Source organism: Mycobacterium sp. (assembly GCF_035274705.1).
Classification (GTDB): domain Bacteria; phylum Actinomycetota; class Actinomycetes; order Mycobacteriales; family Mycobacteriaceae; genus Mycobacterium.
The window spans coordinates 1-55984 of record NZ_DATENY010000033.1 but is presented as its reverse complement, the minus strand read 5'-3'; the positions used below and the strand labels follow the sequence as shown (position 1 = coordinate 55984).

General features: G+C 64.5%; 57 protein-coding genes and 1 pseudogene (1 of these 58 cut by a window edge). 28 read left to right on the top strand and 30 right to left on the bottom strand.

The genetic code is table 11. From position 1 onward, the window contains the following. A protein-coding gene (locus VJV41_RS08835; RefSeq protein ID WP_325332947.1) for a glycoside hydrolase family 2 protein crosses the window boundary here: on the top strand, positions 1-1763 show its 3' portion. Its footprint begins 1015 nt before the window's first position; the window shows 1763 of its 2778 coding nt (coding positions 1016-2778); its start codon lies off the left edge, out of view; the stop codon is at positions 1761-1763. Positions 1764-1781: 18 nt separating this feature from the next. Here the strand turns inward: VJV41_RS08835 and VJV41_RS08830 are convergent, their stop codons facing one another. Then, complete coding sequence (locus VJV41_RS08830; protein ID WP_325332924.1) at positions 1782-2168, bottom strand: PaaI family thioesterase; 387 nt, start codon at positions 2166-2168, stop codon at positions 1782-1784. Positions 2169-2207: 39 nt separating this feature from the next. Here VJV41_RS08830 and VJV41_RS08825 point away from each other — a divergent pair, with 39 nt between their 5' ends. Continuing rightward, complete coding sequence (locus VJV41_RS08825; RefSeq protein ID WP_325332923.1) at positions 2208-3509, top strand: competence/damage-inducible protein A; 1302 nt, start codon at positions 2208-2210, stop codon at positions 3507-3509. Positions 3510-3757: 248 nt separating this feature from the next. Here the strand turns inward: VJV41_RS08825 and VJV41_RS08820 are convergent, their stop codons facing one another. Beyond that, on the bottom strand, positions 3758-4252 hold the full coding sequence (locus VJV41_RS08820) for a macro domain-containing protein (protein WP_325332922.1): 495 nt from the start codon (positions 4250-4252) through the stop codon (positions 3758-3760). 47 nt (positions 4253-4299) lie between these two features. On the opposite strand from VJV41_RS08820, the gene VJV41_RS08815 reads away from it, so the two are divergent. Continuing rightward, complete coding sequence (locus tag VJV41_RS08815) at positions 4300-4524, top strand: hypothetical protein (protein ID WP_325332921.1); 225 nt, start codon at positions 4300-4302, stop codon at positions 4522-4524. Here VJV41_RS08815 and VJV41_RS08810 read toward each other — a convergent pair whose 3' ends face one another. Continuing rightward, entirely contained in the window at positions 4525-4899 is a 375-nt protein-coding gene (locus VJV41_RS08810; RefSeq protein ID WP_325332920.1) for an amino acid-binding protein, read from the bottom strand. A gap of 91 nt (positions 4900-4990) precedes the next feature. On the opposite strand from VJV41_RS08810, the gene VJV41_RS08805 reads away from it, so the two are divergent. Next, the gene (locus VJV41_RS08805) at positions 4991-6202 is read left to right on the top strand and encodes an enhanced intracellular survival protein Eis (RefSeq protein ID WP_325332919.1); all 1212 of its coding nucleotides are present in this window, start codon (positions 4991-4993) and stop codon (positions 6200-6202) included. 3 nt (positions 6203-6205) lie between these two features. Here the strand turns inward: VJV41_RS08805 and VJV41_RS08800 are convergent, their stop codons facing one another. The 5 genes from VJV41_RS08800 to VJV41_RS08780 all read right to left on the bottom strand — a co-directional run bounded on the left by VJV41_RS08800 (position 6206) and on the right by VJV41_RS08780 (position 10498). After that, complete coding sequence (locus VJV41_RS08800; protein ID WP_325332918.1) at positions 6206-7120, bottom strand: alpha/beta hydrolase; 915 nt, start codon at positions 7118-7120, stop codon at positions 6206-6208. 31 nt (positions 7121-7151) lie between these two features. Beyond that, positions 7152-8003 (bottom strand): hypothetical protein, encoded by an 852-nt coding sequence (locus tag VJV41_RS08795; RefSeq protein WP_325332917.1) that lies wholly within the window; start codon positions 8001-8003, stop codon positions 7152-7154. A 9-nt stretch (positions 8004-8012) separates the two neighbouring features. Further along, the gene (locus tag VJV41_RS08790) at positions 8013-9464 is read right to left on the bottom strand and encodes an amidase (RefSeq protein WP_325332916.1); all 1452 of its coding nucleotides are present in this window, start codon (positions 9462-9464) and stop codon (positions 8013-8015) included. A gap of 370 nt (positions 9465-9834) precedes the next feature. Then, positions 9835-10074 (bottom strand): hypothetical protein, encoded by a 240-nt coding sequence (locus tag VJV41_RS08785; RefSeq protein ID WP_325332915.1) that lies wholly within the window; start codon positions 10072-10074, stop codon positions 9835-9837. A 58-nt stretch (positions 10075-10132) separates the two neighbouring features. Continuing rightward, on the bottom strand, positions 10133-10498 hold the full coding sequence (locus VJV41_RS08780; protein WP_325332914.1) for a hypothetical protein: 366 nt from the start codon (positions 10496-10498) through the stop codon (positions 10133-10135). A gap of 129 nt (positions 10499-10627) precedes the next feature. Between VJV41_RS08780 and VJV41_RS08775 the strand changes: the two genes are divergently transcribed. Then, positions 10628-12259, top strand: coding sequence for a fatty acid--CoA ligase (locus tag VJV41_RS08775; protein ID WP_325332913.1), 1632 nt, complete (start codon positions 10628-10630; stop codon positions 12257-12259). A 62-nt stretch (positions 12260-12321) separates the two neighbouring features. On the opposite strand, the gene VJV41_RS08770 is transcribed toward VJV41_RS08775, so the two are convergent. After that, positions 12322-13182, bottom strand: a complete 861-nt coding sequence (locus VJV41_RS08770; RefSeq protein ID WP_325332912.1) for an oxygenase MpaB family protein — start codon at positions 13180-13182, stop codon at positions 12322-12324. Between VJV41_RS08770 and VJV41_RS08765 the strand changes: the two genes are divergently transcribed. Then, positions 13181-14329, top strand: coding sequence for a dihydrodipicolinate reductase (locus VJV41_RS08765; protein ID WP_325332911.1), 1149 nt, complete (start codon positions 13181-13183; stop codon positions 14327-14329). The genes VJV41_RS08770 and VJV41_RS08765 overlap by 2 nt on opposite strands. A gap of 78 nt (positions 14330-14407) precedes the next feature. Then, the gene (locus tag VJV41_RS08760; RefSeq protein ID WP_325332910.1) at positions 14408-14914 is read left to right on the top strand and encodes a hypothetical protein; all 507 of its coding nucleotides are present in this window, start codon (positions 14408-14410) and stop codon (positions 14912-14914) included. Here VJV41_RS08760 and VJV41_RS08755 read toward each other — a convergent pair. Continuing rightward, positions 14911-15519: a hypothetical protein gene (locus VJV41_RS08755; protein WP_325332909.1), complete on the bottom strand. Its 609-nt coding sequence runs from the start codon at positions 15517-15519 to the stop codon at positions 14911-14913. The two genes, VJV41_RS08760 and VJV41_RS08755, sit on opposite strands and share 4 nt — an antisense overlap. A 212-nt stretch (positions 15520-15731) precedes the next feature. Between VJV41_RS08755 and VJV41_RS08750 the strand changes: the two genes are divergently transcribed. Further along, a complete protein-coding gene (locus VJV41_RS08750; RefSeq protein WP_325332908.1) occupies positions 15732-16022 on the top strand; it encodes a DUF1330 domain-containing protein in 291 nt (96 codons plus the stop codon). Between the two features lie 7 nt (positions 16023-16029). Here the strand turns inward: VJV41_RS08750 and yaaA are convergent, their stop codons facing one another. The 3 genes from yaaA to VJV41_RS08735 all read right to left on the bottom strand — a co-directional run bounded on the left by yaaA (position 16030) and on the right by VJV41_RS08735 (position 19099). Then, positions 16030-16776, bottom strand: coding sequence for a peroxide stress protein YaaA (gene yaaA / locus VJV41_RS08745; RefSeq protein ID WP_325332907.1), 747 nt, complete (start codon positions 16774-16776; stop codon positions 16030-16032). Positions 16777-16812: 36 nt separating this feature from the next. Continuing rightward, complete coding sequence (locus tag VJV41_RS08740) at positions 16813-17403, bottom strand: peptidoglycan endopeptidase (protein ID WP_325332906.1); 591 nt, start codon at positions 17401-17403, stop codon at positions 16813-16815. A gap of 559 nt (positions 17404-17962) precedes the next feature. Next, the gene (locus tag VJV41_RS08735; protein ID WP_325332905.1) at positions 17963-19099 is read right to left on the bottom strand and encodes an alkaline phosphatase family protein; all 1137 of its coding nucleotides are present in this window, start codon (positions 19097-19099) and stop codon (positions 17963-17965) included. Between the two features lie 99 nt (positions 19100-19198). On the opposite strand from VJV41_RS08735, the gene VJV41_RS08730 reads away from it, so the two are divergent. The 5 genes from VJV41_RS08730 to VJV41_RS08710 all read left to right on the top strand — a co-directional run bounded on the left by VJV41_RS08730 (position 19199) and on the right by VJV41_RS08710 (position 23436). Further along, a complete protein-coding gene (locus VJV41_RS08730; RefSeq protein ID WP_325332946.1) occupies positions 19199-19990 on the top strand; it encodes a metalloregulator ArsR/SmtB family transcription factor in 792 nt (263 codons plus the stop codon). Positions 19991-20019: 29 nt separating this feature from the next. Beyond that, complete coding sequence (locus tag VJV41_RS08725; RefSeq protein WP_325332904.1) at positions 20020-20763, top strand: DUF899 domain-containing protein; 744 nt, start codon at positions 20020-20022, stop codon at positions 20761-20763. 114 nt (positions 20764-20877) lie between these two features. Beyond that, the gene (locus tag VJV41_RS08720) at positions 20878-21138 is read left to right on the top strand and encodes an isochorismatase family protein (protein WP_325332903.1); all 261 of its coding nucleotides are present in this window, start codon (positions 20878-20880) and stop codon (positions 21136-21138) included. A 268-nt stretch (positions 21139-21406) separates the two neighbouring features. Next, a complete protein-coding gene (locus VJV41_RS08715) occupies positions 21407-22651 on the top strand; it encodes an acyltransferase (RefSeq protein ID WP_325332902.1) in 1245 nt (414 codons plus the stop codon). A gap of 92 nt (positions 22652-22743) precedes the next feature. Next, positions 22744-23436: an Rv0518 family GDSL lipase gene (locus VJV41_RS08710; RefSeq protein WP_325332901.1), complete on the top strand. Its 693-nt coding sequence runs from the start codon at positions 22744-22746 to the stop codon at positions 23434-23436. 59 nt (positions 23437-23495) lie between these two features. Here the strand turns inward: VJV41_RS08710 and katG are convergent, their stop codons facing one another. Next, positions 23496-25670, bottom strand: coding sequence for a catalase/peroxidase HPI (gene katG, locus VJV41_RS08705; RefSeq protein ID WP_325332900.1), 2175 nt, complete (start codon positions 25668-25670; stop codon positions 23496-23498). 52 nt (positions 25671-25722) lie between these two features. Next, positions 25723-26157 (bottom strand): Fur family transcriptional regulator, encoded by a 435-nt coding sequence (locus VJV41_RS08700; RefSeq protein WP_414684918.1) that lies wholly within the window; start codon positions 26155-26157, stop codon positions 25723-25725. Between the two features lie 196 nt (positions 26158-26353). Here VJV41_RS08700 and VJV41_RS08695 point away from each other — a divergent pair, with 196 nt between their 5' ends. After that, on the top strand, positions 26354-26722 hold the full coding sequence (locus VJV41_RS08695) for a hypothetical protein (RefSeq protein ID WP_325332898.1): 369 nt from the start codon (positions 26354-26356) through the stop codon (positions 26720-26722). A gap of 1 nt (position 26723) precedes the next feature. On the opposite strand, the gene VJV41_RS08690 is transcribed toward VJV41_RS08695, so the two are convergent. The 3 genes from VJV41_RS08690 to VJV41_RS08680 form a co-directional block, all read right to left on the bottom strand. Further along, positions 26724-27479 (bottom strand): glutamine amidotransferase, encoded by a 756-nt coding sequence (locus tag VJV41_RS08690; protein WP_325332897.1) that lies wholly within the window; start codon positions 27477-27479, stop codon positions 26724-26726. A 292-nt stretch (positions 27480-27771) separates the two neighbouring features. Next, positions 27772-29058: a septum formation family protein gene (locus tag VJV41_RS08685; protein WP_325332896.1), complete on the bottom strand. Its 1287-nt coding sequence runs from the start codon at positions 29056-29058 to the stop codon at positions 27772-27774. A gap of 233 nt (positions 29059-29291) precedes the next feature. Then, positions 29292-29555, bottom strand: coding sequence for a hypothetical protein (locus tag VJV41_RS08680; protein ID WP_325332895.1), 264 nt, complete (start codon positions 29553-29555; stop codon positions 29292-29294). 132 nt (positions 29556-29687) lie between these two features. Between VJV41_RS08680 and VJV41_RS08675 the strand changes: the two genes are divergently transcribed. Further along, positions 29688-30173: a hypothetical protein gene (locus VJV41_RS08675; RefSeq protein WP_325332894.1), complete on the top strand. Its 486-nt coding sequence runs from the start codon at positions 29688-29690 to the stop codon at positions 30171-30173. Positions 30174-30182: 9 nt separating this feature from the next. On the opposite strand, the gene aceA is transcribed toward VJV41_RS08675, so the two are convergent. Further along, entirely contained in the window at positions 30183-32483 is a 2301-nt protein-coding gene (aceA, locus tag VJV41_RS08670; protein WP_325332893.1) for an isocitrate lyase ICL2, read from the bottom strand. A 183-nt stretch (positions 32484-32666) separates the two neighbouring features. On the opposite strand from aceA, the gene VJV41_RS08665 reads away from it, so the two are divergent. The 3 genes from VJV41_RS08665 to ripD all read left to right on the top strand — a co-directional run bounded on the left by VJV41_RS08665 (position 32667) and on the right by ripD (position 34918). Continuing rightward, the gene (locus tag VJV41_RS08665; RefSeq protein ID WP_325332892.1) at positions 32667-33023 is read left to right on the top strand and encodes an MmcQ/YjbR family DNA-binding protein; all 357 of its coding nucleotides are present in this window, start codon (positions 32667-32669) and stop codon (positions 33021-33023) included. A 74-nt stretch (positions 33024-33097) separates the two neighbouring features. Further along, a complete protein-coding gene (locus tag VJV41_RS08660) occupies positions 33098-34078 on the top strand; it encodes a squalene cyclase (RefSeq protein ID WP_325332891.1) in 981 nt (326 codons plus the stop codon). Between the two features lie 246 nt (positions 34079-34324). Next, on the top strand, positions 34325-34918 hold the full coding sequence (gene ripD, locus VJV41_RS08655; RefSeq protein ID WP_325332890.1) for an NlpC/P60 family peptidoglycan-binding protein RipD: 594 nt from the start codon (positions 34325-34327) through the stop codon (positions 34916-34918). Between the two features lie 13 nt (positions 34919-34931). Here ripD and VJV41_RS08650 read toward each other — a convergent pair whose 3' ends face one another. Together VJV41_RS08650 and VJV41_RS08645 are read right to left on the bottom strand one after the other, a co-directional pair. Beyond that, positions 34932-35135 (bottom strand): hypothetical protein, encoded by a 204-nt coding sequence (locus VJV41_RS08650; protein ID WP_325332889.1) that lies wholly within the window; start codon positions 35133-35135, stop codon positions 34932-34934. Positions 35136-35229: 94 nt separating this feature from the next. Continuing rightward, complete coding sequence (locus tag VJV41_RS08645; protein ID WP_325332888.1) at positions 35230-35721, bottom strand: hypothetical protein; 492 nt, start codon at positions 35719-35721, stop codon at positions 35230-35232. Between the two features lie 100 nt (positions 35722-35821). Here VJV41_RS08645 and VJV41_RS08640 point away from each other — a divergent pair, with 100 nt between their 5' ends. After that, entirely contained in the window at positions 35822-36370 is a 549-nt protein-coding gene (locus VJV41_RS08640; protein WP_325332887.1) for a TetR/AcrR family transcriptional regulator, read from the top strand. 55 nt (positions 36371-36425) lie between these two features. Here VJV41_RS08640 and proS read toward each other — a convergent pair whose 3' ends face one another. Next, the gene (gene proS, locus VJV41_RS08635; protein ID WP_325332886.1) at positions 36426-37832 is read right to left on the bottom strand and encodes a proline--tRNA ligase; all 1407 of its coding nucleotides are present in this window, start codon (positions 37830-37832) and stop codon (positions 36426-36428) included. A gap of 86 nt (positions 37833-37918) precedes the next feature. Here proS and VJV41_RS08630 point away from each other — a divergent pair, with 86 nt between their 5' ends. Together VJV41_RS08630 and VJV41_RS08625 are read left to right on the top strand one after the other, a co-directional pair. Beyond that, on the top strand, positions 37919-38320 hold the full coding sequence (locus VJV41_RS08630) for a WhiB family transcriptional regulator (protein ID WP_325332885.1): 402 nt from the start codon (positions 37919-37921) through the stop codon (positions 38318-38320). A gap of 96 nt (positions 38321-38416) precedes the next feature. Further along, on the top strand, positions 38417-39676 hold the full coding sequence (locus VJV41_RS08625; RefSeq protein WP_325332884.1) for an MFS transporter: 1260 nt from the start codon (positions 38417-38419) through the stop codon (positions 39674-39676). A gap of 8 nt (positions 39677-39684) precedes the next feature. On the opposite strand, the gene VJV41_RS08620 is transcribed toward VJV41_RS08625, so the two are convergent. After that, positions 39685-41373, bottom strand: coding sequence for a class I SAM-dependent methyltransferase (locus VJV41_RS08620; protein ID WP_325332883.1), 1689 nt, complete (start codon positions 41371-41373; stop codon positions 39685-39687). Between the two features lie 76 nt (positions 41374-41449). Between VJV41_RS08620 and VJV41_RS08615 the strand changes: the two genes are divergently transcribed. Beyond that, a complete protein-coding gene (locus VJV41_RS08615; RefSeq protein WP_325332882.1) occupies positions 41450-41827 on the top strand; it encodes an NYN domain-containing protein in 378 nt (125 codons plus the stop codon). 313 nt (positions 41828-42140) lie between these two features. Then, entirely contained in the window at positions 42141-43502 is a 1362-nt protein-coding gene (locus VJV41_RS08610) for an MFS transporter (protein WP_325332881.1), read from the top strand. Between the two features lie 11 nt (positions 43503-43513). On the opposite strand, the gene VJV41_RS08605 is transcribed toward VJV41_RS08610, so the two are convergent. The 3 genes from VJV41_RS08605 to VJV41_RS08595 all read right to left on the bottom strand — a co-directional run bounded on the left by VJV41_RS08605 (position 43514) and on the right by VJV41_RS08595 (position 45399). Further along, entirely contained in the window at positions 43514-44080 is a 567-nt protein-coding gene (locus tag VJV41_RS08605; RefSeq protein ID WP_325332880.1) for a hypothetical protein, read from the bottom strand. Between the two features lie 244 nt (positions 44081-44324). Next, a complete protein-coding gene (locus VJV41_RS08600; protein WP_325332879.1) occupies positions 44325-44981 on the bottom strand; it encodes a maleylpyruvate isomerase N-terminal domain-containing protein in 657 nt (218 codons plus the stop codon). Between the two features lie 67 nt (positions 44982-45048). Continuing rightward, complete coding sequence (locus VJV41_RS08595; RefSeq protein ID WP_325332878.1) at positions 45049-45399, bottom strand: hypothetical protein; 351 nt, start codon at positions 45397-45399, stop codon at positions 45049-45051. Between the two features lie 498 nt (positions 45400-45897). Here VJV41_RS08595 and VJV41_RS08590 point away from each other — a divergent pair, with 498 nt between their 5' ends. The 3 genes from VJV41_RS08590 (at position 45898) to VJV41_RS08580 (ending at position 50366) form a co-directional block, all read left to right on the top strand. Then, entirely contained in the window at positions 45898-46539 is a 642-nt protein-coding gene (locus tag VJV41_RS08590; protein WP_325332877.1) for a DinB family protein, read from the top strand. A gap of 1255 nt (positions 46540-47794) precedes the next feature. After that, on the top strand, positions 47795-48364 hold the full coding sequence (locus VJV41_RS08585) for a hypothetical protein (RefSeq protein WP_325332876.1): 570 nt from the start codon (positions 47795-47797) through the stop codon (positions 48362-48364). Positions 48365-48884: 520 nt separating this feature from the next. Next, positions 48885-50366, top strand: coding sequence for an FAD-dependent monooxygenase (locus tag VJV41_RS08580; RefSeq protein WP_325332875.1), 1482 nt, complete (start codon positions 48885-48887; stop codon positions 50364-50366). A 53-nt stretch (positions 50367-50419) separates the two neighbouring features. Here the strand turns inward: VJV41_RS08580 and VJV41_RS08575 are convergent, their stop codons facing one another. Continuing rightward, complete coding sequence (locus VJV41_RS08575) at positions 50420-51106, bottom strand: DUF899 domain-containing protein (protein ID WP_325332874.1); 687 nt, start codon at positions 51104-51106, stop codon at positions 50420-50422. Positions 51107-51225: 119 nt separating this feature from the next. Here VJV41_RS08575 and VJV41_RS08570 point away from each other — a divergent pair. After that, positions 51226-51768, top strand: a pseudogene (locus tag VJV41_RS08570) (putative immunity protein). Positions 51769-51998: 230 nt separating this feature from the next. Then, positions 51999-53426, top strand: a complete 1428-nt coding sequence (locus tag VJV41_RS08565; RefSeq protein ID WP_325332873.1) for a S1C family serine protease — start codon at positions 51999-52001, stop codon at positions 53424-53426. Between the two features lie 277 nt (positions 53427-53703). Here VJV41_RS08565 and VJV41_RS08560 read toward each other — a convergent pair whose 3' ends face one another. The 3 genes from VJV41_RS08560 to VJV41_RS08550 all read right to left on the bottom strand — a co-directional run bounded on the left by VJV41_RS08560 (position 53704) and on the right by VJV41_RS08550 (position 55885). Continuing rightward, positions 53704-54069 carry an RNA-binding S4 domain-containing protein gene (locus VJV41_RS08560; RefSeq protein ID WP_325332872.1) on the bottom strand — a complete coding sequence of 122 codons (366 nt, stop codon included), beginning with the start codon at positions 54067-54069 and terminating at the stop codon, positions 53704-53706. A 136-nt stretch (positions 54070-54205) separates the two neighbouring features. Beyond that, positions 54206-54553, bottom strand: a complete 348-nt coding sequence (locus tag VJV41_RS08555; protein WP_325332871.1) for a hypothetical protein — start codon at positions 54551-54553, stop codon at positions 54206-54208. Between the two features lie 228 nt (positions 54554-54781). Then, on the bottom strand, positions 54782-55885 hold the full coding sequence (locus VJV41_RS08550) for a helix-turn-helix transcriptional regulator (protein WP_325332870.1): 1104 nt from the start codon (positions 55883-55885) through the stop codon (positions 54782-54784). Positions 55886-55984 lie beyond the last annotated feature (99 nt).

The window sequence follows — 55984 nt, the reverse complement described above, 5'->3', positions numbered from 1 at the left end:
ACCTCTACGACCTGCAGTTGGAGTTCCGGCAGTACAACCTTGCGACCGACACCAGCCATCTGCGGTTCGGCGTCCGCTCGGTCGAGCAGTTCCGCGACTCCGATCAGCAATTCGCCGAACTCGGCAAGGGCGGGAATTTCTACCTGAAGGTCAACGGCAAGGACTTCTTGGTACGCGGCGCGACGTACACACCCGACCTGCTCTACGCCAACGATTCAAGCCGCGACGCGGCAATCCTGGGCTACGCCAAGGATCTTGGGCTGAACATGCTCCGGCTGGAGGGCAAGTTCCCGGGCGACCACATCGTCGAGATGGCCGACGAACTCGGTATCCCGTTGATGTACGGCTGGATGTGCTGCAACCAATGGGAGAAATGGGCGCAGTGGGATGACGAAGACAAGCGGGTAGCTCAGGACAGTCTGCGCTCGCAGATCTTGATGCTTCGTCAGCACCCGTCGGCGTTTGTCTGGGCCAACGGTAGTGACGGGCTGGCCCCGCCGACCGTGCTGAGCGAATACCACGGCATCCTCAAGGATCTGCACTGGCAGAACGCCACGGTTGACACGGTCTCTTCGCTCGCGCAGGACGCGGCGGGTGAACGACTCTGGGACGGCATTCAGATGGCGGGGCCGTACAGCTGGCGGCCGCCGAGCTATTGGTTTTCCGGACGCTATGGCGCCACCCGCGGCGCCACCGCCGAACAAGGCGACAACGAGCACGTTCCGCCATTTGCAAGCCTGAAGCGGTTCATACCCCCCGACAAACTCTGGCCGATCAGCGACGCGTGGTTCTTCCACGCCGGTTCGGACCCGAAAAATGCTGTGCTGACGAGTATTCGGCGCGCAATCGATCGCCGCTACGGACCGTCCAACAACGCAGAAGAGTTCGCCGCAAAGGCGCAACTTGCGCACTATGAATCAACACGCGCCCAGTTCGAGGCGTTCGCCGCCAACGGCTGGGACAACCACAAGATGACGATCTATTGGATGCTCAACAACCATTGGCCGTCGTTCTTCGGGCACCTTTTCGACTACTACCTGCGGCCCGGCGGCGCCTATTACGGCGCCAAGAAGGGGCTACGGCCGTTGTCGGTCGTCTTCGACTCCTACGCGACGGGCAATCACGATCAGGCCAATATCACCATCGTCAACCAAACCCCCAGTGTCCAAACGGATTTGCAAGTGCGCGTGCGGGTCTACGACTTGCAGGGTCGCGTGCGCGACGATCGCAGTGCGAGCAACCTCGACGTGCCGTCCGGGGGAGCGGCGCAGGCGCTGACGTTGCCGCGTCTCGCCGGCGACTCCAGCGTGTTCTTCGTGCGCTGCCAGTTGCTCGACAAGAGCGGAAAGGTGCTCGGCGAGAACATCTACTGGCAGTCACAACAGCTCGATGACGTCGGCGATCCGCGCAACGACTCCGCGTTCGAGCTCAAGCAGGCGAGTTGGGCGGACATGACCGGGCTCAACCGCATGGCGCGGGTGCCGCTCGACGTGAGCGCGTACCGATCGCCGAACCCAGGCGACGACCGCGTCACCATCCGGTTGCACAACGCGTCGCAGCAGGTCGGTTTCTTCGAGCGGGCCGAACTCGTCTCCGCGCCGGACGCCGACGAGATCCTGCCGATCCAATACAGCGATAACTACGTCACCGTGTTCCCGGGCGAGACGGTCGAACTTCAGGGCCAGCCCTGGTCCGGTGTCCCCGCCAACTGGGTGCGGGTCACCGGATACAACACGCCGCCGGTGACCGTGGCCATCAAGTAATTCACTCGACGCCGACCATTAGTCGACTGCGGCGAAGTTGACCGTCGCCGTCGCGCCGACCTCATCGTCGTTGCCGCGGTAGATGTCCACCTGCACGACGACCGACCGCTTACCCGTGCGCAGGATCCGGGCGACCGCACGCGCGGGACCGACCTTGATGGGTCGCAGGTAACGGATGAACAGGTCGGTGGTGGCGATGGCCATGCCGAAAGGCGTGCTGCGCGAGGCCAATTGACCTGCCGTCACATCCGCCATGGTCGCGATCAGTCCGCCTTGAAGGCCGCCTGCGGTGTTCACGGTTCGCTCGTCGACGGGCATCACCATCGTCACGGTGCCGTCGGGTGAGGGAACCTCGGTCAACTCGAGTTGCTCGAACAGCTCGCGGAGGGACTTCGGCGCCGTCATGGAGAATGACATTACCGGCCTGCCGTAGTGTCGTAGCACGTGAGCGCACGCGCCGGGATCGTCGTCACAGGTACCGAAGTGCTGACCGGTCGCGTCCAGGATCGCAATGGCCCCTGGATCGCCGACCGGCTGCTCGAACTGGGCGTGGAGCTCGCCCACATCACGATCTGCGGCGACCGCCCAGGTGACATCGAGGCGCAACTGCGGTTCCTGGCAGACGAGGGTGTCGATCTGATCGTCACGAGCGGCGGTCTCGGGCCGACCGCCGACGACGTGACCGTCGCCACCGTGGCTCGATTCGCCGGCCTCGACCTGGTGCTGGATGCGGTCCTTGAGGACCGCATCACCGACATCCTCAAGCGATTGATGGCGCGCTTCGACAACGTCGACATCGATGCGGTGCGGACGGCCAACCGTAAGCAGGCGATGATCCCGACCGGGGCCCATGTCATCAACCCGGTGGGCACCGCGCCGGGTGTCGTCGTGCCGGGCAAGCCGACGATCGTGGTGCTGCCGGGTCCCCCCCGCGAGCTGCAGCCGATGTGGCCGCTCGCAGTTCAGACGCCGGCCGTGCAGGAGGCGATCGCCGGGCGCACGACCTACCGCCAGGCGATAGTGCGGATGTTCGGACTGCCGGAGTCCGGGCTCGCCGACACCCTTCGCGACGCCGAGCAGCGCATCGACGGCCTGGAGCGGCTCGAAATCACCACCTGCCTTCGGCGGGGCGAGCTCGAGATTGTGACCCGCTATGAGCCGGCCGACGCCGACACATACACAGAACTCGTCAAGCTGCTGCGAGAGCGCCATGGCCGCGAGATCTTCTCGGAGGACGGCTCTTTGGTCGACGATCAGGTCGCGCGGCTGCTGACCGGGCGGCGCATCGCGACGGCCGAATCCTGTACTGCAGGCCTGCTTGCGGCGCGGCTGACCGAGCGGCCCGGCTCGTCGGCCTATGTTGCCGGCGGGGTCGTCGCCTACGCGAACGAGGCGAAGGCCGAATTGCTCGGCGTCGACGAAACCCTGCTCGAGGCCCACGGCGCGGTGTCCGAACCGGTGGCCGAGGCGATGGCCGACGGTGCGTTGCGCCGCTTCGGGGCGGACACCGCGATCGCGATCACCGGAATCGCCGGGCCGGGTGGCGGAACCGACGACAAGCCGGTGGGCACCGTCTGCTTCTCGGTGAAGCTCCGCGACGGGGGCACCCTGACCCGCACCACGCGACTGCCCGGCAACCGCGCCGATGTCCGCGAGCGCTCCACCACCATCGCGATGCACCTGCTGCGGCGGGCGTTGACGGGCGGTGTGGCCGGCTCGATTCCGGGTAGCCAGCCCGAGCAATGACCTCGATTGCGACAAACACCGATCCCGTCGAGCTCGCGCGGCAGCAGCTGACGTCCGTTGGCGCGTACCTGATGGCCCCGGCCGATCACAACACGTACCTCGGCGTGGACGAGTGAACTCGCCCGACACCGCACCGCCCAGATCGGTGGTCGCCCGTGCGACGACGCGGGGCCCGGCCGGTTGCGGCGTGCGGCTGTCGGGGTCGACGAGGAAGTACTCCTCTTCCACTCCGATCGTCGGGTCAGTGCTCACGGAAGGACTGCGGACCGGAAGGCCCGCTCGGCTTCATCGCCATGCACCGCGAACACGACGCGCTGCAGCGTGCGGGGCTTGTGCTCGCGGACGGCCCCGACCATCAGCCGTGCCGCATCGTCGAGTGGGAAGCCGCCGACGCCGGTACCGAACGCCACCAGAGCCAGTGAGCGGCAGCCCAGTTCGTCGGCCTTGGACAGGGTGGAGTGCGTGGCCCGGGCGATGATCTCCGCCGACGTCGGGCCGCCGAGCTCCATCGTCGCGGCATGGATGACGTAGCGCGCCGGCATGTGGCCGGCGGTCGTCTCGACTGCGTCGCCGAGGCCGATCGGGGCCTTTTCGGTCGACTCGCGCTGTATTTGCGGACCGCCGGCACGCGAAATCGCGGCTGCCACCCCGCCGCCGTGCTTGAGCTGGGTGTTCGCTGCGTTGGTGATCGCGTCGACATCGAGTTTGGTCACATCGGCCGCAAGTACCTCTAACGCAATCATCGCTGTATCGTCTCGCACCGAACCCGGGCAACACAGGAGGAACGGCAATGACTGCAACCATTGAGCGAGAGGATCTGTCCGAGCTCGCTCTGCAGGCCGGCTGGGACCGCCGAGATGCCGACCGCACCGACTACTACACGCGTTCTCCGGTCCGCGTACAAATCGTGTGGCAGGGGACCGCTGCGATCAGCGGCAGCGCGCTGTACCACGACGACACGCTGATGGCGTACACGCGGGATCTGGCGACAGTCCAGGGCTGGCTCAAGCGCTGATCAGGACAGTGCGGATTTGGCTTCGCCCAGATTGTCCGCGCCGAGCACCAGCCGGGTGTTGGTCGCAAGATAGGCCGTGGTCAGGTTGACCTTTGCGGCGCCGAGCTTGTGCGCGACCTCTCCGAGCGCGCCAGGCCGGTCTTCGATGTCGAGCACGATCACTTCCTGTTCGGCGGCGATCTTGATTCCGGCCGCCTGCAGCGCCTCGAACGCGGGAGTCGCATCCAGCACCAGGATGTGAACCTCTGCTTGTCCTCCACCCGTCGTGAGGGCGCACAGCCCGGCGATGTTGGCGCCCGCCTTGCCGAGCACGTCGCCCACCCGTGCCAGCTCGCCGGGTTGGTCATCGAGATAGAGCGTCAAATCAGTCGCCATGACGAGCGCTCCTTCCGTGCCTCTCAACCGTATCGGCTGAGCACGAAATTCGGGTGCACTACCAGGACGCTTTGTGGCACCGTCGAGTCCTGTGCTCGCTTCTGATACACCGTCTCCTGTAGAGATCCGTTCCGCCACCGATGACGACTGGCCGGCGATCTCGCTGTTGGACGCCACGAGTTTCGGCAGGTTCGGGCATCCTGAGTCGTTGACCGCCTGGCGGTCGATGATGCCGACCGACGGCACGGTCCTCGCCTGCGACGGCGGCGACATCGTGGGGATGGCGCACTACCTCGATATGCGGCTGACGGTGCCTGGCGGCGGGGTCCTGCCGATGGCGGGCGTCACGATCGTCGGCGTCGCGCCAACCCACCGCCGCCGCGGCATCTTGCGCGCGATGTACACCGAGCTGCACAACCGCATCGCCGCGGCGAAATATCCGATCGCGGGCCTGACCGCCAGCGAAGGCGGAATTTACGGACGCTTCGGATACGGGCCGGCGACCATCGAGCAGGAGCTCAGCGTCGACCGCCGCTTCGCGCGCTTCCGCCATGACGCCCCCGACCCGGGTGGAGTCCGGATCGTCAAGCCTGCCGATCGCCGCGAGGACATGGAGGAGATCTACGAGAGATGGCGCCTGAACACACCGGGCGGACTTATCCGGCCGCAGGCGTTGTGGGACGAGCTGCTCGCCGACCGTGAGCGAGACCGCCGCGGTGGCACGCATTGGTTCGCGTTCGCCCATCCCGACGGCTACGCGTTGTACCGCGTTTTCGGTGACGACCCGATGTTCGTGCGGGTCGGCGAGTTCACGGCGGTCACCACCGCCGCACACGTCGCGTTGTGCCGTGCGCTGCTCGGGCTCGACCTGATGGAAAAGGTCGTCTTCGGTACACATCCCGCCGATCCGCTGCCGTATCTGCTGACCGATTCACGGCTAGCGCGTCTCACTCACCACGAGGACGACCTCTGGCTGCGGATCATGGACATCCCGACCGCGCTGGAGGCACGCCGCTACCAAGCGGAGCTGACCGCGGTCATCGAGGTGTCGGACGGATTCCGAAGCGACGGTGGGCGATTCGCCCTGCAGATCAGCGACGGTAAGGCGCGTTGCGCGCGTACCGATGCCGACGCAGAAGTGCAGATGGATCTCGACGTGCTGGGCAGCCTGTACCTAGGAGCGCATCGCGCATCAGCGTTTGCAGCGGCAAATCGTTTGCGCACCAGCGACTCTGGGTTGATTCAGCGGCTGGATGCGGCGTTCGTCAGCGACGTGGCCGCCCAACTCGGTTTCGGCTTCTGACGTTCACCGCTGCCCGTAGCGGTCCCATACCTCGATCATGGTGCCCAGGATCTCCTCGGCACGGCCCAGCCCGGCGAGATGGCTTTCCCCGGGCAGGTGATACAGCTGGCCGTCGGGCAGCTTGGCGACGACATGCTGGCCGTGCTCGAAAGGGACGATGTGGTCGCGGTCGCCGTGCCACCAGCGCACCGGCACCTTGACCTCGTCGAGCCGGAAACCCCAATCGCGGGCGAACACCACGATGTCGGCGAACGGGGCGGCGAGTTGTTTGCGGCTGCCGTTGAGCAGGTCGTCGAGGAACATCGCCTTGAATTCGGGTCGCGCCAGCATGCGACGATCGGCTTCGGGCGACATGCGGCCGTACAGGTCCAGCGCCGGTGACGCGACGGGCCGTGCCAGCCGAACCAGAGCGCTCGCCGCCAACCTGACGGGCCCGCCGGCTACTTCCAGCAGGGGCGCAACGAATGTGCCGAGGGCCATCGCGCCGCCGCCGATGGCGTCCGCACCGTGCGCCGGCGCGACGCCGCCGAGCACACCGGCCGCGACCACCCGATCAGGCATCGCCGCCGCGCACGCCAGCGCATACGGGCCTCCGCCTGAGAGCCCGATGACTTCGAATTTGTCGATCCCGAGAGTGTCGGCGATCGTGCGCATGTCGTCGGCGAACGCGATCACCGTGTCGTACTGATACGGCGTAGACGAGCCGATGCCCGGCCGGTCGACGCCGATCAGCCGGATCTGCTGCTCCTCGGCGTAAACGCGTGCCTCCATGGGGATCTGCCTGCGGGCACCTGGCGTGCCGTGCAGCCAAAAGACGGCGCGGCCTTGCGGATCGCCGAATTCGGCGAAGCCGATCTGACGGTCATCGCCGACGGCGATGTTGCCTTCCAACTTCGGCCGGGCAATTGCGACAGGCATGCCGTGAGTGTCTCACGCGACCCGCGGGCGCTTAGCCAGCCCGGTGAAACAGGTACGAGCCCACGGTGGTGAGGCGGTCGTCGACACCCTCGTCGTGCATCAGCACCCGGACGCCGACCGCGCCGTCGGCGCCGTGCATCGGTTCGGCCTCGACGCGGAACGGACCGGCCTTGCCGCGCGCGACGAACATCACCTGTGACGAAACGCCTTGGAGGAGTTCGGTTCCTGTGAGTTCGGCGGCCGCGTCGATCGCGGCGGTTTCAAGGATGACGAACTGCGGTCCGATGTGCAGCGCCGCGTCGGGTGAGGCGACCTCGACCGTGAGCTCCGGCAGCGTCCAGTGACCATCCGCCCGGCGGCGCCCGCCGAACACTTGCCAGAGCGGCGGCAGGTCGGGGGAGTCGACCACATCGAGGGGATTGGCGTCCATGCGTTCGAGGCCATCGGGTGGAGTGCCGATGCTGATGCCCTGGCCCTGGATCAACGCCAGCACCCGGCTGGGATTGTCGGCGTCGACGATCTTCGACCGGCTGTAGCCCATCTGCCTGCCGCGCTTGAGCTCTTCGGACAGCATCTCGATCCGTCGCACGTCGCGGCCGGGGTCGACGATCTGGCATGAGTGGATGACCGGGTTCGGCACCGCCTCCAGATCGGACATGTGGCCGCCTTCTGGCGCGGCGATGCTCAGGACGGCGAGCAGCAGTCCGCCCGTCGCGTTGCGCATGTCGCGGCGAATCGTGACCGTGTCGTCTGCGGGGCCGAGGTCCATCGAGGAGTAGCTACGGCCGATGTAGCGATAGCTCAGCAGACCGCCCCAGCGGCGACGAAGTTCGGCGGCGTACGCCTCGGGCGAATCGGTCAGCTCACGGATGTCTCGCAGCATGCAGCGACATTACATAACCGGCCGCCGATGTAACCACGGCATCGCCGTTTCCAGTTGAGCGGCCAGCTGCAGCAGGATCGTCTCGTCGGGCGCCATGAGCTGGACACCGATCGGCAGGCCGTCGGAGGTGATGCCCAGCGGTAGCGAGATCGCCGCCCAGCCGGTGACATTTCCGAGTGATGTCCACCCTGTCGTCGCGAACTCGACATCGAAGAATGCGCGGGTGGTCCCCCGAGGTTGGTCCAGCAGCGCGTACGGCGGCGGGGGAGTCAGCAGCGTGGGCACGAGTAACACATCGTGTGCGCCCATTCCGTTGACGAAGCGGCGCGTCTGCGCGTGCACCGCCGCGATGGCCTCCGCATAGGCGACACCGGTGGTGGTGAAGCCTTCGCGCACCATCACCCATGTGCTCGCCTCGAATTCGTCCTCACGTGGCTCGCGCCCGAGATGCGCGGTGGCCAAAGCGTGCAGCTGTGCGTTGCTGACGGTGTGAAGGACAGCGATGGCATCTGCCACCGCGTCGGGATCGATGACCGGTGCACCCAGCTCGATGTAGTGGCCAAGATCCTCGAGCAGCCGGCCGGTCGCCTCGACGGTGGCGACGACCTCGGGATCGGTCGCTGGGCCGGGAAACGGTGACGCCGTGGCCATCAGAATGCGCTGCGCGGCCGGTGTCTGCGTAATCGACTGCAGGAACGGCACATTCCGTTCAGGTGCGGTGTACGGATCGCCCGGTGCCGCGCCGGCGACGACATCGAGCAGTGCGGCGCTGTCGCGGACGGTGCGGGTGAGGGCATGCTCGTTGACCAGGCCCTCGAGCCCGTGTCCGGCGCCCGGCGCGAAGGAAGTGCGTCCGCGGCGGGGCTTGAGGCCCACCAGCCCGCAGCATGACGCGGGCACGCGGATGGAACCGGTGCCGTCGCCGCCAGATGCTGCCGGGACGACACCCGCGGCCACCGCCGCGGCGGACCCGCCGCTGGATCCGCCCGGCGTGATCGACGGCGACCAGGGGTTGACGGTGGGCCCGAACAATGACGGCTCCGTCGTGCAGTGGTTGCCCCACTCGGGGGTGTTCGTCTTACCGAAGACGACCAGCCCCGCGGCGAGGTAGCGCTCGACGATCCACGCCGATTCGGAAGCGACATGGGTGCGCAGCGCGCGCGAGCCCATCGCCTCTGGCGCGCCGGCCAGCGAAGCGCCAAGATCCTTGAGCAGGAAGGGAATTCCGGCCAGTGGCCCGGCGCCGCCGTCGCGGAGGCCACCAGAGGCGTCGAGCGCCTCGGCTTGAGCACGCCCGCGGTCGAACAGGTCGGTGATGACGGCGTTCAGGTGACGCGCTGCCTCCAGGCGCAGGATGGCGGCCTCCAGGAGTTCAGTCGCGGACAACTGGCCCGAGGCCACCAACTCGGCCTGAGCGATCGCGTCGAACGTCGCCAGCTCGAAGGCCTTATTCGCATCCATCGAGACGGATCATTCAGCGCCCCGGCACAGTCAGCAACTCGACCGAGGCACATCTGGCGAACTGCACGGCCCAATGCGGTGGTGATCAATCGCCGATCGTTTGCCGCAACCATTGCCTTCGGTGGCGCCGCCACCGTCGGTGTTGGTGCACTGCGCGTATGCCGACGGCTCGTGTTGGTCGGACGCCATCCCGTTGTTGCAAGCGCGTGGGCTGAACATCGCTTCTGTGCAGAACCCCTTGCGCACCCTGGAAGAGGATCGTGAATTTGCCCGCCGCGAAGACGAACCTGCGTCGGCACATCGGCCAAGACACCGGCGACGAGGTCACGGTGCGACTCGAGGCACGCCTCATCTAGAACGAGCCGCGTCGTTACAGAATGCGGCGGGTTGACCTACCCATCTGGTAGCCGGCTGGAAAAGACTTCTCGATCACCCGGAGCTGGTCGTTGGCCTTGGACTCCAGTTCTAAGACCACACAGCCCTCGCCGAGAACCTTGGACTCCAAAACGATGTAGTGCTGGCCGCCACCGTTGACGTCGGTGACGTGTTCCCCCGAACGCAGCGCCTCGACCGGCACAAGCTCGGACGCCTTTGTATGGTGTGTCTCCACCCTGGCCACCGTAGGCGAATCCTTCGGGCGCCGGGTCGCTTTCGGACGACGATCCGGGTCAGCCGACGGCGGCCGCGTACCCGACTCCTCCCAAGAAAATCGCGACCGCGCACAACACGAAAGTGCCGACCGCGAACGGCCATCCGGGTTTGCGCCGAGCCAGCTGGATGATCGTCAGCGCCAGTCCGACGACCCCGATCCCGAACGCAATGATCAGTGCCATTCCGACAGCGTTAACCGCTCCGTCCACGCTGCAGCTTTCTGGAGGGCAGTAGTCCAGGAATGCCAGCGAGAACAACCCCATCGCTCCCGCGACCACTCCGAGCGCCAGTGTGAGAACGAGGGCGCCGATCGAGATCAGCAGATCGTGTGTGGCGACGGGCGGTTTCGGGGGCTGCGGTGGGGGATAGCTGGGGTAACCCATGGCAAGCGATGTTATCGGCAACTCTTCGGCGGTTTCGGGCCGATTTGGCGGCGCATCGACAATCATGGGCGCCAGCGGCTCTCGCGGGGGGATGGGCGCAGAGCGACCACACGCACCTTGGGGGTATTGATGCGCAGCACCATGCAGGACTTCCCGTTGACGGTGACGGGGATCCTGCGGCACGGCACTCGCTGGAATTCGAACCGGAAAGTCATTACCGCGACCGCCGGCGGGTATCGCGAAATCAGCTTCGGGGAACTCGGCACGCGAGCTGCCCAGTTGGCCCACGGGCTGCGCCAGATCGGAGTGACCGACGGCGACCGCGTCGCGACCTTCATGTGGAACAACCAGGAACACCTCGAGGCGTACTTCGCCGCACCCTGTATGGGCGCAGTGCTGCACACCTTGAATATCCGGCTCGCTGGTGATCAGGTTCTGTTCATCGCCAATCAGGCGCAGGATCGTGTCGTCGTGGTCGACATGTCGTTAGCCCCGCTGCTGGCCGCCGTGCTTCCCGAGATGGAGTCGGTGCAGACCGTGGTCGCTGTGGGCGAGGGCGATCTGGAGCCGCTGTCGGCCTCGGGCAAGACCGTGATCCGCTACGAAGAGCTTCTCGATGGGAAGCCGATCGAGTACGACTGGCCCGATGTGGATGAAACCAGTGCGGCCGCAATGTGTTACACGAGCGGCACTACTGGACATCCGAAGGGAATCGTCTACAGCCACCGCTCGAACTATCTGCACTCGATGTCGGTTTGTGCGGCCAACGCACTCGGCCTTGGTGATGGAGACCGGGTGCTGCCGATCGTGCCGATGTTCCACGCCAACGCCTGGGGTCAGCCGTATGCGGCGGTGATGGCCGGCGCGGACCTGCTGCTGCCTGACCGCTTCCTGCAGGCCGCCCCACTGGTCGACATGATCGAACGGCACCGGCCCACGGTCGCGGCAGCGGTGCCGACGATTTGGAACGACGTGCTGCAGTATCTGCACGCCAATCCGGGACGAGACATCTCGTCGCTGCGTCTGGTGGTGTGCGGAGGCTCAGCGGTGCCGCTGGGAATGATGAAGGAGTACGAGAAGACCTACGGCGTACACATCCGCCAGGGCTGGGGCATGACCGAGACCTCACCACTGGCCGCCCTCGCGACGCCGCCGCCCGAAGTCACCGGTGAGGACCACTGGACGCTGCGCGGCAGTGCGGGCCGGGTGTTGTGCGGGGTCGACGTCCGCGTCGTCGACGACGCCGGCAGTGTATTGCCATGCGACGGTAAGGCGGTGGGGGAGATCGAGATTCGCGGGCCATGGATCACCGGCTCGTATTATCAGAACGCCGATCCGTCGAAGTTCGACGACGGGTGGTTGCGAACCGGTGACGTCGGCCGAATCGACCCGCAGGGCTTCATCACCCTCACCGACCGCGCCAAGGACGTCATCAAATCCGGCGGTGAATGGATCTCGTCGGTCGAGCTGGAACTCTGCATCATGGAGCATCCGGCCGTGCTGGAGGCGGCCGTGGTAGCGGTCCCCGACGACCGGTGGCAGGAGCGCCCGTTGGCGGCGGTGGTCTTGAAAAAGAACAAGTCGACGACGCCCGCCGAGTTGCGAAAGTATCTGTGTGACAAGGTCGCCCGGTTTTGGCTGCCCGAACGGTGGACATTCATCGACGAGGTGCCGAAGACAAGTGTCGGCAAGTTCGACAAGAAGATGATCCGCTCTCGCTATGCCGACGGCGCCTACGAGGTCATCGAATGCCGAGACTGAGAACACCTACTCTCTGGTGTCTCCAGCTTTCGCGGAGTTGGTGAGCGACAACGCGATAGGTGTCAGTGGTCTGCGGTCAACGCCCACCGAATGCCGCCGACCAGCACGCGGCCGGTCGCCCGGATGACGGTTGCCTCGATAGGCGGAAAGTAGGGCAGCAACAAGGGCATTCGCGCCCAAGCCGGCAGCATTGCCACAGAGGTGGCCGCCAAAACGCCATACGGTGCCCTGGCGACTATCGGCAACGGCGGAGTCAACAAGAGATAGCGTGCGGCGTCGCGGGCTGCCGGCGTGCCGGACAACTCCGGCCGGTAAGCCTCGATCCGTTCGGCCAATTCCCGCTCGGTGCGCGGCGGATCGGGCACGCCGAGTGCGGTCGCAACGCGCGCGGTGTCGGCCACATAGCCGTCGCGGCCGCCCTGATCGAGTGGCGCGGCACCATAGAGCTGGTGTGCCAGTAGGAAACTGTCCACCTCGGCGATGTGGACCCACGCGAGCAGGTGGGGATCTGAGGCGTCATATGCCCTGCCGTCCGGCGCTACCCCGTGCACTCGCCGGTGGATGCCGCGGACGCGGTCGACGGCGCGCTGTGCATCGTCAGCAGGGCCAAAGGTGGTGACCGCGAGAAACGTGCTGGTGCGCTGCAGTCGGCCCCACGGATCGCCGCGGTAGTCGGAGTGCCCGGCGACACCGGCCATCGCCAGCGGGTGCAACGACTGCAGCAGCAGTGCGCGCAAGCCACCGACGAACATCGAGGCGTCGGCGTGTACCCGTCGGATCGGTCGGTCTTCCTCAAACCAGCGTGGGCCAGGGGTGTGGTGGATGCGTGTCCGGTTCGCAGGACCGTCCGGCCCGGCAACCATGCCGAATAGGCTTCGCCCCAGGTTCTTGCGCACTGCCCCGAGGTCGGGCAACACCGTCATGGTGTCGACGGTACGCGCTACTGACGGCCCGAGCCAGACCATCGGTATTACCGTTGTCGCTACGGTAAGGTTCGTCACGCTGGAGGTGATCGTGGGCTACAAGGTCGTGCACTGCGGTACGGGCAATATCGGAGCGGTCGCGTTGAAGGCGATCCTGCAGCATCCCGATCTGGAACTGGTCGGTCACTATGTCAGTACGCCGGCCAAGGCGGGCCGCGATTCTGGCGAGCTCGTCGGGCTGCCACGGGCAGGGGTGACGGCAACCGCCGAATGGGCGGACCTGCACGACGTCGGCGCCGACTGCATCACGTATTTCGGCAATAGCATTGGCAGAGAACGAGATGCCGTTTCCGATCTCGTCCCGTTTCTCGAGCGAGGCACCAACGCCGTCACGTTCTCCGGGTTCGAAATCGCGCATCCCGCGACCGCGCCGGCGGAACTGCGCGCGCCGATCGATGCCGCCTGCCGGACAGGCAACAGCACGTGCTACTTCACCGGGATCGACCCAGGGTGGGCCACCACCGATCTCGCGATCGCCTCGCTGGCGGCCGCAAACAGGGTCGACTGCATTCGTGTGCTCGAGCTCGGTTGGTGGGGTGACTACACCGCGGGATTCGTGTGCCGGGAGTATTTCGGCTTTGGGAAGGAGCCGGGCTTCACGCCTCTGCTGGTTACCGGCGGATTCATCGAAAAGATGTGGGCGCCAACGCTGTACCAGATCGCCGAGGTGTTGGGTCTCGAGGTTGACGAGTTTCGGGTGGTGTATGAAACCGATGGCCTCGACCACGACGTCGAGACGGGGTTCGGGACGGTTGAGGCGGGCACCGCGTCGGTCGTGCACTTCGAACTGCAGGCCTTATCGGGCGGTCGTCCGTTCGCCGTTGTCGAGCATGTCGACTGCGTGGCTCGTGACGTCGGCAAGCAGTGGAAACAACCGTTCGGGCCTGCGGACATGTCGTACCGGATCGAGATCGAGGGTGACCCAAGCTTCACGGTCGAGATGAACTTCGGTGGGCGCGGTGGCCAGATGTTGAGCGCGATGCCTGCGGTGAATTGTGTGCCGGCGGTATGCCAGGCCGGCCCGGGTCTGTTGGGGCCGCTGGATGTGCCCCGTTATTGGACCCCAGGCAGGCGTGGACGAGTCTGATCGCTTGTTTTGCTGTCGTGCGGACCGTCAATTATTACCGTGGTGGTACGCGACGAGAACGGATAGGCGGTACGGGCCATGCGTCAACGCATTGTGAACACACTTGCCGCGACAGTTGTGGCGATTCCGGCCGCGGCGCTGACCATCGGCATCGAGCCGGCAGCGGCGGGCGGCCCGAACGAAGGTGGCGGAACTCTCCTTCCGTTCGCTCAGGTTTATCGGCGCTGTGATTTCAGCACGAACACCCACACCGGGGCGACGGGCTATGCGAGGCCCACGGCCGTTCTGCGCACTACTTCCGGCGAGGTTATTGCTGATGTGCAGATTGCCAGCGCGGTGCCCGGCACCCACTACGACGTCAGGTTGATCCAGATGCCACGGCCGTCGTCTACACCGTGTGCTGCGGGTGATCCGGGGGTCGCGGTGGGTTCGCTCGAAACCGACGATGCGGGTGCCGCCGCCACGACTGTCCGCGGCCCGGTCGCCCCGGACGCGACAGGGGTTTGGATGTTCATCAGTCGACCGGGCGAATTCTCACAGACGCCGGCGGAGTTCTACACCACCGACTACGTGGCGAAGATCTAGCGGCTCAGCTCCCGATACTCGATCATCGGTTCCTTCTTGATGACCGTCGCGCCAGTCGTCACCAATAGTTCGGTCGGCGAGAGGGCATATGTGACGGCGGAATGCTGGGCTACGAACACGTGCGTGGGCGCGGCGCGCGCGGCGGTCGTCAGTACAGCGTCATCGCTGAGCCGGACACCTCGGTAGCCGTACTGTCCGCTCTGGTCGGAACAGATCACGACAAGTGATGCCGGCGTCCTGGCAATCGCAACCGCGGTTTGCGTCGCTTCACAGCGCGCGCTCGAGTCGACGAAACCTTTGTCGTCGACGGTGAAGGGCGCCGCCGCGTCGATCGGTGGGCTGATCGGGTCCGCAGGGCGCTCCGGTTGGGTCGCGGCGGCGGTCGCCCGCGGCGGCTCCGGGGGACTGGCTACAGGAACCGAGTGTGTGGTGGCCCATTTCAGCAATGCGCCGGCAACGAGAACAACAGCGCCGAGCAGTACAGCTGTTGCTCCGGCGGCAAGGCGCCGAATGTTGCGGGGCGGAGGCTGCTTGCGATGTCGGCCGCGAGGTCGGGAAGTCTCTGACACATATCCCGTGTTCGTGACCAAGATCGCTCCCGTCATGCAGCTTCGTGCACTTGTTAGTCGAAACGATTCCTCCGCGTGTTTCCATATTCTGCACGAACCGTTTGGTGCCGAGACCGCTCCACTGGGGATTGCTTACTCTGAGCCGCCAGCGCCGAATCGTGTTGAGCGCCTGCGGAATTTGCTAGCAACTCCTCAACAGTCGTGGCCTTCGCAGTTCCGCGGTTGCCGCTGCGGTTTACGGTGAAAGCATGACCGTCTACGCCATCGCTGCGCTGAAGTTCACCGATCGGGCGGCCTACAACCGCTATCAGGCTGCGTTCATGGAGGTTTTCCAGCAACATTCCGGATCATTGCTGGCCACCGATGAGTCTCCGCAGGTGGTAGAGGGAACGTGCGATCGAGAAAAGGTTGTGCTGATGTCGTTTCCCGATGAGGCGGCATTTCGTGAATGGGCGCAGTCGCCTGAATACCAACGAATTTCGCAGGACCGCCGGGCCGGCGCGGACACCGTGGTGTTGTTGGCGCAAGGGCTGTCCTGACGCGGCGTCAGGCGGGCACCACGACACACAACTCGCCGCCCCGGCGCTCCACCCGCATCCCGGCCCTGCGGGCGATGGTTGCGACCGCAGCGGCATCGTCGGGCTCGGATCTCGTGGTTGCCAACACTCGGGCCAGCCGGCCCTTGTGGGCCTTGTTGAAGTGACTGACCACCGTCCGCCGCCCGTCGGGATGCTCGGCGAGCACGTCCACCTTGACCGCACCGGGCAGCTTTCCGAGCGCCGCATAGGAACCCGACCGCAGATCTACCACCAACTCGTTCGTTGCGATGTCGGCAAGCACAGGTTCGAGTAACGGGCGCCATCGCGCCGCAAGGGTCGGCTGCCCTGGGAGCTTCGACGCCGCCGAGAGCCGGTAGGCGGGCACCGAATCTTCGGCACGCAGCAGACCGAACAGTGCGGAACCGATGGCCAGACGCGCGCGAGCACGTACCGCTGCCGAACCCCGCAGGGATTCGACGTCGAGCGCTTCGTACAACACTCCGGTGTATCGGCTGACGGCAGGTTGCGTCGGAGCGCTGCGCAGCGCGGCGTTGCGCTCTATCTCGGCGTCTTGTTTCGCGGAGATGCCGAGTGCCCGACGACACGATGGTCTGTCGGCAGCCAGTTCCACCAGCTCGTCGACGAGGGTTTTGCGCAACGGTCCGAGGCTGGGGAAGCTCAGCGCTTCCATGCGCAGCGGCGGTCCGTCGCCACCGATGCGCTTGGTCTCCGAGGGTGGAAGCAGCACGATCACGTCGAAGACGCTAACTCCTGCGGGCTATGCCCCGCGTCAGGCAGGTACTCCGAGATCCGGCGGCGGCGGAGCCATCGGATCCTCAGGAACCGGCGGCGGCTCGGGTGCGGGCGGCGGGGCCATCATGGGATCCGGAGCCGGTGCCAGCTCAGGCGCTGGAGGCGGCGCGAGTTCCGGCGCGAGTTCCGGGGCCGGCGCTTCTCCTGCCATCAGGACAACTGGGGCCGCGTCCGCGTCAGGCGCGACGGGCTCATCGGCCGGCATCGGCAAGAACATGTGGTGGCTGAACTGCTTCTGGTAGGCACCGCCGCCGCCGATCTTCACGCCGCCGCCCTCGCCCGAGGACACAGGAGTGCCGTCAGGCAACGTGGCAGCGGTATGGCCGCCGTTCCAGCCGACCACCAAGGCACCGGGTGCCGTCCCGTATTGGAAGCCACGTGCAAGAAGAGCTTGTTCGATATTGCCGGTGTTGAAGCGATCGCCGTAGATCGGCCTGCCGGTGGCGGCATTGGTCACCCACGACACCAGACCCGAGCAATCCGTGCCCCGTGGGGAATCCCCGCCGGAGATGTACGGCGTGCCCGAAACCGAGCTCACGAGCGTCAATAGCGTTACGGTGGCAAACATGCGGCCGGACGCTAACAGAGGTCTTTTAGCGCGCCAAAATCTGTGACACCCTTCACAACTCGTGCGGCGTACCGCCTACTTCACGAAATTCCGTGCACTGTGGAGTAATTGAAACTGCCACCGATGCTTGGGTTTTCGCGAATCAATGCTGGTAGCCAATGGTACTTACCTACGCAATCATCAACCGGCTGAAACTCGTATAGATATGGAAGCGTTGCGCGTTCGCGCTCGCGTGCGTGTGGCAACGCGTGACAGCCATCACATATCAAGGTCGCCAATAGTGATGCAGGTCACTCCGATTGCGAAGCGAAAAGCCCCAGGTCAGGACCGAGTGATTGGCTGTAGAGCCAGGGCGGCCGCCAATGAAGCTCCCTGCGACCAGATGAGGGCGACGGCTGTTCGTCGCTGCGCCTCTCGGATACGCGAACGCGGCCGACAATCTACGGCGATGTGCGAACGATGGTCGCCAATAATGTTGTAGTGCAAGCGGATTGCACTGCTTATCTGAAATATGTTGGGCCGCAGCTAGTCCTGTAGTCAGTCTTCTGAAAAGCGCGAGTCAGCCGTACGCGAGAAGCAGTGGGACCCGCTGTTCGGCGGTGCTCATCGACCCGTGGTGTCCGATCAGTGATGACTCCAACGGCTCCACCTTGCGTCGGACAAGGGCCGCTGCGCCTCGAGCCGCCGCGACAACGTCACCGATACGCGGCCGCACCTCATCGCCAACCCGTTCACCAAACCATCCGGCCGCGATCGCTTCCTCGCGCGACACCACCCACGCGCGCTCGGCCAACATCTCGCGCCAAGCCGCGAGAACACTGCCCTCCGCGCCCTCGTCGATATAGACGTGCCGGGCGCGTGCCTCACCGCCGATCGCCTGCACACCATCGAGGAACTGCTCGCAGTCGTCGATGTCCACAATGTCGGGAGCCTCGACGGCGACCATGCCGTGGTCGGCCACCACGGCGAGCATCCCTCCGGGCGGCAATCCCTCGATGACCGACTCCACCAAGCGGTCGACCTGCCGCAACTGAAGCCGCCACGCGGGGGATGCCGGGCCGTAAATGTGCCCGAGGAGATCGAGCTCGCTGTGATAGGCGTAGCAGAAGCCGCGGCCGGCCACCGCAGCGTGTACCGACGCGGCCAGATCCCCAAGCGCGTGCACACCGACGTAGCGGCCGCCGCGCAACACCGCGCGTGTCAGCCCTGAACCGGTGAATTCGGCGCGGGAGATGACGCTCACCGCAACACCCGCCGACGCGGCGCGCTCGAACGTCGTCGGCATGGGTTGCACCTGCTCCGGCGGCAGGTCCTGGCGGAGATCGGCGCCCCAGGGGTGGGGCCGCCACCTCAGCGCGTTGACCACACCGGTGCCCGGCATCAGAAAGGAGTAGCCCACCATGCCGTGCTCGCCGGATAGGCAACCCGTACCGACCGCGGCGATTCCTGCCGCCGTGGTGGACGGAAACCCGACTTGCAGTGTTTGGCCACGGAGTCCGGCCAGCACAGGGGCATCCGCGGCATAGGTGTCCAGCAGCTCGGCGCCCAGCCCGTCGATCAGCAGCACGCACGCGCCGGCGACGTCGCGCTGCAGAGGAATTCGACCCTCGAAGCCAGCCACGCCCATCGACTCGAGCACCGACGGCACCACGTCGGCGAGGTAGGGCATGTCGGGATCTGGCTGCGGCAAGTGCACAGATCAAGCGTGCCATATCCGACCCGTTGACATGCAGCCCTGCGGCTGCATATAGTCGAATGTGCAGCCAGAGGGCTGCATATTAGGGATATGGCAGAGATGGACGAGGTGTTCAAGGCGTTGGCGGATCCGAGCCGACGTCTGTTGCTCGACAGCCTGAACGCTCGAAACGGACAGAGCCTGCGCGAGTTATGCGCGCGGCTTTCGATGGCGCGGCAGTCGGTCAGCAAGCATCTGGCCGTACTCGAAGCGGCGAACCTGGTCACCACCGTCTGGCGGGGGCGGGAAAAGCTGCACTACGTCAACGCCGAGCCGATCAACGCCATCGCCGATCGCTGGATCAATCAGTACCACCGTGCGCGGGTGCAGACACTCGCCGACTTGAAAACCGCATTGGAGACCGAATCAATGAGCAGTAGCGCCGAATTCGTCTACACCACCTACATCCGCACGACGCCGGAACGACTTTGGCAAGCGATCACCGACCCTGCCTTCTCCCGCCGCTACATGGGTCACGCGATGGTGTCGGATTGGAGCAAGGGCTCGACGTATGCGTGGGTCCAGGACGAACTCGAGATCGAGCATCCCGACCAGGTCATCCTCGAATCCGATCCGTACCGTCGGCTGGCGTTTGCCTTCCACACCTTCGTGCCTGAGCTGGCCGCCGCGGGATTGAGTGAGGAGACGATCGCCAAGGCCGCGGCCGAGAAGCGCTCGAAGGTGTCCTTTGATATCGAGTCGGTCGGCGACGGCCAGGTCAAACTGACGGTCATTCATGGTGATTTCGGCCCCGACAGCACCGTGCGCGGGCTGATCTCCGGTGGCTGGCCGAAGAAGCTGTCAGACCTCAAGTCGGGACTCGAGGCCGGCCGCTCCGACAAGCTGAACTGAACATCGAAAGCCGAAGGGAGACAATGAAGATGACGACACCCCCTGTTGTATCGCCACAGGAGTGGCAGTCCGCGTGGCGGGCATTGCTGGTCAAAGAAAAGGAACTCACCCGTGCCCGCGATGCCCTGGCCGCGCAACGCAGACGCATGCCCTGGCAGGCGATCGAGAAGGAGTACGTGTTCGACGGCCCCGACGGCAAGAAGAGCTTGCTCGACCTATTCGACGGGCGGCGCCAACTGATCATCTACCGCGCGTTCCTCGATCCCGGTGTGCACGGATGGCCCGAACACGGCTGTGTGGGTTGCTCTTTGATGGCCGACCACATCGGCAACCTCTCTCATTTGAACGCCCGCGACACCACGATGGTGTACGCCTCGCGTGGGCAGCAATCCGACATCGAGCGGATAAAGGCGCGGATGGGCTGGGAGATACCGTGGTTCACCATCACCGACGACTTTGACAAAGACTTCGGCGTCGACGAATGGCATGGCACCAACGCATTCATCCGCGACGACGACGGTCACATCTACCGCACCTACTTCATCAACAACCGCGGCGACGAGGTGTTCGTCAACACCTGGAGCTTCCTCGACATGACCGCCCTTGGACGCCAAGAAGAATGGGAGGACTCGCCAGAGGGTTATCCCCAGTCCCCGCCGTATGAGTGGTGGTGCTGGCACGACGCGTACGCCGAGCACACGCCGTCGCGGTGGTTCGGCGACCCCGACCCGGACGATCCGGACGATCTACGGCCGCCGCGCAAGGACTCCTAGTCCACTCGTTACCGAGCGTGCGGAATATGACAGAAATCGGCCGAAATCCATCACATATCGCACTCTCGAATGTCCGGCTCGCCTCGATCGGCACGTCGCATGAACGATGGCGCGGTGGCTGCGCTTGGTGAGCGGTGCTTCCCGCCGCTGAGCGATGCCGCCGCCCGGGTCATCGGCAAGTCGACCAGTGGGCCGCTGGCGGGCACGCGCATCGATGCGCACCTTTGGGCAGTGAATGCGGATCCGGTCGTGGTCACGGGCGTGATGACGGATATGTGCGTGACCGGGATGACACGTGAACTGGCCGACAGCGGTTTCGAGGTCGTCGTGGTGGCCGATACCGACGCCGTCGTCGCGGAATCTACCCATACCTGAGCGAACGACCCTGCATTAGCAGTCAGGCCCCCGACAGCCAGTGCTATTGCCTAGCAACGGTTTCCAGTGTTGATTGCAGGCATGCGGCCCAGCTAAGACACGGCGGGACTCGCAGGAATCGCACAGCATTGCAATCGCGCGATCCAACCGCCGACACTGGTACTCTGCGAACGCTGCCGGTTGTAGGTCGCGGGAGGCGTACCGCCCGGACGCGGATACAACGGCGTAGCCCGAACGAAACAGCAGAGTCCCTCACGAAACGAGTTTTGTGCGCACCGGAGAGATACGAGCCCTGTCCGGCCTGCGCATCGTGGCCGCCGTCTGGGTCGTGCTCTTCCACTTCCGCCCGCTGCTCGAACAGGCAGCGCCGGGGTTCAGGTCGGCGCTTGCGCCGGTGCTCAACTGTGGCGCTCAGGGTGTCGACCTGTTCTTCATCCTCAGTGGATTCGTGCTCACGTGGAACTATCTCGACCGCATGGGAGAGTCCTGGTCAACGCGGGCGGTCCTGCACTTTCTCTGGCTGCGACTCGCCCGAGTATGGCCGGTCTACCTGGTCACCTTGCATCTGGCCGCGGCGTGGATCATCTTCACGCTCCATGTCGGTCACATCCCGTCACCGGTCGCCGACCATCTCACCGCGGTCAGTTACGTCCGCCAGGTCCTGCTTGTCCAACTGTGGTTTCAGCCGTTCTTCGACGGTTCGAGCTGGGACGGCCCGGCCTGGTCGATCAGTGCGGAATGGCTGGCCTACCTGCTATTCGGCGGGCTCGTGCTGGTGATCTTCCGGATCGCGTCGGCAACGAGGGCGCGGGGCTTGCTGTGGCTGGCACTGGCCGCTTCGCTGCCGCCGCTACTGCTCCTATCGGCCACCGGTCTGTTCTACACGCCGTGGAGCTGGCTGCCGCGCATCGTCATGCAGTTCACCGCGGGCGCGTTGGCGTGTGCTGCCGTGCGCAAGTTGCGGCTATCTGATCGCGCGCGCCGCGGCGCGGGGTATCTGTCCGTGGTGCTCGCGGGTGCAATGGTCGGCGCGCTGTACCTCTTGGACGCGTATCCGCCGGCAAAGATCCTCGACGCGAGCGGACTCGTCGATGTGCTGTTCGTCCCGTTGGTGGTGACACTCGCGGTGGGAGTCGGCACTCTGCCGAGGCTGTTGTCCACCCGGGTGATGGTGTACTGCGGGCACATCTCGTTCGGCCTGTACATGGTCCACGAGTTGGTACACACCGCGTGGAATTGGACCGTCGCCCAGTTTGAACTCACATTGGGATCCGACGTCGCCGGAAAGTTGACGCTCATCGGCCTGCTCGCGATCGCCGTCGGCGGTGCCGCTGCGCTGTTTCACTTCGTCGAAGAACCTGCCCGTCGGTGGATGCGCCGGATGGTCGATGCCCGCGAACCGCGCGCCGACGCTCCGTCTGAGCCGGCCGCCGACGTCGGACACGGCAAGCTGCAACCCATTCACGGTGTCCGCGAAACGCGAACGCCCGAGGTTTCCGCGCGCGCCGGGTGATCATGGGGGACAAGCTTTTACTTTCCTGTGCGATCACCGCGCGGTAGTGCGTCGACGGCAAGTTTGGGTCAATTGAGCCCTAGGCTGTAGCCGTGAGTCGCGTTGTCACCGTCCTTCTCTCGTTCGCTCTGTTGGTCGGCGTTGGCTGTCAGCGCCCAACGCCGGTGAGTCACAAGGAGATACTGACCCTTGACTACACCGCGAACCGCATCGCGGTGATCGGCGATTCGTACACGACAGGCAGCAACGAGGGTGGCAACGGGCCGAGAGGCTGGACCGCCCTCGCTTGGCAGACGCTGGCCCGGCAGGGCGTGCCGATCGCAGCCGACGTCGGAGCCGAGGGCGGAGCCGGATACGGCATACGCGGCAACCGCGGAAGCGTGTTCGAGGATCTGACCGAGCGGACGCTCAAGCCCGACGATGCGCTGGTGGTGTTCTACGGCTCCCGCAACGACCAGGGAGTCGATCCGATGCAGTTCTCGATCTTGGTCTACGGCACCTTTCAACTGGCACGGCGGCTCGCGCCGTCCGCGCGGTTCCTCGTGATCGGGCCGCCGTGGCCGACAGCCGACCCACCGGATGCCGTGCTGCGGATCCGCGACGCCCTGCGATATCAGGCCGGCATCGCGGGCGCCGAGTTCGTCGACCCGATCGCCGAAGGCTGGTTCGTCGGCAGGCCGGAGTTGATCGGCAAGGACGGCGTGCACCCGACCGACGCGGGGCACGCGTATATGGCGGACAAGATCGCGCCCCTCATCGGCGGCCAGTTGTTGCGACGGGTCTGAAATGCACGACACCCCCGCCGGCCGCGTCGGCCAGCGGGGGTGTCGCTCGAGGTTATCGATCAGGCCAGATCGAACCTGTCGTTGTTCATCACCTTGACCCACGCCTTGGCGAAGTCAGCGACGAACTTCTCCTTGGCGTCGTCGGTGGCGTAGACCTCGGCAAGCGAACGCAGGATCGAGTTCGAACCGAAGACCAGATCCGCGCCGGTGGCTGTCCACTTGGGCTTGCCGGTGGCGCGGTCGCGACCCTCGTACACGTTCTCCGTCGACTCGGACACGTCCCACACGGTGCCCATGTCGAGCAGGTTGACGAAGAAATCGTTGGTCAACGTGCCGGGCTTATCGGTGAACACGCCGTGCTTGGTGCCGCCGTTACCCAGAGCCCGCAGGCCACCGATGAGAACCGTCATCTCGGGTGCGGTCAGGTTCAACATGTACGCACGGTCAACCAGCAGCCGCTCCGCCGGAGTCTTGTCGCCGGCGCGCAGATAGTTGCGGAAGCCGTCGGCCCGCGGCTCTAGCCACTTGAACGAGTCGACGTCCGTCTGCTCCTGCGTGGCGTCGGTGCGCCCCGGCGCGAACGGCACCGTGATGTCGTGGCCCGCATCCTTGGCCGCCTTCTCGATAGCCGCGCTGCCGCCCAACACGATCAGGTCCGCGAGCGAGACCTTCTTCCCTCCGGATGCCGAGCCGTTGAAGTCCGACTGGATCTTCTCGAGCGCCGGCAACACCTTATCGAGGTCGGCCGTCCTGTTCGCCTCCCAATCCTTCTGCGGTGCAAGGCGAATGCGGGCACCATTGGCACCGCCACGCAGGTCGGTGCCGCGGAAGCTGGCCGCCGACGCCCATGCCGTCGAGACCAGCTGGGAGACAGAGAGACCCGAGTCGAGGATCTTGGCCTTGAGGTCCTTGGCGTCTTCGTCGGTGATCAGCTCGTGGTCGACTGCAGGGACGGGATCCTGCCACAGTTGCGGCTCGGGGACCCAGGGACCGAGGAAACGCTCGACAGGCCCCATGTCGCGGTGCAGCAGCTTGTACCACGCCTTGGCGAACGCCTCTGTCATCTCGTCGGGGTGGTCCAACCAGCGCTGGGTGATCGGCCCGTAGATCGGGTCGACCCGCAACGCCAGGTCCGTCGTCAGCATCGTCGGGTGAGTCTTGCCCGAGCCGAACGCCTCGGGCACCGAGTCCGAGCCCGCCCCGTCCTTCGGTCGCCACTGGTTGGCACCCGCGGGACTCTGGAACAGCTCCCACTCGTAGGCGTACAGGGTCTCCAGGAAACTGTTGTCCCACGTGGTGGGGGTGGGGGTCCAGATGCCCTCGAGCCCGCTGGTGATCGCGTCCTTGCCGACACCGGTGCCCTGAGGGTTCACCCAGCCGAGACCCTGGAATTGCAGGGGGCAACCCTCCGGCTCGGGACCGACGAGATCGGCGTTACCCGCGCCATGGGTCTTGCCGACCGAGTGGCCGCCCACGATCAGCGCCGCGGTCTCCTCGTCGTTCATCGCCATCCGGCCGAAGGTCTCGCGGATATCCCGCGCGGCAGCCAGCGGATCCGGCTTGCCGTTGGGTCCCTCCGGATTGACGTAGATCAAGCCCATCTGCACGGCGCCGAAAGGCTCGGCGAGGTCCCGTTCGCCGCTGTAGCGCTCATCTCCGAGCCAGGTGTCCTCTGAACCCCAGAAGATCTCCTCCGGCTCCCAGATGTCGTCGCGCCCAAAAGCGAAGCCGAATGTCTTCAATCCCATGGATTCATAGGCAGCGTTGCCCGCGAAGACCAGGAGGTCGGCCCAGGAGATCTTGCGGCCGTACTTCTGCTTGACCGGCCACAGCAACCGACGCGCCTTGTCCAGGCTCGCATTGTCGGGCCAGCTGTTGAGCGGCGCGAAGCGCTGTGCGCCTTCGCCGCCACCGCCGCGGCCGTCGTGTACGCGGTAGGTCCCCGCCGCGTGCCAGCTCAGCCGGATCATGAGCGGCCCGTAGTGGCCGAAGTCGGCCGGCCACCAGTCCTGCGACGTGGTCAACACCTCGATGACGTCGCGCTTGAGCGCCTCGACATCGAGCTTCTTGAATTCCTCCGCGTAGTTGTAATCGTCGCCCAGCGGACTGGCCTGCGGGTCGTTCTTGTGCAGGACCGAAAGGTCCACCTGATCTGGCCACCAGTCCTGGTTCGTATGGGGCCGTCCGACCTTGGGAGTGGGGGACGAGATTGCCGGGTTTTCGCTCTCGGACACGTCGATCCTTCCTTACTTCTTGACTTCTTGCGGTTGATGAATCGGGCTGTGATCACGGGTGTGATCGGGAAGCTTGAGATGCCGAGCAGTCGGGGCACAAACCCCAGTAGATGACTTCGGCCTCGTCGATCGAGAAGCCGTTGTCATCCGACGCGACCAGACAAGGTGCCTCACCAGTCGCGCAGTCGACGTCTCCGATAGTTCCGCAGGACCGGCACACCACATGATGGTGGTTGTCGCCGACCCGCGATTCATAGCGGGCGACGGAGCCGGACGGCTGGATTCGGCGGACCAGCCGCGCCGAGGTCAGGGCCGCCAATACGTCATAAACCGCCTGGCGGGATACGTCGGCCAGCTCGGTGCGCACGACCGAGAAGATCGTGTCCGTATCGGCGTGCGGATTCGAATGCACCGCCTCCAGCACTGCGAGCCGAGGACGGGTCACGCGGAGGTCGGCCGCACGCAGCTGCTCCGTGAAATCCGACATCGAGGGCACCCACACAATATGGACCCTTTTCTGGAATCAGTCAAGACTTCAGGAGGGCCAGTTTCGCGGTCCGCCGATTGGCTAGGCCGCTGACCACGGTCCAGAGCGCAATGAAAATTGTTGACCGCGAACACAATACGCACTGCGGGCATGGCCGTCCTGCTGATCGCCATGGGTACGTCGTACCCTCATCGTCATGGGCTGGTTCGATCGGGCGCGAAAGGCGAGTGCCGGCCAGCGTGTCACCCGCTCGGACACTCAGCGCGCGATGGCCACGGTCGATGAGCTCAACGCGGTGAATGCCGAACGACAACGGCTGATGCGCGACGGTCTCGTCGGCACCGCAACGATCACCGACATCCACGAAAACGTCGCGACCACGACCCTGGGCACCTGGCACGAACTGGTACTCGAGGTGCAGGTGCCGAACCGCGACCCGTATCGGGCGACGCGCCGCGTGACAGTCGAACTCTCGGCATCGCCGCACATTCGCATCGGCGCGCAATTGCCTGTCCGGGTGGACCCACAGGACCGGTCGACAGTATTGCTCGTCGCCAGCCCGTAGATCAGGTTCGTCGTGCGTACCGCTCGATGAATCTACGCAGAATCGTCGGGGGGTGTTCGATGTTGCGTTGCCGGGCAGTCGATTTCAGGGACTCGGCCGCCTCCGGGTCAAAGTAACCGTAGTCCTTGTAGACGTCTATTCGCGTGCAGATACCGTCGGCGTCGAGTTCGGGGTGAAACTGCGTCGCATATACGTTGTCGCCGACGCGGAATGCCTGGACCGGACAGTCGACCGAGGTAGCCAGACGGACGACATCGGCGGGAAGGGAACTGGCCGCTTCCTTGTGTCCGCCGTAGGCGTCGAACACGTCTGGAAGCCCTGTGAACAATGGATCCTCCCGACCCGCTGCGGTGAGTTCAACGGTGACGGCGCCGACCGGCTCGGTGTAGGTGCGATCGACGATCGCGCCGACTGCCGAACCGAGCGTGCCCACGCCGTAACAGCATCCGAGAAAGGGAAAGTCGTCGTCGGCTATGCGCTCGATCAGAGGCATGATCTCGGACTCGACGCGTTGTTGGGTCGCCGACTTCACGTCGGAAGGGTCGCTGATGTTGTATGGTCCGCCGCCCAGGATGATCCCGGCCCATTCCGCGAGATCGATCCGTCCCAATTGCTGATGGGTCAACCGAATCCGGTGCAGCCCCAATTCATCGAGCCCGGCGAAGCGCATCATCGCCCGATACTCATCGTCAGCCGCTTCATCTTCGGCACGGATCGACAGAAGCAGGAAGGGGGCGTGGTCGGTGTCTGTCGGCATGCTCGTGCAGTCGGCGCAGTATCTACGTGTGTGAACCGGTCAGCTCAACAAACACAGCGAAAATGACCGTGGCGACGCGCATACCGTCGACAGTAACGGGATTTGGCCACGGCGTTGTCAACGAAGCGCCGGTTCCCATGTATCAAAAGCCGGCCGGGACCTCAGGGGCGCCATATACCAGTAGGTTGCTGCCTGTGAACAGCCCGCATCATCTGCTGTAGCCGAATAGTGGCGGTGAGCGTCGTAAGTGCCTCGCTCGGTTTCGAAAAGGCGGGCCAGACAATGGCATTCGTCAGGCCGCTGGTGGCGGTGGCTCAGGTGGAGGAAACACCGGCAAGGTGATGGCTGGCAGGCCTGGAATCTCGATAACCGGCGGCCCCGGCGTCTCCGACGTCGTTGCTGGGACGGGCGCCGGTGGGGGTGGCGTGCTTGTAGTCGGTGGCGCACTCGTGGCCGTTGACGTGCTCGAAGTGGTTGTCGGGGACGGGCTCGCGGTCGACGCCGGCGTTGGTGTTGGCGTTGGCGTCGTCGTCTGCGGCGTCGCGACGACTGGTCCTGGGCTCGGCGGTGGTGGTGGCGGCGCCGGCGCTGCCGGTGGCTGGCCGTCATTCGTTGGCTGACGTCTGGCGCTCCCGGTCAATGTGGCCCAGCTCTGGTCGTCACGGACCATGCCGATGCGGCACGCAGCTTGACGGCTGCCCGCCGACCAGCTTGCGGGCGTGACCGTGCTGTAGTGCAGTGTCAGACCTGTGCCGGGCAGCGTATCCGGGGCGAGATAACTGTCGGTCATATGCGTGCACACGTCCCTGATGAACGCATCCTGGTCCGGCTGGGTGGGCGGCGCGCCGGTGAACCGGTCGGCGAGGTTCACTGTGCCGGTGATCTCGGCCGCGTGCGGGGTAGCGCAGTCGACCGGGATGTCCGTCGGCTGTTTGGTGCCCGGGTCGACGCTCAAACACGTGCCTGCCGGCCACACCTTCGACTGGTCCTGTTCGGCCACCTTTCCCTTGAAGGGAATCGGCTGGCCGTTCGGCCCGAGTAGTTGCAGCCCGCACAACAGACGACGGTCGGCGGACTGCGGTCCCGCGTTGCCCGGCCAGAGCACGGCGATGGTGAACCGACTGTCGGGGTCGTAGTGGGTGCCGAGATAGCGGCGCACGGTGAGCTGGCACGGCTCTTGGAAGTTGCGCATGTCGACCGGCTCGGCGACCTCGAACATGTGGTCGTCTCTGCAGAATACGAAGCTCGGCCGGTCAGGCGTATCAGGCGGCCAGTTCAGGCAGGCGCCGCTGGTGGCGTTGCCGAACACGACGGTTGCGCGATGGTTTGCGCTCGAATCGACCGCATCGCCGGCGGCGGGATTCGCCTCGGTGCGAAGGACGGTGACGATCCCGGCCACCAGCAGACCGCTGAGGGCCGTAATCAACAGTTGACGGGCCGGCCCCGAACGCCGCCGAGGTTCCCGACCCAACGGCGCCGAACCTTCGCTGGTTCGGGCGCTTTGCGGACCAAGCGCACCGAGCGCCTTCGCCAGGTCGGCGGTTTCCTCCTGCGGTGGCGATTCGGACGAAGCGTTCATCACCTGCGCCCGGGCGAATCGAGCAGGCTCAACTGTTGGCGGCAACGCAACGTTGGCAACGACGTAGCGCTCCCCACGGCCGTGAGCGGCTCCCGTTTGCCAGGCATGGGCACCTACGATCGCATAGCTCATCGCGTCGCGCCATCCGACGCCTCTAAAGCTTCCGTTCTGTCGCCTCGTCGTAATTTGCGGTGGCTAACTGGCAGCCGTCGTGTTCAGTTCGGGCTACTGGGCTACTGGGCTACTAAGCCGTCGAAAGGCGGAGCGGGTGGCGGCGGGGGAGGCACGCGCGGATCCCTCTCGCACAAACCCGTCTCGATATTCAGCGCCAGACCCGGCAGGCAGAACGGAGCACAACCGTTGGTGACCCCGGTTTCACCGGGCAGGCATGCCGAACTGACGGCGGGTGAGACGACGGTGACCAACCCCATCGGGGCGGCCGTCAGAGCCGCAACCGACAGCGCCGCGATCGCACATCGTCGGAATGCCTCTGTCATCGTGGACTCCTAGCCGTCGCTTCAGGCACTTCAGTGTAGGAGCGCGCGAGCTTCCCGACGTGGCTTAACGATCCTCGCTGAGACAATTGCGTAATCGGCGCGACCCGCGTCGAGCGGTTCTACCGTGGGGATATGACAGACCAGTCACCTGCGGTCGTGGTCTCGCATCCGCCAGATGCAATGCTCAAGGCCGTCAACCCGATCCTTCGATTCCTTTTGCGCACTCCGATCATGGGCCCAGGACGCGACCGCCTGATGGTCGTCAGCTTCAGCGGCCGCAAGACCGGGCGCCGCTACACAATTCCGTTGAGCGCCCACCGGATCGACAACACTTTGTACGCGTTGACCGGTGCACCCTGGAAGCGGAACTTCCGCGACGGCGCCGCCGCCGAGGTCTTACACAACGGAAAGTCCACGACCATGCGCGGCGAACTCATCCAGGACCGCTCGGTTGTCGCCGATCTCTACCGCCGATGCGCCGAGTCGTATGGTGTCAAGGGCGCAGAACGCATGATGGGATTGAAGTTCCGCGATCAACGCGTTCCTACGCTCGACGAGTTCGCCGAAGCGGTCGACCGAGAAGGGCTCGCCGCGGTCCGGCTCAGTCCTTCCGGCTGACACCGCCGGTTAGGCCTCCTTGCGGATCAACTTCCACAGTGCCTCTCGGTCGGGCGCCAACAGCTCGGCGATGCGCTCGTGGTTCAAGTCGGCGACGATGATCTCGCCCACTTCTTGATAGACGTCGCGGAAGATGCCGTGCGACTTCATCTTTTCCGTCTGATACAGGTTGTCCTCAGTCGGGGTGACGTAGTACACCGCGTCGGCCTTGAAGCGGTGGATGAGCCACAGGTGCACCAACGACATCAACCGCTTCTGCCGCAGTTTCTCCGAGAAGGTGTTCTGGTCACGCACCGTCAGGATGCTGCGGCCATGCCGGTCTTTGATCGGGTCGACGATCACGTTGGCGAGCTTTTCCTCCTCGCCACCGTCGCGCTCGCCGAAGATGCCGAGTTCCAGCACGTCGGAGCCGGGACGCGTCGGCCGTAGCTGGACACGGAGCGTCTCGCCGAGTTGGTAGTGATCGCTCCACATCGCCAACCATTCCTCCAGCAGCTTCTTGGGCACCTCGGTCTGCACGAGGTGCTGGTGCTGCGTGGATCCCTTGCCCATCGACTTCGTCGTCGCTGTCCGGCCGGACGAGGCGGCCAGCGCGGCGTCGCTGCGCGGCCCGCCGACCAGGGTTTGCGGCGTGCGGTACGGCGACTCGACCAGGCGCAGCTTGCGCTGCAAGCGAGCCAGCGACAGCATGCCGTCCTGTTTGAGCGCGGTCGCGAATTCCTCGGCGGCCACGCCGTCGATCTGGTGTCCGCCGTACGTCATGAAATTGAAGACGAAGCCCATCTTGCCGAGTTCCTCAGGGAACTTTCGCATCTCGTCGTCGCTCATGCCGGTGGTGTCCCAGTTGAACGAGGGGGAGAGGTTGTACGCCAGCATCTTGTCGGGGAACTCGGCGTGGATCGCCTCGGCGAACTCGCGCGCGTCGGCGAGATCCGCGGTCTTGGTCTCCATCCAGAGGATGTCGGCGAACGGCGCCGCGGCCAGCGACTTGGCGATCGCGTACGGGATGCCGCCGCGGAGCTGGTAGTAGCCCTCGGGGGTCTTCGCCAGCTCGGGATCCCACTTGGCGACGACGCCGAGTTCCTTGGCCTTCTCACGTGCGGTGTACAGCGACGCACGCTTGGCGAACGACCGCCACTGCGCGACGCTCATTGCGAGCGGTTCGCCGTCGCTCTCGGCGAATTCGAGCAATTCGGCGACGGCCTCGCTGTAGGTCTGCAGCCCGGCGTCGTTCTCCCAGGCCTCGACGAACCGCGACTCGACTCGGTCGTACAGGTCGTCGTTCGGCGGGGCCCCATGCTCGAGCCAGGTGGCGGCCGCATCGGCGATCACGTCGAGCAGGCCTTGGCGTTGAAGCCAGGCGCGCGCGTTGTCGTACTCGCCGTCGGCCAGGGCGTACAGCATGAACCCGTTGAGCTCCGTGATTCCCCGGTCGTAGAACTCGCGCATCATGGCCAGGAAGCAGGCCTTGTACGGCGGGATCTTCAGGTTGGTGACGCCCAGCAGGAACGGCTGATCACGCTCGTCTGCGCGGCTGTCGATCAAATTGGCCGCCTCGGCGTCGGTGCGCGCGACGATGATCCCGGGCACCCCCATGACATCGAGCTGGAAGCGAGCGGCATTGAGGCGCTTGATCTGTTCGTCGGACGGCACCAGAACCTTGCCACCCTGATGGCCGCACTTCTTTGTACCGGGGCGTTGGTCCTCGATGTGGTATCCCGGCACGCCGGCTTCGACGAAGCGGCGAATCAGGTTTCGCACGTGGGGATCTCCGCCGTGGCCGGTATCGGCGTCGGCGATGATGAACGGCCGGAAGTCGACCGGCGGGGTAGAAGCGCGCTGCTGTTCGGTCATTCGCAGGCGCAGGTACTGCTGATTGCGGTCGGCGGTGAGAAGGGCGCGCACCAGTCCGGCGGCCTCGTCGGGCACCTGGCTGAGGGGATAGCTGGCGAGATCGGGCCCGGGATCCTCGCTGGTGGACCCCTTGGCGGAGGTTGCCCAGCCACCGAGGTAGATGCCCTCGATGCCCATCCGCTTCATCGTCACCGCCTGGCCCGGCGAGTAGGGGCCGAAGGTGGTGATGCTCTTGCGCTCGGCGAAGAGCTCGCGCAGGCGATCGTAGAAGGCCGCCGCGGCCTCTCGCGCCACGATGTAATCGCTCGGTATCGTGCCGCGCTGCTCTACGACCTGACGGGCCGAGTAAAGCCGAATGTTTCCGTCGAAGCGCGGGCTGTCGAAATACCGCTGCATCGCGGCGACATCCCGTTCGAACGGCGTCTGCGGCTGTGCATCCGCTTCGATGATGGCCATCGGTTCACGCTCCTCGCTGAGCAAGTTCCCCCTGAGGTCTCGCGGTGGAGACCACTACATCTCCCGACAATACGACGAGCGTTCGCCAGCGATGAGTGGATCTACCGGTTGTCTGTCAGGAGGGCGACCGCGTACGGCAATACATCGGGTCAGGTGGATCCGATCTCGGGATACCGTGGGCTCATGACGCGCGACGAGGCGCTCGATTTATGCGCCGGTTTTCCCGGAGCTGCGGAAGAGTATCCGTTCGGAGATGGCCTCGCCGTATTCAAGGTCGGCGGCCGCATCTTCGCCCTCGTCGCGTTGGACGGAAACCCCGGTAACGTCAGTCTCAAGTGCGACCCGGGACTCGCTTTGGAGTGGCGCGCACGCTACCCGGCCGTTCGTCCGGGCTATCACCTGAACAAGCGTCATTGGAATACCGTCGAGTTCGACGGTGCGGTCGATGACGACGAATTGCGTGAAATGATCGACCACTCTTACGACTTGGTCGTGCGCCGGCTTCCAAAAGCCATGCGTCACCGGTTGTTGAAGACCTGACAGTCGCACCGCTGGCGGCCGATCCCGTTGCGGGCCTGGTGCATTGATGAGCAGCGACTCGCTAGAGTCGCCGTATGGTCGGTGATTCCCTGATCGCGTGGCTGCTGGACTCCGATCCAGCACTGCGCTGGCAAGTGGAGCGCGACCTCCTGCACGAATCGCCGGACACCTGGGAAGCGACGCGAGCGAGAATCTCTGCCGAAGGCTTCGGCGCGCGACTCCTTGAGCTTCAGGATTCGGACGGGCAGTGGGCCGGCGGCGCGTTCTTCCCCGCAGACTTCGACTTCGACAGTCCAGAGGCGGCAGAAGGTTCCGGCCAGCCCTGGACGGCGACGACCTGGACCCTGAACTCACTGAGGGAGTGGGGCTTCGAACCTGCTGTCTTGCGTGAGCGCCGCACAGCCGAGCTTCTCGCCGAGAACTCCCGCTGGGAGTACGAGAATCGGCCGTACTGGAGCGGCGAAGTCGACTGCTGTATCAATGCATGGACGGTCGCGAACGGCGTCTGGCTCGGAGCCGACATCACCGGCATCGTCGACTGGTTCCTCGAACACCGGTTACCCGACGGTGGCTGGAACTGCGAGTGGGTCGAGGGCTCGACACGATCGTCGTTCCATTCGACGCTCAACTCCCTCAAGGGCCTTCTCGCCTACGACGCCGCGACCGGAGGGACGGAGGCGACGAGTGCTGCCCGCCGCGCGGGGGAGGAATACCTCTTGCAGCGCGGACTCTTTCGGCGTCTGTCGACGGGCGAGCCAGTGGCACCGTGGGTCGATCGCTTCGTCTATCCGTTTCGGTGGTCCTACAGCGTCCTCAACGCGTCCGAGTACTTTCGCCAGGTCTCGCTGCATGAGGGCACGATGCCGGACCCTCGGATGGCTGACGCGATCGAGCTGATCCGGGCCGCCAGAAGGCCCGACGGAACGTGGCTGCAGGCCCGTCGGCACCCGGGCCGCGTGTGGTTCGAGGTCGACACGCCGGCGGGTGTGCCATCGAAGTGGCTGACTTTGTTCGGAACGCGCATGCTTGCGTGGTGGGACTCTCAGACACGGTAGGGCATCCGCGACGGCCGCCGAAACCTTCTGCGACACAGAATGATAACGAAGCCGCGTCGTGCGGTTACAAAGAGCCTCCAACCCGGTCACAGTACGACAAAGAACCCGTCGCGGGGCGACAATACCGGCCGCCGATGAGGCACTCTCTTGTTGCAAGACTGTTTGTAGTGACTCTTGTGATTTGAATATGGAGTGGCAGCGCATGTGCGACGTCCACCCGATGACGCCCAAGATAGGGGAGTTCGAATGAGACGCATCTGCGCCGTCGCCATCGGTCTGTTCTTGGTGGTAGCGACGCCCGGCCTCGCTAGTGCCGACCCATGGCCCGGGACGCGCCAACAAGCCATCCAGTATGTGATCACACGGGCACTTTCCCAGCGCGGCGTTCCGTTCGCGTACGGAGGCGGCAACGTTTCAGGCCCCAGCCTCGGAACGGTCTCAGTTCCGAGCGCCGTCGTCGATCAAGCGGCGGGCACTCTCGGAGTCGGCGGCCTAAGCCCAGCCCCTCTCCCGGCCCCCGTCGCTGCGCCCGCTCCCGCGCCTGCTCCGACTGCGACCGCTGTGGGATTCGACGCATCTGGTCTGGTGGTGTACGCGTTCGCAGGTGTCGGCATCAAGATGCCGCGTTCCTCGGGTGAGCAGTACAAGGTCGGCCGGAAAGTTCTGCCGTCGCAGGCGCTGCCCGGCGACTTGATCTTCTACGGTCCCGAAGGCGCCCAGAGCGTTGCATTGTTCATCGGGAACGGCCAGATGGTGGAGGCGTCCGATACGGGCGTCACGGTCTCGCCTGTCCGCACGAACGACATGACGCCTTATCTGACGCGGATCATCGAATCCTGATCGGACAGCGGCGCTAGCCGTCCGACGTGACCGCCATCGCGGCGGCGAACTGCGCCCTCATCTGTTCTTCGAATGCTTGAACTGCTCTGAGCGGACGCAGCATCACGGTGAGTTGGTCGATCAGCCCGTCGGCGTCGGTGTGCACGAAGTCGCAGCCCTGAATCGACAGGTCGCCGATGCGGGCATCGAAGACGAGCGCGTGGTCCTCATCGGTCACTGCGCCGATTTCACGCTGGAAGGCGAAGTCCCTCCAGGATGGCGGCCACGATGTGGCGAAACGCGTGCGTGGCAGTCGCTTTCAGGTGCCGGCTTCAAGCGGTGGCCGCAAGGCGATGGGCAGCCTGCTCGAGGAGGTCGTGGACGATCGGCACATGCTGAGGCTCGGTCGCTGCCCAAACCGTGCGGGCGATCGGGTTGTCGTGTTGCACAAAAGTGGCAAACAACAGTGCGTCTGGCTCACGCTTGAAGAGCAACTGACCCGGCATCCCGATCAGCGAGGAGCGGCCAAGCAATACGAAATCAGATGTGCTGGCGCGGATCTCCCAACCGAGAACCGAGCCAGCTGATCTGTTCATGGCCGGAATCAAGCCGATCGCAGACCACCCCAACAGCAGCTTGACCTTACTGGCGATGGGCGCATCATCGAAGAACGCTTTGACCCAGTCGGATGCCGTGGGCTGCCGCGCTGCGCCGGCTTCGACGAGAAACGCGTCTTCATAGTCGATGTGAGACAACGTGCACAGCGCTCGGGCGGCTGCCGGCACGGCGACCTGACGGGCGCGCTGGTTTTTCAATGTATCCATGGCGGCGCCTGTCCTACCTCGTCTTGGCTGTACAATACACAACTGTATGGATGAGGGCCGATGGTTGTCAATGGTGGGACCAAGCGAAAAGTGAGGAACTATGCCGGCTGTGACCCGTACCCCTCGCAGCAGTTGGATCGAGGCTGGGCTAAAGGCGCTCGCCGCGGGCGGCCCGGATGCCGTGCGGATCGACGTGCTCGCCCAGGCGCTGGGTGTCACCAGGGGTGGTTTCTACTGGTACTTCGGCAGCCGGGAGGCGTTTCTCGAGGAGATGCTCGACGAGTGGGAGCACCGCAGCACCGATACCACGCTTGAACGAGTCGAGAACGAAGGTGGCGACGCGAGGCAAAAGATATGGCGCGCAGGCATGCTCACCTTCTCCAAAGATCTGCTGCCGATCGACCTCGCAGTGCGCGATTGGGCCCGCCGCGACCGAGCGGTGGCCAAACGCCTTCGCCGAGTCGACAACCTCAGGATGGACTACTTGCGCGCGCTGATCAGCTCGTTCTGCTCTGACGAGGACGAAGTCGAAGCACGCAGCATGCTTGCGTTCTCATTGGCGATCGGCAACCACTTCGTCGCCGCAGACCACGGCGGACGCAGCCGCAAGCAGGTGCTAGAGCTTGCCAAGCAGCATCTGCTTGCGTAGCAGAGCGGGCCAGCCGTCTCGAGCGTCGTTACAGCACAATGGGTTTCCCGGCCATTCAGTAGGCTCGGGCGACGTAGGCGAGTGCGCACGCGTCGTCTGCGGTTTTGGGTAGCGATCCGTCGCTGAGTTGCAGGCACCTCACCGTCATGCCGCTGGTGGCGAGGTCCTGCTCGCCGGATTCACCGACCAACTCCCACGGCAAGCGGGCGACGCCCGTCTGCGCTGCGTCACGCGCCTGTGCGAGCGTGGTGCAGTCGGAGGTGAGCGTGTCGCGGCGTGCGGTCGCCGCTTCGAGCATGTCCGTCTGGATGCGGCCGGTCAGCCGCTGTGCTTCGTCAGCGACGTTGTCGATCCCCACCTTGGCCTTGTTGCGAGTGTCCCGCCGGTAAAGCAGTGCGGTGTTCTCCGCCAGGTCACGTGGGCCGATCTCCACCCGGATCGGCACGCCTTGCAAATCCCAATCGGTGGCCCGCCAGCCGAACGCCTGGGCAACGTCGTCGTCCAGTGTTGCCCGCATACCGCGCATCTTGAGGTTTTCAACCAAGGTAGAAGCGGCGCGGGTGACCGCACCGTCGGTGTCTTTGGCCACCACGACGACCACTTGCACCGGTGCCAACGACGGCGGCACGACGAGCCCGAAGTCATCGCCGTGGCACATGATCAGTCCGCCCAGCATCCGTGTCGAGGCGCCCCATGAGGTCGTCCAACACAACTCTGTCGCGCCTTCGGCGCTGGAGTAGGTGATGTTGAAGGCGCGACTGAACCTCTGACCCAGCTCGTGCGACGTGCCCATCTGCAGCGCCTTGCCGTCACGCATGATGCCTTCGCATGTCATCGTGTTCTCCGCGCCGGCGAATCGCTCCTTGGCTGTCTTGCGGCCAACGATCACGGGTATAGCCAGCACGTTGCGCATGAAATCCTGATAGACATCGTGCAGAATGCGGCGCGCATATTGCCGCGCGTCGTCTTCTGTTGCATGCGCGGTGTGGCCCTCCTGCCACAGGAACTCAGTGGTGCGCAAGAAGATCCGCGGCCGCAGTTCCCACCGCACGACGTTGGCCCACTGATTGAGCAGCAGCGGGAGATCGCGGTAACTTCCGACCCACTTGGCCATGTATTCACCGATGACGGCTTCGCTTGTCGGGCGGATCGCAAGCGCCTCGGTCAATTCCTTGCCGCCGCCATGGGTCACGACCGCTAGCTCAGGGCTGAATCCCTCGACATGTTCAGCCTCGCGTTCGAAGAAGTTCATCGGGATGAGCAGCGGGAAGTAGGCGTTCTGCGCTCCGGCGGCCTTGATGCGCTCGTCGACCTCGGCCTGCATCCGCTCCCATATCGCGTAGCCGTTCGGCCGAATGACCATGGTGCCGCGCGCTGGACCATTCTCGGCCAGCTTGGCCTTGGTGAGGACGTCTTGGTACCACCGCGGAAAGTCTTCTTGCTGCGGAGTCAGCACTGCCATGTAGTCGTCTCCTCATCGACCTGGCCGATGGTACTGACCGGACCCGCACTGAACCGCGGCTACTCGCCGTAACGATTGCGGACTCAATGTCGACGTCCAGTGTGACCGCTGTGGCTGGTGGTGTTGCCGGGACGGAGGCAGATATGGCGCGACAAAATAGTTCTTTGAGCTCGTTTGCCCGGACCCATTGTGTGCGTCTGCCTCGGCCCATTGAGGACGAGTGGAGCTGGCAACGGCAAGGCAGCTGCTTGGATTATCCGCTTGCGGTGTTCTTCCCCGAGGACGACGCCAAATCTGGTCTTCGGCGTCGCGAGGAGGTCGCCAAGGGGATCTGTCGAGGATGTCCGGTGTTGCTCAAGTGTCGAGACCATGCACTCAACACGCCGGAGCAACACGGAGTCTGGGGAGCCATGAGCGCGCGTGAACGAGCCCGAGCACTTCGCGGTCAGAGGGAGCACCGCGCCAGTGAGCGCCTGGCCGTCCGCTGACGAGAAACGGCTTTCCCGAACATCGCTGAAGTCGGCCCGAAGGGCCTGTCGGCCAATACCATCGGTGTTGGAGATCGACCCCACAGGGAAGCGGCGATGGCATCTGACGACGCGGGCTCGGCAGCTCCGGCGCCGCCGATCTGGGCGCCGCTGAGGATAGGGGCCTTTCGCGGGCTATTCATTGCTGCGCTGACGTCCAACATTGGCACGTGGATGCAAATCGTTGGGGCGCAGTGGTTTCTGGTAGAGCGACACGCGAGTGCGACCACGGTGGCGCTCGTCCAGACGGCCAGTCTGTCGCCGACCTTGATTCTGGCGGTCCTCGCCGGCGCCCTCGCTGATCGAGTCGACCGCCGGCGGCTGCTCATGGTGCTGCAGGTGTACGCCGCTGTCGCTGCGGCGGTGCTGACCGCGGTCACGGTAGCCGGTGTTCTGGATGCGGCCATGCTGCTGTCCCTCATGTTCGCAATCGGCTGTGCCGCCGCATTGACGACCCCGGCGTGGCAGGCCATCCAACCGGAGTTGGTGCCGCGTGAACAATTCCCGGCCGCGGCATCGCTTGGCGGCGTCGCAGTCGATGCGGCGCGGGCAGTGGGACCGCCCATCGCCGGCATCCTGGTGGCCGCCGCGGGTCCGGAAGCTGTGTTCGCGATCAACGCGGCGTCGTTCGTCGTGGTAGTCGCTGCTCTGGTGATGTGGAAGCGACCACCGTCGATTCCGGTGAGGCGAGAGCCGCTGGGGCAGTCGGTCGTCGTCGGCACTCGATATGTACGCAACAGCGGCGTCGTTCGCCGAATTCTGTTGCGCGCGGCTATGTTCGCATTTCCGGTGTCGGCGCTGTGGGCGCTGCTGCCCGTCGCGGCGTCGCAGCACTGGCATCTTCGTGCGATCGGCTACGGCGCTGTGCTGGGAACGGTGGGAGTCGGGGCGGTGCTCGGCGCTCTCGTGATGTCGAGGCTGCGCACGGCGTATTCGGCTAATGCGCTATTAGTACTCGCGGCATTGATCGATGCCGCCGGATTGCTTGCGGCGGCATATCTTCCGCTCGCGCCGGGGGTTGTGTTGCTGCTGCTGTCCGGTGTGGCCTGGATTGCGACGCTGACGACCCTCACCGTTGCGGCGCAGCTGTCGTTGCCCGACTGGGTGCGCGCGCGTGGCCTGGCGATGTTTCTGGTGGTGCTGATCGGCTCTCAGGCACTCGGATCGTTCGTATGGGGGCTGGTCGCCTCACATTTCGGCCTTTCCGCGTCCCTCACAGCATCGGCGGTTCTCCTCATAGCGGCCGCGGCCAGCCAGGGTGTGCTGCCGCTACTGCCCGTGACCGACGAGCAGCCGGGAGCGTCCGACCTCACCTGAGGACCGGGTCACCGAAGCCGCAACAGCTTCATCTCCGCTAGACGTCGCGGCGTTCCGTCGACGTGTTCGGCTACGGCGTGACGCAACTCCGCATCGCCAGACACCGGTGCGCCGTCGCGCTCGATCGAAACAGGGTTCTCAATGACGATGGTCATGAGTTCCTCCACAAGCGCATCTCGATCACGAGTGCCGTCCAGCAGCGGCAGCAAGTGTCGGTCCAGCGGCGTCAATATGAGCGTTTCGTGCCAGAGATTGAAGGTCGACGCCTCGCTTTCTCCGCGCGTCAGCTCGGCCATGCGTCTGGCCCGCTCGTCGAGCCGCAAGGGCTCATCAGCCGGTTCCGGTAGCACTGGATCAAGCCGGAAATGCGCTTGTCCCTGCAGAATTAGCACACCCATCAGGTTGTCGACGTGGTGTGGAACGTCGGCGCTGGCGGTGAAACCTGCGGAGACAAGGCGCATGTGCACCGCATCCACCAGCTCCTGCCGTGACATCGTCGACGGCCAGCGGGCACTGAGCGCGTCAAGAGCAGCCTTGATGCCCGGATCGTTTGTGAAGAGCGTCGCTCCGTCGGACTCGACATATTCCTGGCGTGAGTGATCCATGCGAGTCTGTCCGTCGGCAGGAGGTACCCATGCAGCGATGTGCAAACGGTTGTAGCGGCTGCTATCCGGGTTGTAGTTGATCTGCGGTGCACGCTCGGCATGAACCAGCAGCGTTTCCCGGAACATGCGGTTGAGGGCGAAATCGAGGTACTGCTCCACCAAGACCTGGACGCCCCTGCATTTCTCCGTCAGGTAATCCGCGACCTTGGGGCCGAAGTTGGCGGGGATCATCGTCTTGGGGCTCGCCTCTGCGAGAAACGTGAGGCCATGCGCGCCGGCGCGTCCGAGCATCTCGTAGAAATAGCATGGGGCGTTGAAGGTTTCGAGTTCGTCGTGCAACAGGTAGGAATCCGCGAAACCTAGTGCATGCTGCCTGGATTCGGCGAGTACCCCAGCCAGCACGCTGTCGGCCGGCGCGACCTCCTCCAGGAAATCTGCCATGGTGCGTGCCTCACGCACCTTCTCCTCGGGTGTCGCGCTGCCACCGCTGGCGAGCAGCATCGCATCACGAACGACCTCCTTGGTTTTCCACCCCGGATAGACGTTGTAGCTGACGTAAGCGACGCCGTCGGGGGCGAGCAGTCTCCGGAAGGCGGCCAACAGCGCTTCCTGCACCTCGCCCGGCACCCAGCTGTACACGCCATGGGCAATGATGAAATCGAACTGCCCCAACGCTGCCAGATCCATCCGGGCGATGTCGCCCACCAGCAGATCGAAGTTGTCAAGCCCCAAGGCCCGCACCCGCGTGCGTCCTTCGTCGATCTGCACCGGCGACAAGTCGATGCCCACGACGTGCGCCTGCGGATGCGCGGCGGCGAACGGGATCATGTTGCCCCCGGCGGCGCAGCCGATTTCGAGCACGCGGGCAGTCGACACCGCGGGGGTTTCCAACCCGAACAAATGAGCAGTCGCGGCTAGTTGTCCCGGTGCCGACGGCGGGAAGGAATTCGACGTGTATGGCGTCAGGTCGTAGGAAACACGTAGCTGCTCGACCGCGTCTTCGGTGTCCGAAGTGGGATGCGCGTGGTTGGCCGGGTGGGTCAAAGCCTGCTCCTGTGGGCGTCCGCTGATCTGTTGGGCATCGCCACGCATTCGATCACACGTGGTTTCGACCGCAAGTTCGGTCGGCTGCCTCGAGGGCGTGCCCCTTGGCCGTACCGTCGGCTTCGTGCGGTGGATCGTCGACGCTATGAATGTGATCGGGAGCCGCCCGGACGGCTGGTGGGCAAACCGTCATGGTGCGATGCTCACGCTCGTGGATCGGCTCGAGCGATGGGCTTCGGCTGAAGGCCACCAGGTGACGGTGGTGTTCGAGCGGCCGCCGTGGCCTCCCATTCGATCGTCTGTGATTGACATTGCACACGCGCCCAAGGCGGCCGCGAACTCGGCCGACGACCAGATCGTTCGGCTGGTCCGCGCCGACGATCGACCTCAGGAGATCACCGTCGTGACATCGGACGCCACACTGGCCGATCGCGTGCGACACGCAGGAGCGTCGGTTTCTGGAGCGGCGAGCTTCCGCAACCTCATCGATCCGCGGCGGTGACAGCTGTTCTTCGCTCAACCGCCGAGCCGGTAGGGCGACTCCGAGGTCTTTCACAACGCTGTGTTGCTGTAGACGGCAGCAATGCAGAGGAGCGCATCCGCCTCAAAGCTTCGTGACTCCAACGTATTTCATCGGCGGAGGATGTGACCGTCGTCGGCGGCCCGAGTGGACGTCCATGACGGTGCAGCCACAGCGTGCACGAGGAGTGGCAGCCGCAGCGGCAGCTGGGCGGCGCCCGCCAGGTGATTTCCGGTTTAAAAACGGCCGCTGCAGCCCACACTAGATGTGAAGTCGATCACTGGAGGTGGGCACGATGGTCGTCGGAGACAGCGATGTGAACCGCGAAGCACAAGCCGATCCAGGGTCGCAGCGGATACAGGTACGGCGGGCCGCATTGGCGAGCGCGATCGGCACGACGATCGAGTGGTACGACTTCTTCCTCTACAACACGGCCGCGGCGCTAGTCTTTCCGCACCTGTTCTTTCCCGCGTCCAGCACGTATGCGGGCGCGATGCAGTCGTTCGCGACGTATTTCGTGGGGTTCGCGGCACGGCCAATCGGGGCGGCCATCTTCGGGCACTGGGGCGACCGGATCGGTCGCAAGACCACGCTGATCATCACGCTGCTGGTCATGGGCCTCGCGTCCGCCGTTATCGGTATCCTGCCCGGCACCGAAGCGATCGGCGTCGCCGCGCCGCTGCTGCTCGTGACACTGCGCGTGCTTCAGGGCCTCGCGGTTGGCGGCGAGTGGAGCGGCTCGGTGCTGCTAACGATGGAATGGGGGGACCAGAAGAGGCGCGGCCTGCTCGGCAGTTTCGCCCAGGTCGGCGTCCCGGTGGGGCTGGTGCTGGGCACCGGCGGGATGACCCTGCTATCCGCGACGATGTCGGACGAGGCGTTCGACTCCTGGGGTTGGCGGGTGCCCTTCCTGGCCAGCCTGATCCTGGTCGCCGTAGGCCTGGTGATCCGGCTGAAGATCCTTGAGACGCCGATGTTTACCAGGGTTCTGGACCAAGGGAAGACCGCCACCACCCCGGTCGCGGAAGTGATCCGACATCACTGGCGGGAGATCCTGCTCTCTGCGGGCCTACGCTTCGTCGAGCAGATGCCGTTCTACCTGTTCACCACGTTCGTCTTGATCTACGTCGTGCAGCGCCACCACTACAGCAAAACGTTCGTGCTGACCGCGGTCCTGGTGGGCGCCACGGTCGAGCTTGCGACGATCCCGTTCTTCTCGCACCTGTCGGATTCAGTAGGCAGAAAACGGGTTTACCTGGCCGGCGCGGTCATCGCAGGTCTGTTCGCGTTCCCGTACTTCGCCGTGCTGACCTACGGCGGGCAAGTGCTCATCTTCATCGCGGTCGTGCTGTCGATGGTCGTGCACTCGATGATGTATGGACCACAGGCGGCCCTGATCGGCGAGAGTTTCCCGACGCACCTGCGTTATGGCGGCGCCGGCCTCGGCTACCAATTGGCGTCGGTGTTCGCGGGCGGACCGGCTCCGCTTATGGCGACATGGCTTCTTCACGAGACCGGGACGCCGTACTCGATCTCGGTCTACATCGTCGTGGCCGCAGTCATCACAGTGGCCTGTTGCCTCGCGCTGCCGGACCGCTCGCGCGCCAACATCGACGATGCGACGGTCTACAGCCGCCCGACAGCTGCTAGCCGCTAGCCGACGTCTCGTCATTGCTGTGGTTTCCACTCCTCGGAATCCACGTACTGACCCACTGGCGGGTTGTAGTTGAAAGCGGCCGGGTACCAGGCAATGTCATATGGATAACCCAAACCGGTGTTCAGGCCACCGGCGTACATCGCCACGAGATGTTGACTTCTTCGCTCTTGCGCCGCCTTTGTCTCCTCAGGGCTTTGATTCGACGGTGGCGCCGATTCCTCGGAAAATGCCTCTCTGGCAATGGTTTCGTCATCGAAGATCCGCGCCGAGAACTTGGGGCTGCCGTCCGCATGTGCGACAGCCTGGAGCACAAACTTCACATTCTGCTTGAAGGCGTCATTGCTCAAATCGACCGCGTCGATCAATACGAAGTAGGTCGGTTCGCCGTCGTAACGTTTGCCCGACGTCCCGATGATCGAGTATTTCGGTGTAGCCGGCGGCGCAGTGATCGGCGGCGATGCCGCTGTGGCTTGTGACGCTGTCGTCGGTGGCGCGCTGACATCGCTACGTTCCGACGAGCTACACGCCGTCAGAACGCAAAGACTGGCTACAGCCAAGAAAATCGATACCCTCCGCATGGAGGGTGCTCCTCGGCGGCGGGGATGGCCTTCGTCCCTGGGCGCCCGAGATGGAAACCGTTGGGACACAGCAGCCTTCATCCCGCAGTATCGGCGGAGTAGATTGCTCCCCAGCCGCCATCCGGATGCCAAAACCGCACCTCGCCCATCGAAGGCATAGTTCCGAGGGTAGCGCTTCGACCCATTTCGACAGTGCAGCTTGCATGGGTGGTTGACCAACTCCTGCGCGGTTGCAGTCAGACGATCATCCGAGGACGACGGGAAGTTTCGCGGCCACCTGACCCAGTGCGGCCGTCTCTGCGTCCGTCGGGGCGCGCCGTCCGGTGCCGACTAGCAGCGCGTCCTTGTCGGAGAACGACGCGGGAAATACGGCCCCGGCGATCTTTTCGAGCATCTCGCGTGAGCGGGCGAGGCCCTCAGCCGGTGGCTCCGTCGCGCCTGGGAGGTGTGCGATCAGGTCCAGATGGTGCAGTGTCCACTCCATGACGTACGCGGACAGGTAGTCACCCGCGGTGAGGACGTCGTCGCGCGTGCTGACCCACATGCCTGGGTCGCAGAGTTCGGCGGCGCGGCCGGCGGCTGCGCCTACGTCGTCGAGGTGGTATTTGAGCAGCCGCGGCTCTTGGTACGCGGCGGCCAGGCGGACAATCAGCGCGTCGAGCGGGTCATCGCCACTTGGCGGCGTTTGGGCTACCTCCCAGTAGGTAACCGCGTTGCGGGTTGGTTCGGTTTCGGCGGGCGTCACAAGGGTTATCAGGACATCCTGAGCGTCGATGATCAGGTGGCACACCAGGTCTCGCACGAGCCAGCCGCGACAGCCTGACGGTTGTGCAAAGTCTTCGTCCCGGAGATCGGCGACAGTTGTACGCAATGCTGTCCACGCATGTGAGAAGAGATCCACGGCCGCAAGCTAGCAGCATCGGTCCGCGGCGCGACTGATTTCGACTTCGAGTTGAAGCGTGCGCGACCTATGGCAGATCTTCGTGCGCGGTTGCCTGCCCGGACCGCTGGTCGGCCGGTGGGTCCACGAGGGAGATCGAGAAGATGATGGCCAGCAGACTGAAGATGATGAGCGCCGAGGCAAGGTCAAACCACTGGAACGGAAAGAGAGCGCCGTCGATCGAGAGCACGAGGATCGTCTCGACGATGCCGAAGGCGAAGAAGAAGACACCGAGGCTTAGGCGGCGCAGCTCGCGATGGAGGCGGGTTCGCCGAAGCTCGACCGTGAGGGTTAGCAGCAGCACAGGCAGTATCTGCGCGAGCGCGGTCGCGGTAGCGCTATCCACGAGCACGATTGGGTGGTCACTCGGGTCGACCATCCCGGGAGGTTAGCAGGCCGAAGCGCACAGCCAGATGCGGCGCGAGGTGGGCCGTCGCTGTGAGTTCGTGCTGTGGGCCGGGGTGGGAGCGAATCCGACGCAAGATCAGTAGCCTAGCTGCACTAATTGATTTGCCTGGTATGGTGTGTAGTGTCCGTTACGTCGGTAAAGCAGTAGATGCGAGGGGTCGAGCTACGGTGATTCATCTGCTTCGTACTGTTTGCCGTCGACGCTCTGGCTTGTATACCGGCCGTGCATTGAACGTCTGCCGGATTAGCAGCAGTGGGGGAGTGCGGTGAGCGATCCACTAATGACATCTGTGGACCTGATTCGGTATGCGGTCGCAGAGCAAGTACGGGACCTTGGTGGCGACGAGAAAGACGTCGACAGTATCGCCATGACCGCGGCCTATGCCGTGTGGTGCTGGACAGTAAGTGAGATGTCCAGAAGCTAGACCTGTGGGCAGATTCGATCGTGCGGCTGGCACGATCGTCGACCGTGACGACAATCGAACGGCTCACACCACCACTGGACGCCGATGAGCGCACCACGCTGGAGTCCTGGCTGGACTTCTACCGCAGCACGTTGGCGTTGAAGTGCGAAGGCCTCGACGATCATCAGTTGCGGACCCCAGCGGTGTCACCGTCGCAGCTGACACTGCTCGGTCTGGTCCAGCACCTGGCGGAGGTCGAACGGAACTGGTTTCGTCGCATCCTCGTGGGTGAGCAGGCGCCGCCAATCTATAGCCAAATCACCACGGGGGCAGGGCACGACGGCGGTTTCGAACTGTCGGAGCAGGCGACATACCGCACCGCGGTCGCGATCTGGCAGGACGAAATCGCCCACGCGCGCAGGAACTGCAAATCTCGCCAGCTCGATGACACCAGCCCATTTCGTGATGCCCGTGTGAGCCTGCGGTGGATCTACATCCACATGATTGCCGAATACGCGCGTCATTGCGGCCATGCCGACTTGATCCGCGAAAGGTTGATGGCACAACGGGCATCTGATCGTCCGCGCGTCCATTGGCACGCGGTGATGACAACGCCGAATGCGATTGCCTGTCCGTCCGGCTATGTGCTCTCGCTGTGGCAACTGCCTGCTGACTGCGATGAAAGCTCTCGACCGGCTATCCGCTAGCGCGCCGGCCAAACTCGAATGCTTGCAACACGGGGATGAGGAATACGGATCGGGTGGGAAACCCGGTCCATCGCGACCGACGCGCTGGACCGCACGCGTTGTCCGGGGTGTCTCAGAGGTGAAGTGCGGTCAGTAATTCATCCACGAAGTGCTGTCATCAACCAAGATGGCGAACGGCCAAGTCTGTCCGAGCCGATCCAGAACCGCCCGCCACCGCCGTTCCGGCGAAGAATCAGCCTTAGCGCCGACCATCCGCGCCGGCGTTGCTGAGCGGGCAATCTGTAGGAACATCACGAGCCTCTCCGAATCGAATCAACGCTAACGCAACTTTCCCCCGATAATGCCTTCGGGGCAAACCATGCGCCATTAACTGAGACGAAGCTCACTGACCATTAGTTCACCGCGATGACCAGGTTACCGCAGTTCGAGCCGCTACGCTACTCGACGTAGCGTTCGTCAAGAATGTTTGCTATGAGATATTACGCGAAGGTAATGAATCTTGTCGTGCTTGATGATTGCCCACGCCAGAGGGGTTGAGTCGCCGACCGAAAGCCAAGGCGCGGTTGTCCGCCGCGCCTTCTCCTGTTGCTGCGGTGGCGCGTCAACGCAGCCCGGTGTTTGTCGACACTCACCTGTCGGCTGCTCCTCGGAGCGTGAAGCCCGCACCCTGTTAATCGAACGTGGCCATGAGCTTTTCGAGGAACCAGCGATGGGTTGTGTTCTGCGATGCGGCAAGCGGCCACCCGGCGGTCGGTCCGCACCGCGATAGTCGTGTTCACCCAAGCTTTGAGATCGAGCGTGACTGACCGTCTCGTACCGGCTGCGCTATGCCCAGACTGCGGACGGGATCACCTGGTGCACGCCGCCGCAAGCGTTGCCGCTGCGAGTATCAACCCCGCCCGCGCCCTCCCCACAGGGGGAGAGTGGCCAACCTCCGATACTCGACTGTAGGAGTTCAGCTGGCGATGATCGCTCCGCGATATCGGCCTCGCAGTCAACTCGACTGCGTACCGTGTCAGCGGGCAACGAGCTCGATCTACCTTCGTGTTCCAGGCGAAGAGACGCATGGAGGATGCGGCGCCTCCGGCCGGTGCCGTCGCACGGAGGCTGTCGAACGATGACAGCCGGAGGCGTCAACGAGGTGACGCGGCAAGCGGGGAGGCGCTAGCCTTGCTCGCAAGTCGGGTCCGGCGCTCCCGCGCTGCTTGTTGGACGGAGTTCTCGCGGGCGCCACCAGAGAGGACAACTGGGATATATGACCGAACGACAGCGCGCCATACCACTCGCTAGTGCCGCGAGGTTCGCGGTCGCGGGCGTGATCCTCGCCGGTGGTGCACTGGTTATGGCCAGTCAGGCCGGAGCGGATCCGGCGGTGCCCTACCCGACGCCGGTGCCATCGGATCCGGGTGCGGCCACCCTGGCTCCCGGCCAGCCCGTGGCGGAGTCTTCGGATGTGCCGGTTGGTCCGCCTCCTCCTCCACCCGTTGGCCCGCCACCGGTGCCAGAGATCGCGAACCCCGTCTACGGATCAGGTCAATCGGGGTCGGGCCCGCTTGGGAGCCTCAGGGATATTTGGCACGAGGTCCGCGACGGCAACCCGGCCGCGCTGCCAGAGCAGGCATCCGGACCGCCGCCCGGAGCCGGTCCAGCGCCGCAGCTGCCGCCCGGATACATATCGCTGAACGCCCCGGAGTCCAACGGCCCCCCGCTGAAAGGGCCTGCTGAGGGCGGACCGCCGCTGCCGCCTGGGTACTACCCGTTGAACGGGCCGCCGCCGCCCGGATACTACGACTCTCCGGCGGCACCGGTCCCGCCGACGCCCTAGCTCCGTTCGCTCAGGCGTAAGCCAACGGCCGCGGTGCGGCATTCACGCCGGTCTGGATTTTGCGGCGCCGACATCGCGAATCGTTCGGCAAGTAGATCGGCCGCGAAACGACTTGCCTTGCAACATGTTAGGAAGACGCCTACTCAACACGATTGAGGGCGAATGTCCGTGCGGCGGGAACGCAGAGATGCACCGCGATGACATAGCCCGGGTCGATGGCGTGTCGAGTCAACTCGTCGTACGGCGAAATCGCCTGTGCGCGAACAGGATTTGAAACCCGCCAAAACCCCCCTTCGAATCTCGCCCTCGCGATGGGCGAGGCTCGTTCCGTCCCTGCGCGCGGGTTCGCGAGGAGGTGTCCATCCGTAGCAGACGATAAACGGAAGGGGGCGTATCCCTTCCCACTCTCAATTTATAGGGCACCCGGGGGCTTGCGGCAAGACCCGGGTCGTGCCGCAAAATCGCGGGCCGAGCACAACGTGCGGAAAATGAGAGGGGCGAAATGGGGAACGTCGAACCTATGACCAGTCATGCAGTGGTGGTGGTTGGAGGAGGCCCGACAGGGCTGATGTTGGGAGCTGAGCTGGCGTTGGCGGGGATCGACGTGGCCATTGTCGAGCGTCGCACTAGCCGCGACATCGTCGGATCGCGCGCGGGCGGTCTGCACGCACGCACCATCGAGGTTCTCGACCAGCGGGGCATCGCCGAGCGATTCCTGAGCCAGGGTCGGGCGGTGCAGGTCAACCAGTTCGCCGGCAGCCCCTTGGATATCAGCGACTTTCCGACTCGTCATCCGTACAGCCTGGGACTGTGGCAGAAGCACATTGAACGCATACTGGCCGACTGGGTCGACGAGCTACCGGTACGCGTCTACCGCGGACACGAGGTGACAGGGATCGCCCAAGACCACACGGGCGTCGACGTTCAACTGGCCGCAGGCCCGTCACTGCGAGCTGAGTATCTCGTCGGGTGCGATGGAGGACGCAGTCTCGTCCGCAAAGCGGCCGGCATCGAGTTCCCCGGGTGGGATCCGTCCACAAGCTGCCTGATCGCTGAGGTCGAGGTGGCGCCCGAGCCGGAAAAGGAGCCGGATTGGGGCGTTGTCCGCCACGACAGCCTCGGCGTCCATGGCCTCAGCCGGTTGGAGGATGGGGGGACTGTGCGGATCGTCGTAACCGAGCAGCAGATCGGAACTAACAGCGAACCGACCTTGCGCGATCTCGGCGAGGCGCTCATTGCCGTGTACGGCACTGACTACGGAGTCCACAGCCCTACTTACGTTTCCAGATTTACCGACATGACTCGGCAGGCCGCGGTCTACCGCGACGGACGGGTACTGCTGGCCGGTGACGCCGCACATGTGCATGACCCGGTGGGTGGTCAGGGCCTGAACACCGGCGTGCAGGATGCGGTCAATTTGGGATGGAAGCTGGCCCAAGTGGTCAACAAGACATCGCCAGAAAGCCTTCTCGATACCTACCATGCCGAGCGCCACCCCGTCGCTGCCCGCGTGTTGCGCACCACGATGGCGCAAGTTGCGCTTCGTCGCCTAGACGACCGCCGAAAGGCTTTGAGTGACAGCATTTCCGAGCTCCTCAGCATGGATGAGCCGCGCAAGCGATTCGCCGGCATGATGTCTGGTCTGGACATTCATTACGACCTCGGTGAGGGACACCCGTTGCTCGGGCGTCGCATGCCAGACCTCGACTTGGTTACCGCCGACGGCCCGTTGCGGGTATTCAGCCTCCTGCATGGCGCCCGGCCAGTGCTGCTCAACCTCGGTGAGCCGGGTCGCTTCGACGTCGCCGGGTGGGAGGCCCGGGTTCAGTTGATCGACGTGAAATATGTTGGTACTTGGGAGCTTCCGGTACTTGGTGTGGTCGCAGCTCCAGATGCCGTGTTGATTCGACCCGACGGCCATGTTGCGTGGGTTGGAGAAGGAACCGACCTCGGGCTTATCGACGCGCTCACGACCTGGTTCGGACAGCGTTCTAGGGCCTAATGACGGCAAGGGAGTGCAGCCGTAACGAACTGCTACTCGGTCATCGGAAGCCGTTACTGCCCGTACAGCCTTGCGATGTCGGGGGAGTCCAGCCAGCCCGAGTAGGTCGGCCTCTTGGGCCACCCATAGGGTGAGTCCTGCCACTCCTCTTGGCGCCCCCGTGGCAGCGTGTCTATAAGCGCGAACGTGTGGCTGAGTTGTTCGACCCCACGGCCGTTGGTGTGCCAGGTCCGGTAAACCGTGTCGCCATCACGCAGAAACACATTGACTCCAAATCCTTCGCCTGGCGGCGCGTCGACGTCGGCGGCGAAGGAGCTCTCCGACGATGAGTACCAGTCCATCTTGTTGCCCACCTTGGCCTTGTACGCCAGCGCCTCCTCGATTGGTCCGTTGGTAACGATGACGAACCGGGCGTCATAGTTGCTGAGGAACTCCAGCCGGGTGAACTGAGACGTGAAGCTGGTACACCCGCCGCACTGCCAGTCGGCGCCGTCTGACCACATGTGGTTGTAGACGATGAGCTGCGACTGCCCCTTGAAAATCTCGGCCAGCCGGACTGGGCCGTTTTCGCCGACGAGGGTGTAGTCAGGCATCTCCACCATGGGAAGTCGGCGGCGCTGCGCGGCAATCGCGTCGAGTTCCCGGGTGGCGGCCTTTTCCCTGATCCGCAGCTCATCGAGGGCGCTACGCCAGGTCTGCTGGTCTACTAAAGGCGGTTTCGCGGATGTGCGAACTGCCATCGGTCCTCCTCAGGGTTGGGATCTCTGATGGAAGGACTACCCCGACGGCCGATAATCATCGAACGACGTTCTACATCCGCGGTGAGGTGCAATCTAACGCACTGGTCGAAGATGAATCCATGGCAAGGCAACCCAGCGGGATCGCTCTGAGCAAGCAGTCTCTCCGTGAGGTGACCGCATTTGCAGCGGGGTGCGCGGAGGCGGTACTCGACATATTCGAGGCCGATCAGCCGGACGACTCGCGGCCTCGAGACGCGATTGGTGCTGCGTAGGAGTTCGCTCGAGGCGGTGAGCGCGGCAAGACTCTGCGCGACACGGCTTGGGCGGCGCTTGAGGCTGCCAAGCGCGCGGACTCTCCGGCTGCGCGCGATGCAGCGCGGGCAGCGATGTCTGCGGCAGGCGCTGCCTACCTGCATCCGTTGGCCAAGGCCACACAGGTGAAACATATCGTCGGAGCAGGCGCTTACGCGGCCAGGGCAGCCGAGCTTGCCGCCGGTGACGATCGGAACGTTGGTGCCGAACTCGTTGAGCAAGCGGTGCATCGGGCGACACCAGTCGTTGTTGGCGTGCTCAAACGCTTTCCGGCGGCACCGGGTGGCGGCGGACGGATTGGCGAGTTGATCCGCGTGCTGGACGCTGATCTTCGCACTGGCGGTCGTTGAGGGATGGTTCCAGGCGACCGGCCGCATTCGCAGTTGACCAGTTCTCCGACGGCGGCCTGACATGACGTTACCGGCCACGGAATGCCGTTTTCCAACCTCACCAAGGCTGGTGGTGACGATGGCACCATCAGCGTCGCACTTGGTTTACGGGGTCGTCGGTAGGGTGGATATTCAGTCGAGTTTGTGACAGGCGCAGGCCAGGTCGGGCGCCAGGAAAGAGTGAGACACCCGTGACCAACGAGGATCAGCCCAGCGGCGGCGACTTGTCGCCGCGCCCTGTCTCGCGTCCACCGGTCGATCCGTCAACGCACCGCGCCTTCGGCCGGCCCGACGGCGTCGACGGATCCTTCATGGGTCCCGACCAGCGCAGCGATCAAGACGAATACACGCCGACAAACCAGGCACCCCAGCCGGTGTTGGCGGAAGCGTTCGGCCCGGCGCTGGCGGCCGACTCCCGGGAAGAGGTCACCGGTCAGCCCGAAGGTGCGTTGAGTGATCTCAGCGCCGCGGCACCGCCGACTGCCCCTGCCGCGGCGTCGCCGTCGGTTGCGCAGAGCAAGCTGGGCGTGCGCGACATCCTGTTCGGCGGCAAGGTTTCCCGCGTCGCATTGATTGTGCTCGCGGTCATCGCGATAGCAATCGGCCTTGTCGGTGGTTGGGTCGGCCGCAAGACCGCGGAGGTCATCGACGCGTTCACGATCCCCAAGATGGTCTTGAATACCACGGACACCGACCGGCTGCCCGATGGTCGGATGGCGAAAGTTGCTGCGGTGGTGGCTGATTCGGTTGTGACAGTGCAAGCGATCAGCGATTCGGAAGGCGCACAGGGCTCAGGGGTGGTCGTCGACGGCAGCGGATACATTGTCACCAACAACCACGTCATCTCCGAGGCTGCAACCAGCCCTGGCAAGTTCAAGCTGACCGTGATCTTCAACGACGGCAAGGAGGCGCCGGCCAACCTCGTCGGACGGGATCCCGAGACTGACTTAGCGGTACTCAAGGTCGATAACGTCGACAAGCTCACCGTTGCCCGGCTCGGCGACTCCGACAAGATTCGCGTCGGCGACGAGGTGATGGCCGCCGGCGCGCCGTTGGGCCTGCGAAGCACGGACACCCAGGGCATCGTCAGCGCGCTACACCGGGCGGTACCGCTGTCGGGGGAGGACTCCGACACGAAAACTGTCATCGATGCCGTGCAAACCGACGCCTCGATCAACCACGGTAACTCTGGCGGCCCGCTGGTCAACATGAACGCCGAGGTGATCGGTATCAACACCGCTAGCAAGTCACTGTCGGACAGCGCCAGCGGCCTGGGCTTCGCGATCCCGGTCAACGAGATGAAATCCGTCGTCGAGACGCTGATCCGCGACGGCAAGATCGCGCACGCCACGCTGGGCGTCACCGCAGAGCCGGTGAACGACAAAGGATCGGGCGGGGCGCGGGTGAAGAAGGTGAACCCTGGGGGGCCCGCCGATCGGGCTGGGATCAAGGAGAACGACGTCGTGGTCAAGCTCGGCGATCGCACGGTCGACAGCCTCGATGGGCTCACCGTCGCCGTGCGTCAGCTCAAGATCGGTCAGGACGCGCCGATCGATGTCATCCGCGACGGCAAGCGCATCACGCTGACCATCAAGCCCGACGCTCGTAAATCACCGTAGCCACCGATCACAACGCGCTCGCATGTCGCGGTTAATGCGTGAGGCGGCCTGTATTGCGCCGCTTACACTCGATCGAAATGTGCTGGGACCCAAGGCAGAACATCGATCAATCCGTGCGGAATCTGCTACCCACGGGGCCTTCAGCGCTTGAGCTATGCCGAGCACGGGCAGTACATAACACCAACGCGCCAGGTCGAGCTATTGCGCGCGGTAGTGGAGAAGTGGCCAGCAATGTTGCGGTAGAGCACTTTTCGCCTGTCAAGATACTCGAGGCGGTTCACCCCTGGCGCGCTCGCCACCTGTCCAGAATCCGACGGTCCCGTTTGGTCGGGCGCCCGGCACCACGATCACGGGGCGCCACCAGAACTTGAGAAATCGCAGGTGGCGCGGGCGATCGGTCGAGGTAGCAGGTCACGGCATCGGCCGCACCGACCCGCTTCTGGATCACCCGTACCACTTCGACAATCCGGGTTGTATCACCCACCCTGGCGCGCACCTCGTCACCAGGAGACACAGTCGTCGCCGGCTTCGCCGGCCTATCGTTGACTCGCACGTGCCCACCCCGACACGCTGCGGCGGCGTCCGGCCGGGTCTTCGTCAGCCGGACTGCCCACAACCACCGATCCACGCGGGTCGACTCCATAACATCCATCATGGACCGGCGACCGGTAGCGGACATCGAGCACGAGTCGCACGAGCGTCCGGCCACACCGCGCCCGTAGTCGGCGTGCGTGACGCGATCGGCATTGGCATCGAAATCGTCGATTTAGGTGCTCGTCTCAGCAGAACTGGTACTCGATATCCCAGTAATCGCCCGCCCACCTTGCCGCGAATGGACCGCCGAGTGCCGGGTTCGCGTCGCTGATCATTCCCGAGCCCCCCTCCGGAGTGAATCCAGGCGGATTCCAGGTGATTGAGTCGAAAACAGGGGAGAGGTCAGGGGTGCAGTCCATCTGCTTCACGATGTAGCCGTCCGCGATCGCGAACTCCGCGTTGTCCTGCGTCTGGACCGGAGTGTAGGGGTCCGCGCCCGCCGCGGGCGCGTGGGCGATGAATGCACACACGCTGACCGCAGCTACCGACAGCACGGCGACGACTCTGCAGTGGAATGGCTTCCTCATGCTCATGACTTCCCCCTGAATTTGATCTTGTCAGGAGTATCCACTGCAATCGTGGTCACCGTTCAGGAAACGAAGGGCCCGACCTTGAGAGGCGCGATCCTCGATGAGCTGACCGACCGAAATGCGCAGACGCCACTTTCGGTGTTGGCGGATGCAAGCATGAGGAGTGCCGGGCAAAGCTGTACCGGACCGCGTTGACCATCTTGCATCGCACCGCAAGTTTGCTGTTTGCTGTCATGGGCTTAACACGAGTAGAAGCCGGACGAGTTCAGCTTGGCGGTGGGTGTCAGTCTTGTCGAATACATGTTGCAGATGGGTGCGAACCGTCGTCAATGAGATTGACAACTCCTCCGAAACTTGCTTCGGATCCGCCCCATGCATCACATGCAGCGCTACCTCAGCTTCCGCTTCGGTGAGGCGATATAGCCGCCGCAACAGCGCTGCGGCGGGTTCAGGTTCGTCCTCCGGATCAATGATCAACACCAAAGCCATTGGGTGCCTGAGTGGCTCATCGGCATCACGGCGCGGGGAGGGGAGCACGTGAATGATGTACGGCCGCTTACCCGAAGGCCGCGAGCAGGTGAGCGACCGGCCCTTGCGAACTGTAAAGCGTTCGTCGGCAAGGGCATCCCGTAGGCCACAAAGCAGCTCTTCTTCGGCGCGCGTACTTGCCGCGGCGATGCGCCCTGACCGCACGTGCAGGCCGTCGCCGGTGCGAAGGATCCGTTCGGCGGCCGAATTCAGATTTATCACCAGGTGATCGTCTGTAACGATGACGATTCCGTGCCGGACAATCTCCAGCACGCCGGCCAGCTCAACCGCCCTGTCCGCCAGTGCCGCTAACTTTTCCTGCGTGAACAGCGCCTGCTGAAAATGTGGGACAAGCCCGCTCACCAACTTCACACGTTCAGGCGTACCAAACGACTCAGACCGTCTTGGCGCCGCAATAATTAGAGATGCAGGTCGAAGTCCGTCGGTAAGCCTGACAAATAACCCGTCGTCGATGTCGAGGGGGCGCAACCAGTCTTCATAGAACTCTGACCTCCGAACCAGGGGCATCAACTCCGATCCGGTCCGCACCGCACCGGCCGGCCCGCGATGAACGGCCGCGAGCACGCGATCCAGGCGGTGGTAGTACTGCGCATAGCTTTGGGCGGCTCCTTCGGGAAGGGTCGAGTTATCGAGAGACCACGCCGCACCGTCGGTCATCAACAGCCCGCCGACTATTCCATCGAGCGTGCGGTGAATTTCGCGCAAGGCTTCTTGCCAGCGCGGTAAAGCTCCCGGCGCCGCATAGACACCAGCTACTAGCCGCGAGAATTCCTCGAGCGTGACCATCGCCCGGTCCTTGATTCGCTGGCTCGTATCCGCATGGGTTCCTCGCTCGCGTCGCCTGTGAAGACTAACTGGATCTCATCTATTCAGATGAGGTATTGG

Excerpts from the sequence above, each read along its gene's own strand:
- VJV41_RS08830 (WP_325332924.1), bottom strand. The coding sequence starts at position 2,168 with ATGACGGCGCCGAAGTCCCTCCGCGAGCTGTTCGAGCAACTCGAGTTG.
- VJV41_RS08820 (WP_325332922.1), bottom strand. The coding sequence starts at position 4,252 with ATGATTGCGTTAGAGGTACTTGCGGCCGATGTGACCAAACTCGATGTC.
- VJV41_RS08815 (WP_325332921.1), top strand. The coding sequence starts at position 4,300 with ATGACTGCAACCATTGAGCGAGAGGATCTGTCCGAGCTCGCTCTGCAG.
- VJV41_RS08810 (WP_325332920.1), bottom strand. The coding sequence starts at position 4,899 with ATGGCGACTGATTTGACGCTCTATCTCGATGACCAACCCGGCGAGCTG.
- VJV41_RS08800 (WP_325332918.1), bottom strand. The coding sequence starts at position 7,120 with ATGCCTGTCGCAATTGCCCGGCCGAAGTTGGAAGGCAACATCGCCGTC.
- VJV41_RS08795 (WP_325332917.1), bottom strand. The coding sequence starts at position 8,003 with ATGCTGCGAGACATCCGTGAGCTGACCGATTCGCCCGAGGCGTACGCC.
- VJV41_RS08790 (WP_325332916.1), bottom strand. The coding sequence starts at position 9,464 with ATGGATGCGAATAAGGCCTTCGAGCTGGCGACGTTCGACGCGATCGCT.
- VJV41_RS08780 (WP_325332914.1), bottom strand. The coding sequence starts at position 10,498 with ATGGGTTACCCCAGCTATCCCCCACCGCAGCCCCCGAAACCGCCCGTC.
- VJV41_RS08775 (WP_325332913.1), top strand. The coding sequence starts at position 10,628 with ATGCGCAGCACCATGCAGGACTTCCCGTTGACGGTGACGGGGATCCTG.
- VJV41_RS08765 (WP_325332911.1), top strand. The coding sequence starts at position 13,181 with ATGGTGTCGACGGTACGCGCTACTGACGGCCCGAGCCAGACCATCGGT.
- VJV41_RS08770 (WP_325332912.1), bottom strand. The coding sequence starts at position 13,182 with ATGACGGTGTTGCCCGACCTCGGGGCAGTGCGCAAGAACCTGGGGCGA.
- VJV41_RS08760 (WP_325332910.1), top strand. The coding sequence starts at position 14,408 with ATGCGTCAACGCATTGTGAACACACTTGCCGCGACAGTTGTGGCGATT.
- VJV41_RS08755 (WP_325332909.1), bottom strand. The coding sequence starts at position 15,519 with ATGACGGGAGCGATCTTGGTCACGAACACGGGATATGTGTCAGAGACT.
- VJV41_RS08750 (WP_325332908.1), top strand. The coding sequence starts at position 15,732 with ATGACCGTCTACGCCATCGCTGCGCTGAAGTTCACCGATCGGGCGGCC.
- VJV41_RS08740 (WP_325332906.1), bottom strand. The coding sequence starts at position 17,403 with ATGTTTGCCACCGTAACGCTATTGACGCTCGTGAGCTCGGTTTCGGGC.
- VJV41_RS08730 (WP_325332946.1), top strand. The coding sequence starts at position 19,199 with ATGGACGAGGTGTTCAAGGCGTTGGCGGATCCGAGCCGACGTCTGTTG.
- VJV41_RS08725 (WP_325332904.1), top strand. The coding sequence starts at position 20,020 with ATGACGACACCCCCTGTTGTATCGCCACAGGAGTGGCAGTCCGCGTGG.
- VJV41_RS08700 (WP_414684918.1), bottom strand. The coding sequence starts at position 26,157 with ATGTCGGATTTCACGGAGCAGCTGCGTGCGGCCGACCTCCGCGTGACC.
- VJV41_RS08695 (WP_325332898.1), top strand. The coding sequence starts at position 26,354 with ATGGGCTGGTTCGATCGGGCGCGAAAGGCGAGTGCCGGCCAGCGTGTC.
- VJV41_RS08690 (WP_325332897.1), bottom strand. The coding sequence starts at position 27,479 with ATGCCGACAGACACCGACCACGCCCCCTTCCTGCTTCTGTCGATCCGT.
- VJV41_RS08685 (WP_325332896.1), bottom strand. The coding sequence starts at position 29,058 with ATGAACGCTTCGTCCGAATCGCCACCGCAGGAGGAAACCGCCGACCTG.
- VJV41_RS08680 (WP_325332895.1), bottom strand. The coding sequence starts at position 29,555 with ATGACAGAGGCATTCCGACGATGTGCGATCGCGGCGCTGTCGGTTGCG.
- VJV41_RS08675 (WP_325332894.1), top strand. The coding sequence starts at position 29,688 with ATGACAGACCAGTCACCTGCGGTCGTGGTCTCGCATCCGCCAGATGCA.
- aceA (WP_325332893.1), bottom strand. The coding sequence starts at position 32,483 with ATGGCCATCATCGAAGCGGATGCACAGCCGCAGACGCCGTTCGAACGG.
- VJV41_RS08665 (WP_325332892.1), top strand. The coding sequence starts at position 32,667 with ATGACGCGCGACGAGGCGCTCGATTTATGCGCCGGTTTTCCCGGAGCT.
- VJV41_RS08660 (WP_325332891.1), top strand. The coding sequence starts at position 33,098 with ATGGTCGGTGATTCCCTGATCGCGTGGCTGCTGGACTCCGATCCAGCA.
- ripD (WP_325332890.1), top strand. The coding sequence starts at position 34,325 with ATGAGACGCATCTGCGCCGTCGCCATCGGTCTGTTCTTGGTGGTAGCG.
- VJV41_RS08645 (WP_325332888.1), bottom strand. The coding sequence starts at position 35,721 with ATGGATACATTGAAAAACCAGCGCGCCCGTCAGGTCGCCGTGCCGGCA.
- VJV41_RS08640 (WP_325332887.1), top strand. The coding sequence starts at position 35,822 with ATGCCGGCTGTGACCCGTACCCCTCGCAGCAGTTGGATCGAGGCTGGG.
- proS (WP_325332886.1), bottom strand. The coding sequence starts at position 37,832 with ATGGCAGTGCTGACTCCGCAGCAAGAAGACTTTCCGCGGTGGTACCAA.
- VJV41_RS08630 (WP_325332885.1), top strand. The coding sequence starts at position 37,919 with ATGTCGACGTCCAGTGTGACCGCTGTGGCTGGTGGTGTTGCCGGGACG.
- VJV41_RS08625 (WP_325332884.1), top strand. The coding sequence starts at position 38,417 with ATGGCATCTGACGACGCGGGCTCGGCAGCTCCGGCGCCGCCGATCTGG.
- VJV41_RS08620 (WP_325332883.1), bottom strand. The coding sequence starts at position 41,373 with ATGCGTGGCGATGCCCAACAGATCAGCGGACGCCCACAGGAGCAGGCT.
- VJV41_RS08610 (WP_325332881.1), top strand. The coding sequence starts at position 42,141 with ATGGTCGTCGGAGACAGCGATGTGAACCGCGAAGCACAAGCCGATCCA.
- VJV41_RS08605 (WP_325332880.1), bottom strand. The coding sequence starts at position 44,080 with ATGCGGAGGGTATCGATTTTCTTGGCTGTAGCCAGTCTTTGCGTTCTG.
- VJV41_RS08595 (WP_325332878.1), bottom strand. The coding sequence starts at position 45,399 with ATGGTCGACCCGAGTGACCACCCAATCGTGCTCGTGGATAGCGCTACC.
- VJV41_RS08585 (WP_325332876.1), top strand. The coding sequence starts at position 47,795 with ATGACCGAACGACAGCGCGCCATACCACTCGCTAGTGCCGCGAGGTTC.
- VJV41_RS08580 (WP_325332875.1), top strand. The coding sequence starts at position 48,885 with ATGACCAGTCATGCAGTGGTGGTGGTTGGAGGAGGCCCGACAGGGCTG.
- VJV41_RS08575 (WP_325332874.1), bottom strand. The coding sequence starts at position 51,106 with ATGGCAGTTCGCACATCCGCGAAACCGCCTTTAGTAGACCAGCAGACC.
- VJV41_RS08560 (WP_325332872.1), bottom strand. The coding sequence starts at position 54,069 with ATGGAGTCGACCCGCGTGGATCGGTGGTTGTGGGCAGTCCGGCTGACG.
- VJV41_RS08555 (WP_325332871.1), bottom strand. The coding sequence starts at position 54,553 with ATGAGCATGAGGAAGCCATTCCACTGCAGAGTCGTCGCCGTGCTGTCG.
- VJV41_RS08550 (WP_325332870.1), bottom strand. The coding sequence starts at position 55,885 with ATGGTCACGCTCGAGGAATTCTCGCGGCTAGTAGCTGGTGTCTATGCG.